This is a genomic window from Sinomonas sp. T428B (assembly GCF_056780155.1).
The window spans coordinates 1,344,202-1,398,850 of record NZ_JBRAZR010000001.1 but is presented as its reverse complement, the minus strand read 5'-3'; the positions used below and the strand labels follow the sequence as shown (position 1 = coordinate 1,398,850).

Annotated in this window: 52 protein-coding genes, 3 tRNA genes and 1 riboswitch (1 of these 56 cut by a window edge); of the genes, 16 read left to right on the top strand and 39 right to left on the bottom strand. The window is 72.7% G+C overall.

Annotated elements, in window-relative coordinates:
* Nucleotides 1-151 precede the first annotated feature (151 nt).
* The 12 genes from ACUYMY_RS06450 to ACUYMY_RS06395 form a co-directional block, all read right to left on the bottom strand.
* Nucleotides 152-225: transfer RNA gene (locus tag ACUYMY_RS06450), tRNA-Ile, on the bottom strand.
* 40 nt (nt 226-265) lie between these two features.
* Nucleotides 266-1,471, bottom strand: a complete 1,206-nt coding sequence (locus ACUYMY_RS06445) for a glycosyltransferase (protein ID WP_481704981.1) — start codon at nt 1,469-1,471, stop codon at nt 266-268.
* Between the two features lie 74 nt (nt 1,472-1,545).
* Complete coding sequence (locus tag ACUYMY_RS06440) at nt 1,546-2,481, bottom strand: DMT family transporter (protein ID WP_481702785.1); 936 nt, start codon at nt 2,479-2,481, stop codon at nt 1,546-1,548.
* On the bottom strand, nt 2,481-3,134 hold the full coding sequence (locus tag ACUYMY_RS06435; protein WP_481702784.1) for a CDP-alcohol phosphatidyltransferase family protein: 654 nt from the start codon (nt 3,132-3,134) through the stop codon (nt 2,481-2,483). Before ACUYMY_RS06435 ends, ACUYMY_RS06440 begins: the two co-directional genes overlap by 1 nt.
* A gap of 73 nt (nt 3,135-3,207) precedes the next feature.
* The gene (locus ACUYMY_RS06430) at nt 3,208-4,083 is read right to left on the bottom strand and encodes a phage holin family protein (protein ID WP_481702783.1); all 876 of its coding nucleotides are present in this window, start codon (nt 4,081-4,083) and stop codon (nt 3,208-3,210) included.
* 170 nt (nt 4,084-4,253) lie between these two features.
* Nucleotides 4,254-4,670, bottom strand: coding sequence for a hypothetical protein (locus ACUYMY_RS06425; RefSeq protein WP_481702782.1), 417 nt, complete (start codon nt 4,668-4,670; stop codon nt 4,254-4,256).
* A 187-nt stretch (nt 4,671-4,857) separates the two neighbouring features.
* Nucleotides 4,858-4,930 (bottom strand) — tRNA-Asn (locus tag ACUYMY_RS06420).
* Between the two features lie 51 nt (nt 4,931-4,981).
* A tRNA-Asn gene (locus tag ACUYMY_RS06415) sits at nt 4,982-5,057 on the bottom strand.
* A gap of 65 nt (nt 5,058-5,122) precedes the next feature.
* On the bottom strand, nt 5,123-7,024 hold the full coding sequence (gene dnaG, locus ACUYMY_RS06410) for a DNA primase (RefSeq protein ID WP_481702781.1): 1,902 nt from the start codon (nt 7,022-7,024) through the stop codon (nt 5,123-5,125).
* Nucleotides 7,025-7,046: 22 nt separating this feature from the next.
* Nucleotides 7,047-8,330: a deoxyguanosinetriphosphate triphosphohydrolase gene (locus ACUYMY_RS06405; RefSeq protein WP_481702780.1), complete on the bottom strand. Its 1,284-nt coding sequence runs from the start codon at nt 8,328-8,330 to the stop codon at nt 7,047-7,049.
* The gene (gene dusB, locus ACUYMY_RS06400; protein WP_481704980.1) at nt 8,323-9,528 is read right to left on the bottom strand and encodes a tRNA dihydrouridine synthase DusB; all 1,206 of its coding nucleotides are present in this window, start codon (nt 9,526-9,528) and stop codon (nt 8,323-8,325) included. Before dusB ends, ACUYMY_RS06405 begins: the two co-directional genes overlap by 8 nt.
* 41 nt (nt 9,529-9,569) lie before the next feature.
* The gene (locus ACUYMY_RS06395) at nt 9,570-10,592 is read right to left on the bottom strand and encodes a hypothetical protein (RefSeq protein WP_481702779.1); all 1,023 of its coding nucleotides are present in this window, start codon (nt 10,590-10,592) and stop codon (nt 9,570-9,572) included.
* A gap of 237 nt (nt 10,593-10,829) precedes the next feature.
* On the opposite strand from ACUYMY_RS06395, the gene ACUYMY_RS06390 reads away from it, so the two are divergent.
* Nucleotides 10,830-11,360, top strand: a complete 531-nt coding sequence (locus tag ACUYMY_RS06390) for a ferritin (RefSeq protein WP_481702778.1) — start codon at nt 10,830-10,832, stop codon at nt 11,358-11,360.
* A 10-nt stretch (nt 11,361-11,370) separates the two neighbouring features.
* On the opposite strand, the gene ACUYMY_RS06385 is transcribed toward ACUYMY_RS06390, so the two are convergent.
* The 4 genes from ACUYMY_RS06385 to ACUYMY_RS06370 all read right to left on the bottom strand — a co-directional run bounded on the left by ACUYMY_RS06385 (nt 11,371) and on the right by ACUYMY_RS06370 (nt 16,408).
* A complete protein-coding gene (locus ACUYMY_RS06385) occupies nt 11,371-12,906 on the bottom strand; it encodes a YibE/F family protein (RefSeq protein WP_481702777.1) in 1,536 nt (511 codons plus the stop codon).
* Nucleotide 12,907: 1 nt separating this feature from the next.
* Entirely contained in the window at nt 12,908-13,957 is a 1,050-nt protein-coding gene (locus tag ACUYMY_RS06380) for a GNAT family N-acetyltransferase (RefSeq protein WP_481702776.1), read from the bottom strand.
* A gap of 8 nt (nt 13,958-13,965) precedes the next feature.
* The gene (locus tag ACUYMY_RS06375; RefSeq protein WP_481702774.1) at nt 13,966-15,351 is read right to left on the bottom strand and encodes a glycine--tRNA ligase; all 1,386 of its coding nucleotides are present in this window, start codon (nt 15,349-15,351) and stop codon (nt 13,966-13,968) included.
* Nucleotides 15,352-15,430: 79 nt separating this feature from the next.
* Entirely contained in the window at nt 15,431-16,408 is a 978-nt protein-coding gene (locus ACUYMY_RS06370; RefSeq protein WP_481702773.1) for a DMT family transporter, read from the bottom strand.
* 22 nt (nt 16,409-16,430) lie between these two features.
* Between ACUYMY_RS06370 and ACUYMY_RS06365 the strand changes: the two genes are divergently transcribed.
* Nucleotides 16,431-16,697 carry an RNA-binding S4 domain-containing protein gene (locus tag ACUYMY_RS06365; RefSeq protein ID WP_481702772.1) on the top strand — a complete coding sequence of 89 codons (267 nt, stop codon included), beginning with the start codon at nt 16,431-16,433 and terminating at the stop codon, nt 16,695-16,697.
* 21 nt (nt 16,698-16,718) lie between these two features.
* On the opposite strand, the gene ACUYMY_RS06360 is transcribed toward ACUYMY_RS06365, so the two are convergent.
* Nucleotides 16,719-17,447, bottom strand: a complete 729-nt coding sequence (locus ACUYMY_RS06360; protein WP_481702771.1) for an alpha/beta hydrolase — start codon at nt 17,445-17,447, stop codon at nt 16,719-16,721.
* Between the two features lie 171 nt (nt 17,448-17,618).
* Here ACUYMY_RS06360 and ACUYMY_RS06355 point away from each other — a divergent pair, with 171 nt between their 5' ends.
* Entirely contained in the window at nt 17,619-18,431 is an 813-nt protein-coding gene (locus tag ACUYMY_RS06355; RefSeq protein ID WP_481704979.1) for an SGNH/GDSL hydrolase family protein, read from the top strand.
* On the opposite strand, the gene metX is transcribed toward ACUYMY_RS06355, so the two are convergent.
* The 4 genes from metX to ACUYMY_RS06335 all read right to left on the bottom strand — a co-directional run bounded on the left by metX (nt 18,428) and on the right by ACUYMY_RS06335 (nt 22,746).
* Nucleotides 18,428-19,642 carry a homoserine O-acetyltransferase MetX gene (gene metX, locus ACUYMY_RS06350; RefSeq protein ID WP_481702770.1) on the bottom strand — a complete coding sequence of 405 codons (1,215 nt, stop codon included), beginning with the start codon at nt 19,640-19,642 and terminating at the stop codon, nt 18,428-18,430. The two genes, ACUYMY_RS06355 and metX, sit on opposite strands and share 4 nt — an antisense overlap.
* Entirely contained in the window at nt 19,639-21,024 is a 1,386-nt protein-coding gene (locus ACUYMY_RS06345) for a bifunctional o-acetylhomoserine/o-acetylserine sulfhydrylase (protein ID WP_481702769.1), read from the bottom strand. The genes metX and ACUYMY_RS06345 overlap by 4 nt, the downstream gene beginning before the upstream one ends.
* Nucleotides 21,025-21,037: 13 nt before the next feature.
* A riboswitch (SAM riboswitch) is annotated at nt 21,038-21,150 on the bottom strand.
* Between the two features lie 88 nt (nt 21,151-21,238).
* Nucleotides 21,239-22,495 (bottom strand): type II toxin-antitoxin system HipA family toxin, encoded by a 1,257-nt coding sequence (locus ACUYMY_RS06340; RefSeq protein ID WP_481702768.1) that lies wholly within the window; start codon nt 22,493-22,495, stop codon nt 21,239-21,241.
* Nucleotides 22,492-22,746 carry a helix-turn-helix transcriptional regulator gene (locus ACUYMY_RS06335; RefSeq protein WP_481702767.1) on the bottom strand — a complete coding sequence of 85 codons (255 nt, stop codon included), beginning with the start codon at nt 22,744-22,746 and terminating at the stop codon, nt 22,492-22,494. The genes ACUYMY_RS06340 and ACUYMY_RS06335 overlap by 4 nt, the downstream gene beginning before the upstream one ends.
* 159 nt (nt 22,747-22,905) lie before the next feature.
* Between ACUYMY_RS06335 and ACUYMY_RS06330 the strand changes: the two genes are divergently transcribed.
* Nucleotides 22,906-23,544: a VOC family protein gene (locus tag ACUYMY_RS06330; protein ID WP_481702766.1), complete on the top strand. Its 639-nt coding sequence runs from the start codon at nt 22,906-22,908 to the stop codon at nt 23,542-23,544.
* Between the two features lie 137 nt (nt 23,545-23,681).
* On the opposite strand, the gene ACUYMY_RS06325 is transcribed toward ACUYMY_RS06330, so the two are convergent.
* The gene (locus ACUYMY_RS06325) at nt 23,682-24,482 is read right to left on the bottom strand and encodes a CPBP family intramembrane glutamic endopeptidase (protein ID WP_481702765.1); all 801 of its coding nucleotides are present in this window, start codon (nt 24,480-24,482) and stop codon (nt 23,682-23,684) included.
* Between the two features lie 49 nt (nt 24,483-24,531).
* Here ACUYMY_RS06325 and ACUYMY_RS06320 point away from each other — a divergent pair, with 49 nt between their 5' ends.
* On the top strand, nt 24,532-25,209 hold the full coding sequence (locus ACUYMY_RS06320; RefSeq protein WP_481702764.1) for a histidine phosphatase family protein: 678 nt from the start codon (nt 24,532-24,534) through the stop codon (nt 25,207-25,209).
* A gap of 74 nt (nt 25,210-25,283) precedes the next feature.
* Here ACUYMY_RS06320 and ACUYMY_RS06315 read toward each other — a convergent pair whose 3' ends face one another.
* Genes ACUYMY_RS06315 through tdh form a run of 4 tightly spaced genes read right to left on the bottom strand, consistent with a single transcriptional unit; the run spans nt 25,284 to nt 30,024 of the window.
* Nucleotides 25,284-26,543: an amidohydrolase family protein gene (locus ACUYMY_RS06315; RefSeq protein ID WP_481702763.1), complete on the bottom strand. Its 1,260-nt coding sequence runs from the start codon at nt 26,541-26,543 to the stop codon at nt 25,284-25,286.
* Nucleotides 26,540-27,679 (bottom strand): NAD(P)/FAD-dependent oxidoreductase, encoded by a 1,140-nt coding sequence (locus ACUYMY_RS06310; RefSeq protein WP_481702762.1) that lies wholly within the window; start codon nt 27,677-27,679, stop codon nt 26,540-26,542. The genes ACUYMY_RS06315 and ACUYMY_RS06310 overlap by 4 nt, the downstream gene beginning before the upstream one ends.
* A 9-nt stretch (nt 27,680-27,688) precedes the next feature.
* Nucleotides 27,689-28,942, bottom strand: coding sequence for a glycine C-acetyltransferase (locus ACUYMY_RS06305; protein WP_481702761.1), 1,254 nt, complete (start codon nt 28,940-28,942; stop codon nt 27,689-27,691).
* A 35-nt stretch (nt 28,943-28,977) separates the two neighbouring features.
* Nucleotides 28,978-30,024, bottom strand: coding sequence for an L-threonine 3-dehydrogenase (gene tdh, locus ACUYMY_RS06300; RefSeq protein ID WP_481702760.1), 1,047 nt, complete (start codon nt 30,022-30,024; stop codon nt 28,978-28,980).
* 71 nt (nt 30,025-30,095) lie between these two features.
* On the opposite strand from tdh, the gene ACUYMY_RS06295 reads away from it, so the two are divergent.
* Nucleotides 30,096-31,052: a LysR family transcriptional regulator gene (locus tag ACUYMY_RS06295; protein ID WP_481702759.1), complete on the top strand. Its 957-nt coding sequence runs from the start codon at nt 30,096-30,098 to the stop codon at nt 31,050-31,052.
* Nucleotides 31,053-31,093: 41 nt separating this feature from the next.
* Here the strand turns inward: ACUYMY_RS06295 and ACUYMY_RS06290 are convergent, their stop codons facing one another.
* Nucleotides 31,094-31,720, bottom strand: coding sequence for a DM13 domain-containing protein (locus ACUYMY_RS06290; RefSeq protein ID WP_481702758.1), 627 nt, complete (start codon nt 31,718-31,720; stop codon nt 31,094-31,096).
* Nucleotides 31,721-31,865: 145 nt separating this feature from the next.
* Here ACUYMY_RS06290 and ACUYMY_RS06285 point away from each other — a divergent pair, with 145 nt between their 5' ends.
* Nucleotides 31,866-33,200, top strand: coding sequence for an amidohydrolase family protein (locus tag ACUYMY_RS06285; protein ID WP_481702757.1), 1,335 nt, complete (start codon nt 31,866-31,868; stop codon nt 33,198-33,200).
* Between the two features lie 39 nt (nt 33,201-33,239).
* On the opposite strand, the gene ACUYMY_RS06280 is transcribed toward ACUYMY_RS06285, so the two are convergent.
* A complete protein-coding gene (locus ACUYMY_RS06280) occupies nt 33,240-33,833 on the bottom strand; it encodes a DUF5666 domain-containing protein (protein ID WP_481702756.1) in 594 nt (197 codons plus the stop codon).
* A 218-nt stretch (nt 33,834-34,051) separates the two neighbouring features.
* On the opposite strand from ACUYMY_RS06280, the gene ACUYMY_RS06275 reads away from it, so the two are divergent.
* Nucleotides 34,052-34,435, top strand: a complete 384-nt coding sequence (locus tag ACUYMY_RS06275) for a VOC family protein (RefSeq protein WP_481702755.1) — start codon at nt 34,052-34,054, stop codon at nt 34,433-34,435.
* Nucleotides 34,436-34,601: 166 nt separating this feature from the next.
* Here the strand turns inward: ACUYMY_RS06275 and gatB are convergent, their stop codons facing one another.
* The 5 genes from gatB to ACUYMY_RS06250 form a co-directional block, all read right to left on the bottom strand.
* Complete coding sequence (gene gatB, locus ACUYMY_RS06270) at nt 34,602-36,113, bottom strand: Asp-tRNA(Asn)/Glu-tRNA(Gln) amidotransferase subunit GatB (RefSeq protein ID WP_481702754.1); 1,512 nt, start codon at nt 36,111-36,113, stop codon at nt 34,602-34,604.
* Nucleotides 36,114-36,115: 2 nt separating this feature from the next.
* Entirely contained in the window at nt 36,116-37,684 is a 1,569-nt protein-coding gene (gene gatA, locus ACUYMY_RS06265; RefSeq protein WP_481702753.1) for an Asp-tRNA(Asn)/Glu-tRNA(Gln) amidotransferase subunit GatA, read from the bottom strand.
* Between the two features lie 3 nt (nt 37,685-37,687).
* Nucleotides 37,688-37,984, bottom strand: coding sequence for an Asp-tRNA(Asn)/Glu-tRNA(Gln) amidotransferase subunit GatC (gene gatC / locus ACUYMY_RS06260; RefSeq protein ID WP_481702752.1), 297 nt, complete (start codon nt 37,982-37,984; stop codon nt 37,688-37,690).
* Between the two features lie 113 nt (nt 37,985-38,097).
* Entirely contained in the window at nt 38,098-38,487 is a 390-nt protein-coding gene (locus tag ACUYMY_RS06255) for a hypothetical protein (protein ID WP_481702751.1), read from the bottom strand.
* A 144-nt stretch (nt 38,488-38,631) separates the two neighbouring features.
* Nucleotides 38,632-40,065, bottom strand: coding sequence for a CitMHS family transporter (locus ACUYMY_RS06250; RefSeq protein WP_481702750.1), 1,434 nt, complete (start codon nt 40,063-40,065; stop codon nt 38,632-38,634).
* A gap of 154 nt (nt 40,066-40,219) precedes the next feature.
* Between ACUYMY_RS06250 and ACUYMY_RS06245 the strand changes: the two genes are divergently transcribed.
* Nucleotides 40,220-42,088 carry a sensor histidine kinase gene (locus tag ACUYMY_RS06245; protein WP_481702749.1) on the top strand — a complete coding sequence of 623 codons (1,869 nt, stop codon included), beginning with the start codon at nt 40,220-40,222 and terminating at the stop codon, nt 42,086-42,088.
* Nucleotides 42,085-42,750, top strand: a complete 666-nt coding sequence (locus ACUYMY_RS06240; RefSeq protein WP_481702748.1) for a response regulator — start codon at nt 42,085-42,087, stop codon at nt 42,748-42,750. Before ACUYMY_RS06245 ends, ACUYMY_RS06240 begins: the two co-directional genes overlap by 4 nt.
* Before the next feature lie 4 nt (nt 42,751-42,754).
* Here ACUYMY_RS06240 and ACUYMY_RS06235 read toward each other — a convergent pair whose 3' ends face one another.
* From ACUYMY_RS06235 to ACUYMY_RS06220, 4 genes are all read right to left on the bottom strand, one after another.
* Entirely contained in the window at nt 42,755-43,375 is a 621-nt protein-coding gene (locus ACUYMY_RS06235; protein WP_481702747.1) for a class I SAM-dependent methyltransferase, read from the bottom strand.
* 146 nt (nt 43,376-43,521) lie between these two features.
* Nucleotides 43,522-45,150, bottom strand: a complete 1,629-nt coding sequence (locus ACUYMY_RS06230) for a LuxR C-terminal-related transcriptional regulator (protein ID WP_481702746.1) — start codon at nt 45,148-45,150, stop codon at nt 43,522-43,524.
* Nucleotides 45,151-45,250: 100 nt separating this feature from the next.
* Entirely contained in the window at nt 45,251-45,640 is a 390-nt protein-coding gene (locus tag ACUYMY_RS06225) for a RidA family protein (protein WP_481702745.1), read from the bottom strand.
* Between the two features lie 121 nt (nt 45,641-45,761).
* On the bottom strand, nt 45,762-46,295 hold the full coding sequence (locus ACUYMY_RS06220) for a GNAT family N-acetyltransferase (protein ID WP_481704978.1): 534 nt from the start codon (nt 46,293-46,295) through the stop codon (nt 45,762-45,764).
* Between the two features lie 524 nt (nt 46,296-46,819).
* Here ACUYMY_RS06220 and ACUYMY_RS06215 point away from each other — a divergent pair.
* From ACUYMY_RS06215 to ACUYMY_RS06190, 6 genes are read left to right on the top strand one after another with little or no spacing between them, the layout of a single operon-like run.
* Nucleotides 46,820-47,944, top strand: coding sequence for an ABC transporter substrate-binding protein (locus ACUYMY_RS06215; protein WP_481702744.1), 1,125 nt, complete (start codon nt 46,820-46,822; stop codon nt 47,942-47,944).
* A complete protein-coding gene (locus ACUYMY_RS06210; protein ID WP_481702743.1) occupies nt 47,944-48,804 on the top strand; it encodes an ABC transporter permease in 861 nt (286 codons plus the stop codon). The genes ACUYMY_RS06215 and ACUYMY_RS06210 overlap by 1 nt, the downstream gene beginning before the upstream one ends.
* The gene (locus tag ACUYMY_RS06205; protein WP_481702742.1) at nt 48,780-49,529 is read left to right on the top strand and encodes an ABC transporter ATP-binding protein; all 750 of its coding nucleotides are present in this window, start codon (nt 48,780-48,782) and stop codon (nt 49,527-49,529) included. The genes ACUYMY_RS06210 and ACUYMY_RS06205 overlap by 25 nt, the downstream gene beginning before the upstream one ends.
* A gap of 58 nt (nt 49,530-49,587) precedes the next feature.
* Entirely contained in the window at nt 49,588-50,955 is a 1,368-nt protein-coding gene (locus ACUYMY_RS06200) for an LLM class flavin-dependent oxidoreductase (protein ID WP_481702741.1), read from the top strand.
* A complete protein-coding gene (locus ACUYMY_RS06195; RefSeq protein WP_481702740.1) occupies nt 50,955-52,292 on the top strand; it encodes an LLM class flavin-dependent oxidoreductase in 1,338 nt (445 codons plus the stop codon). The genes ACUYMY_RS06200 and ACUYMY_RS06195 overlap by 1 nt, the downstream gene beginning before the upstream one ends.
* On the top strand, nt 52,289-53,317 hold the full coding sequence (locus tag ACUYMY_RS06190) for an aldo/keto reductase (RefSeq protein WP_481702739.1): 1,029 nt from the start codon (nt 52,289-52,291) through the stop codon (nt 53,315-53,317). Before ACUYMY_RS06195 ends, ACUYMY_RS06190 begins: the two co-directional genes overlap by 4 nt.
* Nucleotides 53,318-53,321: 4 nt before the next feature.
* On the opposite strand, the gene ACUYMY_RS06185 is transcribed toward ACUYMY_RS06190, so the two are convergent.
* Complete coding sequence (locus ACUYMY_RS06185) at nt 53,322-54,182, bottom strand: inositol monophosphatase family protein (protein ID WP_481702738.1); 861 nt, start codon at nt 54,180-54,182, stop codon at nt 53,322-53,324.
* On the bottom strand, nt 54,179-54,649 hold the final stretch of the coding sequence (gene ligA, locus ACUYMY_RS06180; protein ID WP_481704977.1) for an NAD-dependent DNA ligase LigA. It continues 1,875 nt past the right edge of the window; the window shows 471 of its 2,346 coding nt (coding positions 1,876-2,346); its start codon lies beyond the right edge, outside the window — the gene reads right to left on this strand; it ends in the stop codon at nt 54,179-54,181. Before ligA ends, ACUYMY_RS06185 begins: the two co-directional genes overlap by 4 nt.

The window sequence follows — 54,649 nt, the reverse complement described above, 5'->3', positions numbered from 1 at the left end:
GCCTCCTGGGACCGGCCGCCTCGCGCGCGGCGAGGCGACGGGACGATAGAAGTTACTCATGGGTAACTTACAGCCAGTGCGCGGCTTGCACAATCCCCAGAAGCACCAAGGCCCGGGATCCTCGTGGATCCCGGGCCTTGGAGAGACGCCGTAGGGCGTGTGGGACTTGAACCCACGACCAAGGGATTATGAGTCCCCTGCTCTAACCGGCTGAGCTAACGCCCCCCGCCCCGCATGGCGCGGGGCTCCACCCATCCTAGTGGCCTCAGACGCCCTCCGGGGCCGGTTCGATGCCGCGGTAGAGCGATTCGAAGGTGTCCAGGGTGGCCTTGATGCCGTGCTTCTGGACCATGCGGTGGCTCTCGGCCCCCATGCGCCGGCGCTCCTCTGCCGGCTGGCCCAGGACGGCGGTGATCTTCTCGGCGAGGTCGGCGGCGTCGTTCGGGCGGAAGAGGTAGCCGTTCTCCCCCTCGCGGACGAGGTGCGGGAGGGCCATCGCGTCGGCGAGCACGACGGGCGTCGAGGCGCTCATGGCCTCGAGCGTGACGAGCGACTGCAGCTCGGCGGTGCCGGGCATGCAGAACAGGTCGGCGCGCAGGTAGGCGGAGCGGAGCTCGTCGTCGGGAGCGAGCCCGAGGAAGCGGACCCGCTTGCGGAGCCCGAGGCGGTCCACGAGCGCCTCGAGGGCTGGGCGGACCTCTCCCCCGCCGACGATCTCGAGGTGCACGTCCAGCTCGACGGGGGTCTTCGCGATCGCCTCGATGAGGACGTCGACGTGCTTCTCCTCGGCGAGCCGCCCGGCGAACAGCACGGTGGGGTATGGGTTGGGCTGGAGCTCCTCGCCGGGGTGCTGCTCGTACGCGGAGACGTCGATCCCGTTCGAGAGCGGGATGACCTCGCGCAGGAACGCGTGCTCGTGCATCGCCTTGGCCGCGAGCGGCGTCGGGGTCGTCACGACATCGGCCTGGCCCATGACCTTGCCCATGTCCTTCCACGAGATCCGCCCGATGATGTCCTTGAACCACTGCGGGAACGGCAGGAACGGGTTGAGGTTCTCCGGCATGAAGTGGTTGGTGGCCACGACGCGGATGCCCCGGCGGACGGCCTCGTAGAGGACGTGCTCGCCGATCATGTAATGGCTCTGGATGTGCACGACGTCCGGCTGGACGTGATCGAAGAGGAGGGCGATCTCCTTCTTGACCTCCCAGGGGAAGACGATCCGGAAGTACTCGTGCGTGGGAACAGAGTGGGACCGCAGCCGGTGGACGACGGCCTCGGGCCGCGTCTCCGTGTAGCTGCGGCCCTTCTCGGAACGGCTCGCCACGACGTGGACGTTGTGGCCCCGTGCGGACATGCCCCTCGCGAGGCGGTAGCCGAACTGCGCGGCCCCGTTCACGTGGGGCGGGTAGGTGTCGGCGCCGATGAGGATCGTCAGCGGCCGCTGGGTGGTCTCCGGCTCGGGGGCAGGCATCGTCACAGATGGTCTCCTCGTCGGGCAGGCCGGCGGTTCCGGCCCGCTGATCCGGCGGCCTCCCGCTGTGACGGTCAGCGGCCGGTGTGCGGTGCCCTGCCCGGGCCCGGTCCGCCGCGGACCTCGTGCGCGGCGTCCTTGCGCCGCTTCGCGACTTCGGGATGGTGCCTGGACAGGGCGATGACCCCCACGATAGCAATCACAGCGGCCACCACCATGGCAACGGCCAGCACGGCGGGCACGTCGGGTCGCAGCTCACCGAGGATCGTGATCCCGATGGCGATGCCCACGATCGGGTCGACGACGGTCAGCCCCGCGATGACGAGGTCCGGCGGCCCGGCCGAGTATGCGCTCTGGACGAACCATGAGCCGAGGCCGCCGGCGGCGGCGATGGCGACGATCGAGTACCACTGCACATTGAGCAGGAAGAGACCGTTCGGGTCGAGGAGGTCGCGGCCGATGATGCGGGTCAGGACCGCGACGAAGCCGAAGAGTACGCCCGCGCCGAGGATGTAGACGAACGCGCTCATCCGGTGCCGGAACAGCGCCGCGAGGGAGCCGAACAGGCCGACGGCGAGGGCGAGCAGGAGGACGATCGCGAGCTCCTGGTCCGGGGCGACGTCGTGGTTCTCGAGGGTCGCGGTGACGGCGAGGAGCACGAAGAGGGCCGAGCCCGTCACGCAGGCCGTGATCGCGACGACGGTGGGCCGGTTGATGGTGATCCCCTGGTCCTTCGAGTTCACGATCGTCGTGATCACGAGCGCGATCGCCCCGATGGGCTGGACGACGGTGAGCGGCGCCGAGACGAGGGCGACCATGTTGCAGAGCATTCCCGCGCCGAGCAGGAGCAGCCCGAGCACCCATCGGGGGTTCCGCAGGAGCCTCAGCAGGCCGTTGGAGCTGAGCGCGAGGCCGCCCGTGTCCGCCTTGACGGCGCTTCCCTGCCGCTGCGCGCCCAGGGCGAGGAAGAAGGCCCCGAGCACGGCGAGGACGATGGCGATCCAGAACATCAGCGCGCCTCCCCGCCCTCGGCGGCGCCCCGCCGATCGTCAAGGCGCTCCTCGCGGATCGGCCGGCCCTTGCGCACGATCGCGCGCAGGTAGCCGGCCGCAGCGAGCCAGTGGCCGACGAGGCCCAGTGCCAGCAGCACCCATGCGGCGCCGGCGTAGAGTGCGGCGCCGTCGATGGGCAGCGCGGAGAGCACGAGCAGCGGCGTGCCGGCGAGGAGGAAGGCCGTGCGCAGCTTGCCGATCCTCGACACGGGGAGGTCAGGGTGGCTGCGGAAGTAGAAAAGCGATGCCGTCCCGAGGACGAGATCGGGGACGAGGAGCGCAGCGAGGTACCACCACTGCACGACCCCGGCGAGAACGAGGGTCAGGGCAACCGCGAGGAGCGCGAGCCTGTCCGCCGCCGGATCGAGGATCCGGCCGAGCCGTGAGGTCTGGTTGAAGCGGCGGGCAATGTACCCGTCCACCCAATCGGTGCTCCCCATGACCGCGAGGACGAGGACGGCCCAGCCGTACTCCCTCTTGGCGAGGACAAGCCACATGAACAGCGGCACGCCGAGGAACCGGAGCACCGTGAGGGCGTTGGGGACCGTCAGGACCCTGTCGTGGTCAACGTGCTCGCGCCCGGACCGCCCGCCCGCTCCGAAGAACCTCATTGCCCCCGGTGCGCCTTCCCTGCAGGCCGCGGCACTCGCATGCATCTGAGAGCATCTGGGGGCGCCGGGGCGCTCAGCTCTTCACCAGCTTCCGCAGCAGGACGACGAAGGCCGTGGCGGAGACAGCGAAGACGGTGAGGGGCGCCCAGCGCTCCTTGATGGCCTCGGCGGGGCTGGTCCCCTCGGCGGTGGGCTTCGAGGCGCTGGCTCCGCGGGCCCCCGGCCCGAAGGCCGCCACCGCGCGCATGGACGACGCCGCGGCGAACCTGTCGCGCACGTCGTCGGCGAGGTTCGCGGCCTGGCGCTTGACGTCGAACTCCTTGAGGAGGTCCTCGCGGACGTCCAGCAGGTGGTCGCGGCGGCGCTCGAGCCGCTCGCGCAGCTCCTTCTCGCTGGGCGGCGGGAGGTGGACCTTGCCGTGGACCCTGTCCTGGGCCTCCTTCTCGGCCTTGGCCCGTGCGGCCTCGGCCTCCTTCATCGCCTGGGCGCGCTTGTACTGGATGGTGCTCTTGTCCAGGAGGCGGGGATCGAACATCCGGCCCTCGGTGACGACGCCGAGGTCGTGCCGGATGCCGCGGATCGCATCCTCGGGCAGGAGCGGCATGGCCTTCTTGACCCGGCCGAGCCCGAGGAGGGCAGCGATGAGGAGGATGAGGAGGAAGGCGGCCCCCACGAGGAGGGCGGCGAGCCAGCCCGGCATGACGGTGGCGAGGCCGAGGATGGCGGCGACCACGAGCGCGATGACGAGCAGCCCGAGGAAGACGAGCGCGACGCCGAAGAGCGCCGCGCCGATGCCCGCGTGGGTGCCCTTGTCCTTGAGTTCTATCCTGGCGAGCGCGATCTCGTCGTTGACCTGACGCGGCGCGAGGCGCAGCGCGAGCCCCACGAGATCCGGGAGCGCGGCCAGCCTGGGCCGTCGCTCGGCGGGCAAGCTGTGGCGTCCACTCATCTGCGTAGGGCCCCTTCCGATCGGTCCGGCACGCCTGAGGCGCAATCCGTGACCAAACTACCATCGACTGCCCGCGGCGATCCGCGGCGTGCCGCGCCGCGTCGCGGCGGAGTTCCGGGGCAGCCGAGGGGCGGGTCGGGCCGCGGAAGGAGCTCGCCGCGCCCCAGGGGTCAGGGCTGGCCCAGCGCGCCGAAGGCCGATTCGGCGGCGAGGAACTGCTCGGCGGCCTCGACCGCGGCGGTGAACGCGTCGGCGTCGGTCGTCGACCCCCGGGGGCCGCGCGGCTGCCACTCGTGCCTGGCCGTGACGACCGTCTCGAAGCCCTCGCGCGGGGGCGCGTAGTAGATCGCGAAACGCTGGACTGGCCAGCCGCCGGGCGTCTCGGGGGCCACGAGGACGGCGGAGCGCAGGGCGAAGTTGACCCACTGCGCGATGGGTCGCCGGTGGTCGCGCACGAGCATCCCGTCGGCGAAGGTGTTCGCCGATCCCTCCCCGTGGGCGGCCTCGTACCGGACTCTCCACAGCGTCAGCAGCGGGCCCTCGTAGCGGGTCCAGCCGGGCGGGAGGGGCCATGAGGCGTCGGCCATGGACTCATGATATTCCGGCCTCCTGCTGCACCCTAGGCCCGCGGCACCGTTGCCCGGTTCGGGAGAACCGCGGAAAGTGCGAGAGAACTGCGGGCGAAGAGCGGGGGAACAGCCCGGTCCCCGGGAACGCGAAAGGCCCCGACGAAAGCGGGGCCTGCGGTCCCCCCGGAGGACCGGGAGGAGGAAGCTCCCCCGACTGGACTCGAACCAGTAACCCTTCGATTAACAGTCGAATGCTCTGCCAATTGAGCTACGGGGGAAGGCGCACACTGACCTTAGCAGAAGCGAGCACACGGCGCCGAATCCTGCCTTGGCTCCCCCGACTGGACTCGAACCAGTAACCCTTCGATTAACAGTCGAATGCTCTGCCAATTGAGCTACGGGGGATTGCAGCGGGATCTACCCTAGCAGGGCAGGAGGCCCCACGAGAAATCGGCCCCAGGCCCATGGGCTCAGTCACGCGAGCGCAGGGCGCGGCGGCGCAGCTCGAGCTCCATGAGCTCGCGGTTGAGCCGCTGGTACTCCTCGGGCGAGGCCCCAGGGTCAAGCCGCTGGAGCCGGCCCATGCGCTCGGCCTTCTGCGCCGTGATCTGCAGCTCGGCCAGGCCCGCGAGGATGTCACGGCAGTAGCGCTCGAGCGAGGCCTCGGTCGTCGCCGGGAGCGGGGTGACCGCGAGCTCGGCCAGGAGCGGGCGCAGCGCCTCGGGCAGCTCGTGCCGCACGCGCTCGATCCAGGCCGCGGTCGGCTCCGCCTCCGCCGGCCGGCCCGCGGCGCCGATGGCCGCGTGCACTGCCAGATGCGCGGGGGCCGTGAACCGCGCGGCGGAGAATTCGGCCCACGCCGCGTCGTCGAGCATGCCCGGCTGCTGCAGGACGACCTCGAGGGCCTGCCGCTCCATCGCCGCCGCGGGATCGCGCGGGTCCGGCCGCTGCAGGGCGGGCGACGGCGGCTCCTCCCCGGGTGCGCCGGCTGCGGCCTGCTGGCCGGGCCGTTCGGTCCCCCGCCCCGCCGTCCCGCCGGGCGACGCCTGGCGGCGCGCCGCGGAGGACACCGTGCGGGCGACGTCCTCGAGGGGCATCCCGAGCCACTTGGCCAGCTCGCGCGTGTAGGCGGGGCGGATGGCCGAGTCGCGGATCTGCGCGACGACCGGCGCGGCCTCGCGCAGCGCCGCGATGCGGCCCTCGACCGCGTCGAGGTTGTGCTTGCGCAGTGTCGCCTGGATGGCGAACTCGAACAGGGGCCGGCGGGTCTCGATGAGCTGCTGGACCGCGGCGTCGCCGCGGTGCTGGCGCAGCTCGCAGGGGTCCATGCCGCTCGGCTCGACGGCGACGTACGTCTGGGCGACGAAGCGCTGGTCCTCCTCGAAGGCCTTGAGCGCCGCCTTCTGTCCCGCGGCGTCGCCGTCGAAGGTGAACACGACCTCCCCGCCCGTGCCGTCGTCGGAGAGGAGCCTCCGGGCGACCTTGATGTGCTCGGCCCCGAAGGCCGTCCCGCACGAGGCCACGGCCGTGTCGACGCCGGCGAGGTGGCAGGCCATGACGTCGGTGTAGCCCTCGACCACGACGAGCTGCCGCTTCTTGGCGATCTGCCGCTTGGCCTTGTCGATGCCGTAGAGGACCTGGGACTTCTTGTAGATCGCGGTCTCTGGCGTGTTGAGGTACTTGGGGCCCTGGTCGTCGTCGAACAGGCGGCGGGCGCCGAAGCCGATGACGTCCCCCGCGATGTCCTTGATGGGCCAGACGAGCCGCCCGCGGAAGCGGTCGTACAGGCCCCTGTTCCCCTCGGAGAACATGCCGGTGAGCTTGAGCTCCTCCGTGGTGAAGCCCTTGCCACGCAGGTGGTTGAGGAGCCCGTCCCAGCCCTGCGGGGCGAAGCCCACGCCGAACGTCTCGGCAACGCTGCGCTCGAAGCCGCGCTCGAACAGGAACTGCCGTCCCGCCGCGGCGCCCGGAGTGAGCAGCTGCGACTGGAAGAACTCGGCCGCGACCTTGTGCGCATCGAGGAGGCGCTGGCGCCGCCCGACCTCCTCGCGGCGGGGGCCCGCGCCCTCCTCGTAGTGGAGCTCGTAGCCGATCCGGGCGGCCAGCTTCTCGACGGTCTCGGCGAAGCCCGTGTGGTCCATCTTCATGACGAAGCTGATCACGTCGCCGCTCTCGCCGCAGCCGAAGCAGTGGTACGTCCCGACCTGGGGGCGCACGTGGAAGGACGGGGTGCGCTCGTCGTGGAACGGGCACAGGCCCTTCCAGGAGCCGATGCCCGCGCCCCTGAGCGTGACGTACCCCTCGACAACCTCGCGGATGTCGGTCCGGGCGCGGACCTCGGCGATGTCGTCGGGTTTGATCAGGCCAGGCACGGGTCCACCTTAGCCACGGCGCTCACCACAGGCTCGGCAGGCTGCCCACGAGCCGCTCGTACCACGACAGCGCGGAGGCGTCCGTGAGCGAGGCCACCTGGTCGACGACGACGCGCAGCCGGGCGCCGTCGTCCTCCGCCGCCCGCCAGTCCGCGGCGAAGCTCGCCTCGAGGTGCCTGTCCCCCGTCGAGCTCAGCGCGGTCACGAGCGCGTGCAGGACCTCGCGCTGCCGCTCGTAGATCGGCTGGCGGTGGTCGGTGGTCATGACGAAGGTCGTGGCGAGGCCCTTCATGACGGCGATCTCCATGACCGTTTCCTGAGGCACCATGACCTGGCCCGCGTAGCGCGTGAGCGGGGCGTCGCCGTAGGCGGCGCGCGTGAGGGAGAGCGCCGAGTCGCAGAACCGGCCGATGAGCTGGCTCGTCATGTTCTTGAGGGCGGCCATGGCCCGGCGCGAGCCGTCGGCCTCGCGCACCCACACGGGGGTCTCCTCGAGCCGGGCGAGGGCGGCGTCGATCTCCGCCGGGTCGCTGTGCGGGAGGTACCACTGCTGGGTGTACCCGATGACGCGCGCCCGGTGGTCCGGGTTCTCCATCCAGCGCAGCTGGAACTTGCCCGCCACGATCGCGTCCTCGACGTCGTGCACCGAGTAGGCGATGTCGTCCGAGAGGTCCATGACCTGCGCCTCGATGCAGCTGCGCCCCGCGGGGGCTCCCTCGCGGATCCACGCGAAGATCGGCAGGTCGTCCTCGTAGGCGCCGAACTTGCTCGTGCGGTGGCCGTGGACGAGGGGCGCGTCGACGGCGGCCCACGGGTACTTGCAGGCCGCGTCGAGGCTCGCCCGGGTCAGGTTGAGCCCGGCGGGTTCGCCGTCCGGGCCCATGACCTTGGGCTCGAGCCGGGTCAGGAGGCGCAGGGTCTGGGCGTTGCCCTCGAACCCGCCGATCGCGTGGGCGATGTCGTTGAGCGCGGACTCGCCATTGTGGCCGAACGGGGGGTGGCCGAGGTCGTGGCTCAGGCACGCCGTGTCGACGACGTCGGGGTCGCAGCCGAGGACGCGGCCGAGCTCGCGGCCCACCTGGGCGACCTCGAGCGAATGCGTGAGGCGCGTGCGCACGAAGTCGTCGGTGTCCGGGGCGACGACCTGGGTCTTCGCGCCGAGCCGCCGCAGCGCCGAGGAGTGCAGCACGCGGGCGCGGTCGCGCTCGAAGTCGCTGCGGTAGCCCTTCTTGGGCGGCTCCTCGACCCAGCGCCTGGAGTCCTGGGCCGAGTAGCCGCGCGTGCCCTCCGCGAGCGCCTCAGCCACCGGAGACGTCCAGTTCCGCGGCGGCGATGTCCCTCGTCTGGGCCGCGTCCATCGACCGGCTCTCGAGCCACTTGTCCGGCAGGGCGGGTCGCTTGGGCGAGCCGGCGCGGCCGCGCGGGCCTTCCGCGTCGCCGCCGGGGTAGGGGGCGTCGGCGTCGAGCGTGTCCAGGAGGGCCCGCAGCTCCTCGCGGGTGTTCACCTGGGCCAGGCGCGCGCGGAGCTCGCCGCCGACGGCGTAGCCCTTGAAGTACCACGCGACGTGCTTGCGGATGTCCCGCAGCGCCTTGCCCTCGTCCTCGAAGTACTCGACGAGCAGCTGGGCGTGGCGGTAGAAGGCCTCGCCGACCTCGGCGAGGGCGGGGCGGATCCGCTCGGGGCGGCCCTCGAACGCCGCCTGCAGGTCGCCGAAGAGCCACGGCCTGCCCTGACAGCCGCGGCCGATCACGACGCCGTCGACCCCGGTGTGCCGGACCATGCGGATGGCGTCCTCGGCGCTCCAGATGTCCCCGTTGCCGAGCACGGGGATGTCCGGGAGCGCCTCGCGCAGGCGCGCGATCGCGTCCCAGTCCGCCGTGCCGGAGTAGAACTGCGCGCACGTGCGGCCGTGGAGGGCGACGGCGGCGACGCCGGCCTCGCGCGCGATCCGGCCCGCGTCGAGGTACGTGAGGTGGTCCTCGTCGATGCCCTTGCGCATCTTGACCGTGAGCGGGATCCCGCCGCGGTCAGCCTCGCGCACGGCGGTCGTGACGATCTGGGTGAAGAGGTCGGTCTTCCAGGGCAGTGCCGAGCCGCCGCCGCGCCGGGTGACCTTGGGCACGGGGCAGCCGAAGTTGAGGTCGATGTGATCGGCCCGGTCCTCCTCGACGAGCATCCGCACCGCCTGGCCGACGGTGACCGGGTCGACGCCGTAGAGCTGGACCGAGCGGATCTTCTCGTCGTCGTCGTGCCCGATGATGCGCAGGGACTCGGGATGCCGCTCGACGAGCGCACGCGAGGTGACCATCTCGGCGACGTAGAGGCCGCCGCCGAATTCCCGGCACAGGCGGCGGAACGCGGTGTTCGTGATGCCGGCCATGGGCGCGAGCACGACGGGCGTCTCGATCGTGTGGGGGCCGAGCGTGAGCGGCGGCAGCTCGAGCCGGGCAGGGGCGTCGGGCCCGGGCACGGCCGGGGCGGCGTCGATCGGGGAGGTTGGCACAGCACTCACCCGTCCATTGTGTCAACCGGGGTCAAATCGGCTCACGCGACAGGCCGCTGGACCTCCCAGGCCCCGCTGTCCGGGCCCGCGATCGCCTCCATGACGCTCTTGGGGAGCGTGAGCATCGTTCCCGGGGAGCCCGCCTCGGTGGACGTCGCCGCGGACACGGGCTCGCCGGGGCGCCAGTGGTAGAGGTGCGTGCTGAGCGGCGCGACCTCGTCGCGGGCGAGAATCCCGTGGAGCTCGATCATCGACCCGAGATGGGCAACCCTCGTCCCCTCTGTCACGGGCTGGAAGGTGATCTGCCGCAGGGCCGGCACGCCGAAGAGCATGCCGAGGGGACCGGGCTCGATCCCGATGGTCTCCATGAGCCGGTCGGGGTAGGCCAGCCACGACGCCTGCCGGGGGTGCTCGGACTCGAGCAGGACGACGGCGGCGCCGTCCTTCTCGTAGGCCGTGGGCCTGCCGATTCCGGCCTCGAAGAGGTTCTGCTCGGCAGCCTCCCATGCCGCCTCGAGCCCGCCGGCCTTGGCGAGGTGGATGTCCGCGACGAGCTTGGACGTCTGCCCGTGCCGCAGCGCCAGCACGAGCGGCAGGCCCGCGACCTGTCGGGCATAGCTGTAGTCCTCGGCCAGTCGGTCCTCGAGGATGCGGACGCTGAAGCGTGGGAAGAGCCGCTCGCGCAGCGCCTGCCCCGCGTAGCCGAGTCCGGCTGCCTGCTCCCCCGCATTCAGCGCGGCGCCGATGAGCTCGCCGACGTAGTCCCTCGCGATCACGGGCCACTCGTCCTCGGGCGCGACGGCGGCGAGGCGCTCGAGCGAGGCCGTGCCCAGCTGCGCCCCCGGGCCGCGGAGGGGGCCGCCCGTGATCTGGAGGTGGTCCCCTCGGTCCGCGGCACGGAACCCGAGTGCCCGCACCGCCTCGGCGCACAGGCCCCGCAGGGCGGCGAGATCCGCCTCCGTGAGCTCCCGGATCCCTGAGCCGGTTCCCTCGCTGGCCTCCCCGCGCGGGACGTGCCCCGCGCCGTCCGCCCGGACTGCCCTGAGCCGTGCTGCCTTGCCCATCCGCTCCCCCTCATGACCCTGCGGGCGGCCCCGTGCCGGCCCGTGCCGACGACGCTACGAAAGGGCCGCCGGCGGGAGGAAGGCGCGGGCCGTCGTATGTGGGCAAGGCAGCCGGCCGATCGGCGGGAACCCGCGCCAGGGCACAGGCGGCGCGGGTCTGTGGAGGGAAAGAGGCCTGGCCACGAGGGGCATGACGAGGTATCGCCCGCGGCGGCCCGCCCGGCCTAGCCTTGGGGCATGAGCACCTTCACCGACCTGCTGTCCACCCAGATCAAGCACGAGTTCGCCGCGTCCCAGCAGTACATCGCTGTCGCCACGTGGTTCGCGTCCCAGGACCTCCCGCAGCTCGCCCGGCACTTCTACCGGCAGTCGCTCGAGGAGCGCAACCACGCGATGATGATGGTCCAGTACCTCATCGACCGGAACCAGCCGATCACGATCCCCGGCGTCGAGCCCGTCCGCAACGACTTCTCCGCCGCCACGGAGCCCCTTGCCCTGGCCCTCGCGCAGGAGAAGGAGGTCACCGATCAGATCGAGGCCCTCTTCCGGGCGGCCCGCGACGAGGGCGACGCCCTCGGCGAGCAGTTCATCCTCTGGTTCCTCAAGGAGCAGGTCGAGGAGGTCGCCGCCATGACCACGCTCCTCAACGTGGCCGAGCGGGCCGGGGACAACCTCTTCGACCTTGAGAACTACGTGGCCCGCGAGCGGGTGGGCGACGGCGGGCGGCGCGAGTCGGGTGCCCCCTCGGCCGCGGGCGGGGCGCTCTGATCCCCTGAGCTCAGCCCCCGGCGCGGCGGCGGCCGCGGCGCGTCGGCAGGGGCTCGCCCTTCGCGATGCCCGACGGCCCGGTGATGCCCAACGTCACGGCCTCGATGCCCGATGGCGCGGCCGCGGCGGCCTCGGACGTCCCGCCGTTCCGGCCGGTCCCGCCCTCGTCGACCGAGGCGGCGGGGTCGACGGACGCCGCGCGCCGCTCGTCGGCAGCGAGGCGGGCCGCCTCGGACGAGGCCCCGCCCGGGAGGCCGGCGATCCGCGCCGCCCCGGTGGCCTTGACGACGGCGACCGCGACCGCCGTCGTCATCGGGATGGCGAGCACGAGCCCGACCGAGCCGACGAGCGTGCGCACGACCTCCTCGGCGAGCTCCGTGCTCGTGATGGCCTCGAGGAAGGGCCGGTCGTAGAGCATGACGATGATGAGCAGCGGCAGGGCCGCGCCCGCGTAGGCGAACGCGATCGTGTAGACGGTCGAGGCGATGTGGTCGCGCCCGATCCGGAGGGCGGACGAGAAGAGCTTGCGGGCGGGCGTGTGCGGGGCGAGCTCGTAGAGCTCCCACACGGCCGATGACTGGGTGATCGTGACGTCGTTGAGCGCGCCGAGGCCCGAGATGATGAGGCCGGCGAGGATGATCCCCGAGATCGAGATGTTCCCGCCCATGTTCACGAGGCTCGCCGCGTCGTGCCCGCCTGTCCCGGTCAGGGCGGCGGCGTCCGTGGCCCAGGCCGAGAGCAGTGCGGTGACGACGAGGCCGAAGATGGTCCCGAGGAGCGCTGTGGACGTCCTCGCGGAGAGCCCGTGGGCGAAGTACAGGACGCCCATCATGATCACGGTCGAGCCGACGAGCGCGAGCAGCAGCGGCGGCTTGCCCTCGACGAGCCCGGGCAGGACGAACGCGACGAGGACCGCGTAGGCCCCGCCGAGGCCGAGGAGGGCCCGCAGCCCGCGCCAGCGCGCGACGGCGACGACGACGACGGCGTACAGCCCGGCGAGCAGCAGGATGGGGACGGTGCGCACGAAGTCCGTGAAGATGTACGCCGGCGAGCCGTTCTGCCCCGCGCCCTGCTGGCCCTGGATCCCGGTGAGGTTGAGGTACCGGATCTTGTCCCCTGGGTTGACCCCGCGGGAGGCGACGACGTCCGGGTTGAGGGCCACGCTCACCTCGGGCCCGCCCGCGTCGGGCTGGGTCGAGGCGAAGCTGCACTCGGAGCCCGACGGCGCCGGCGTGCCGGAAGGGGACGACGGCGCCCCGCCCGAGCAGGGCGCGGAGCTCACCGCCCGCACGGTGCCGGTGTCCATCGTCACGCCCTGCGCGACGGCGTAGGGGTTGGCCAGCTTCAGGCCCGAGCGGTCCCCCGAGGGCCACAGGGCGATCATGGCCAGGAGCGTCGCGATCGCGAGGGGCACGAGGATCGCCGCGAGGATCCAGGTTGCCCGGCGGCGCGCGGCCGCCGCGGCCGGGGTCGCGGCCGGCCCGGCCCCGTGCGCATGGCTGTGCGCGTGCGCGTCCATTCCAGCGTGGCTGTGGCCTGCGCCCATGTCAGTCTCCGACGACGAGGGTCTCGGGGCCGGCCTGCCGGGCACTGCCCTCGGCCAGGAGCGGGGCGATGACGGCGGCGAGCGCCGTCATCGAGTCGTCCACCTCGAGCCGCACGGGGTGCTGGTAGGCGATGAGCGCGAGGAGGCCGCGGACGGCGTCCTCGGCCTCGACGGCCCCGAGCCGCGCCTCGTGCCCGAGCAGGACCTCGGAGGGCTCCTCGCCCGCCGCCGCGGACGGCCCGGCGTAGCTCACGGCGAACGCGCGCAGGCGCCCCTTCTTCGAGGGGGCCACGCCCGCGCCGAACGCGCTCGCGGCGGGCTCGCGCAGCACGACGGCGCCGTGGGCGCCCGCCGCGTCGGAGAGGAAGAGCTGCTGGGCCCGGCCGACGCTCAGGGGCGCGGGCGGATCCCACGCGTGCACGGCGGTGTAGTAGCGCCCCACGGCGTCGGAGAGCTCGACCGAGCCCGTCGCGAGGTCCTCCACGAGCGGCTTGGTGTCCCCGGCGTCCGTCCCGTCGCCGAGGACGGGAAGGCGCAGCGCCCCTGGGGAGACGATGACCTGGCGGGAGCGCTGGAGCGTGCCGAAGCCGTGGGCCCTGGCGAACGCCTCGCCAGCGCCGCCGGCCGGGACCTTGGACCGCAGCCGCACACGGTGGCCATCGCCGGTGCTGCCGGCGCCGGCGGCGCCGTCGGTGTCGAGGACCGACGACGGCGCTGTCGCCGCCGCCGCCCGGAGCCGGCGCAGCAGCTCGGTGCCCACCCCGTTCCGGCGGTGGTCCCGGGCGACCTCGACATAGGCCCAGAGCCGCTCGGGGTGCAGGGTCGAGGAGAACACGACGCCCGCGGCGACCGGGATCCCGTGATCCTCGGCCACGACGCAGCGGCGCCACACAGCGGACGGCTCGCCCCCGCCGTCGTGCGCTCCCGGGTCCGCGTCAGGGGCGAGGGCGCCGCGGAACTGCTCCGCGGCCGCGCCCTCGGCGTCCCCCCACAGCTGGAGGAGCAGCTCGTCGTCGCCCTCGCGCCAGGGCCGGTAGCTCAGCTGGGCCATCAGCCGCCTCAGGCCCCGATGAGGTGCGTGGCGAGGTAGCCGGCCACCTTGTCGAGGGAGACGCGCTCCTGGGACATCGTGTCCCGCTCGCGGATCGTCACGGCCTGGTCCTCGAGCGTGTCGAAGTCCACCGTGATGCAGAACGGCGTGCCGATCTCGTCCTGGCGGCGGTAGCGGCGGCCGATCGCGCCGGCGTCGTCGAACTCGATGTTCCACTGGCGGCGCAGCTGCGCGGCGAGGTCCCGGGCCTTCGGGGAGAGGTCCTCGTTGCGGCTCAGCGGCAGGACGGCCGCCTTGACCGGGGCCAGGCGCGGGTCGAGGCGCAGCACGGTGCGCTTGTCGACGCCGCCCTTGGTGTTGGGCGCCTCGTCCTCGGTGTAGGCGTCGACGAGGAAGGCCATCATCGAGCGCGTGAGGCCGAAGGACGGCTCGATCACGTACGGGATGTAGCGCTCGTTCGTGGCCTGGTTGAAGTAGTTCAGCTCGTGGCCGGAGGCCTTCGAGTGGCTCCCGAGGTCGAAGTCGGTGCGGTTGGCGATGCCCATGAGCTCGCCCCACTCGGAGCCCTGGAAGCCGAAGCGGTACTCGATGTCGATCGTGCCGGCGGAGTAGTGGGCGCGCTCGTCCTCGGGGACGTCGAAGCGGCGCATGTTGTCCGGGTTGATGCCCAGGTCCACGAACCAGTTCCAGCACTCCTCGACCCAGTGCTTGAACCACTCGTCCGCCTCGGCGGGGGCGGTGAAGTACTCGATCTCCATCTGCTCGAACTCGCGCGTGCGGAAGATGAAGTTGCCCGGCGTGATCTCGTTGCGGAACGCCTTGCCGATCTGGCCGATGCCGAACGGCGGCTTCTTGCGCGACGTCGTGACGACGTTGTTGAAGTTCACGAAGATGCCCTGCGCGGTCTCCGGGCGCATGTAGTGCAGGCCCTCGGCGTTGTCCACGGGGCCGAGGAAGGTCTTGAGCAGGCCCGAGAACATCTGCGGCTCGGTCCACTTGCCCACGGTCCCGCAGTCCGGGCACGGGATGGAGCCCATGCCGTCCTCGGGGGCGCGGCCCTTCTTGTTCTCGTACGCCTCGACGAGGTGGTCCTGGCGGTGGCGCTTGTGGCACTGGAGGCACTCGACGAGCGGGTCCGTGAAGGTGGCGACGTGGCCCGAGGCCTCCCACACCTGCTTGGGCAGGATCACCGAGGAGTCGAGGCCCACCATGTCCTCGCGGCTGCGGACGAAGGTCTGCCACCACTGCTCCTTGATGTTCTCCTTGAGCTCGACGCCGAGCGGGCCGTAGTCCCAGGCGGAGCGGGAGCCTCCGTAGATCTCACCAGCCTGGAAGACGAATCCGCGGCGCTTGGCCAGGGAGACGATCGAGTCCAGTGGGGTCTTGGGTGCCAAGGGGTGTCCTCCGTACTTCTCGGGGCCGCTGGATGCGGTCCGCCTCGTGTGCGTGTTTAAGAGTACCGGCGCCCGGAGCTCAGCTGGGCCGGAGCCAGCGCCTGTTCCACGGGAGGGTGGCCAGGACCATGGCCGCGAGGGTCGCGACCGTGCCGATCACCGTGGGAGCGGCGACGACGGAGCCCGGCGCCGGGACGACGACATCGAGCGCGAGCGAGCCGAGCAGCTGGCCCGCGATCATGCCCAGGCCCGTGAGCAGGACGCCGATGTGCCGCACGAGCACGGCGGCCGCGGCGATGAAGACGATCCCGAGGGGGCCGCCGAGGTAGTACCACCAGTCCGCGGGCGCGAGGGGCAGGCCGGCGCCCGGCCCGGCGGCGAGCACCTTGACGGCCCACGCGAGGGCGAGCCCCAGCGTGCCGGAGGCGAAGTTCAGGAGCGTCGCGGTGAGCGGGCTCCGGTACGCCGCCGCGCTGGCCCCGTTCATGGCCGACTGGAAGCTCTGCGAGAAGCCGCCCGCGAACGGCAGGAGCACGAGCGCGAGGAGGGCGCCGACGTCGGTCGCGCTCAGCTTGGGCGTGACGGCGTACGCGACGGAGGCCAGGGTCAGGAGGGTCGCCGCGAGGCGCATGCCGGTGAGCGGACGCTGCCGGCCCTGGGCGAACCCAGCCCGGTCGACGAGGAGCCCGCTCATGGTCTGGCCGGTCACTGCGGCGATGGTGAAGACGGCGATCCCGAGCACGCCGACGGTCACGGACTGCCCGATGACGAAGAGGGCGCCGCACAGGCCGGCCCCGAGGTACCACCACGGGATCGTTCCCTCGCGCACGGCCGGCACGATGCTCCTCGCCCCCGACCGCCCCGACGGCACGAGCACTGTGAGCACGAGCAGGACGACGAGGCCGGTCGCGAAGCTCGTGAGGGCGGCGGCGATGCCGTCCCCGAGCCGGAGGCCGAGCGCGCCGTTGATCCGGCCCTGGGCCGGGATCGCGACGCCGGCGACGACGGCGGCCACGAGTCCTAGCGGGGCGGGGAGGCGGCGCGGCGGCGGAGTCACCCGCCTAGCCTAGAGTTGCCCCATGGCCCCTCGCGAATCCCGCCCCAGCAACCCCACTGACGGTTCCGATGCCCGCGACGAGGTCGAGATCCGCGAGGGCACGATCCGCCTCGGCCAGGTGCTCAAGCTCGCCTCGCTCGTCGAGGACGGCGTCGAGGCGGCGGAGCTCATCCGCCACGGCCTCGTGAAGGTCAACGGGCAGATCGAGGAGCGGCGCGGGCGCCAGCTCGCCGTCGGCGACGTCATCGAGGTCGGCGGGCGCAGCGTACGGCTCGTGCCCCGGGGCTGAAGCCACGCCGAGAGAAGGGGGTCAGCCGGCTCGCCCCGCGAGCACCGTCATCTCGAGGAACTCCCGCACGTGGGCGATCTCGGGCCCGCTGATGCTGTGCGCGATGCCCGGGTAGGTGACCTTGGTCAGGTTCACGTGGCTGCGGACCCAGCCCATCGTGTACTCGATCTTGTCGGCCGTGATGATCGGGTCGGCCTGGTCGCGTCCCCAGAACATGGGCAGCGAGCCGTCGAGCTCGCCGTCGCGGAAGTAGGCGTAGTCGCTCCCGGCGCCTGCGGCCGCGGGGTCGATCGCGAAGCCCGAGAGGCCCACGACGGCGGCGAACTCGCCCGGGCGGCGGCGGACCAGGGACGTGGCCATCGCCATCCCCATCGAGAAGCCCAGGAGCGTCACCGAGGAGTGCTGGGCCTTGAGCTCGTCGAGCCATCCGAGGACGTACTCGGTCGCGTCCTCGACGGCGCGGAGCGAGAAGTCGTTGGCCGCCATGAGGGGGAACCACTGGTAGGCGCCCGGGGCCAGGACCTGCGGGGCGCGGAGCGAGGCCACCGTGAACGCGTCCGGGAGGTACTCGGCGAGGCCCATGAGGTCCGCCTCGTTCGCGCCGTAGCCGTGCAGGAGCACGAGCAGCGGCGTCCCCGCCCGCTCCTGAACGGGGCGGCTCCAGACGGCGTGGTAGACCGGGACGGGCGCGGAGGAGGCGTCGGGGCGGGAGGACTCGGCGGGGGCCGGGGCGGCGGTGGCGTCAGTCATGGGTCCCATTCTTGCACGCACTTGAAGCTTCAACTATGGACTCTCCAGCCGATTGCCGGGAGGCCTGCGGAGTCGCACAATATACCCGTGAGTAGCTTTTCTGACGAGCACACCCCCGGGCTCGAGGCTTCCCCGAACGGGCTCAGGCACCCGTGGCACCGCTATGTCGCCATGGGCGACTCCTTCACCGAGGGCATCGGCGATCCCGACCCGGAGAATCCCGGCCAGCACCGTGGGTGGGCTGACCGCCTCGCCGAGGAGCTCGCCCACGGCGTCGACGACTTCGCCTACGCGAACCTCGCCGTCCGGGGACGGCTGCTCGCGCGGATCATCGACGAGCAGCTCGAGCCCGCCCTGGAGCTGCGCCCCGACCTCGTCTCCCTCTCGGCGGGCGGCAACGATCTGCTCCGGCCGGGCAGCGATCCCGACGCCCTCGCGCTCAGGCTCGACGACGCCGTCGGCCGCCTCGCCGACGCCGGCGCAACCGTCCTGCTCTTCAACGGCCCCGACATCGGCTCGACGCCGGTGCTCTCCGCGATCCGCGGCAAGGTCGCGATCTTCAACGAGAACCTGCGGGTCGTCGCCGCGCGGCACGATGCGATCGTCGCGGACATGTGGGCCCTGCGGCAGCTCTCCGACCCGCGGATGTGGGACGTGGACCGGCTCCACTTCTCGCCGCTCGGGCACCACACGATCGCGATCATGGCCCTCGACGCGCTCAACGTGAAGCACAGCCTCGTGCCCATGGAGCCCAAGCCGGTGCCGGTGCGCAGCTGGCGCGAGGCGCGCACCGAGGACATCGTGTGGGCGCGCGACTACTTCGTGCCGTGGGTCATCCGGAGGCTGCGGCACCAGTCGAGCGGTGACGGCCGCTCGGCGAAGCGCCCGACGGCGGAGCCAGTCTTCGGCGCGGGCGCCCCGCTGGGCACGGGCGCGACCGTCGGCACCGCCGCGCCTGGCGAGGACCCCGCGCCCGCCGCCTAGAGCGTGAAGACGCGGCGGCGCAGCTCGCCGCCGAGCTGGCCGATCTCGGTCAAGAAGCCGTCGTGCCCGATCTGGGCATCGATCGAGTACACCGGCACCTCGCCCGGCAGGGCTCGCGCCAGCTCGTCGCTCTGCTCGGGGAAGTAGAGCCTGTCCGAGTTCACCGACGCGAGGAAGAACTCGGCCTTGGACGCCGCGAGGGCTCGGGCCACGCCGCCGCGGCCGCGGCCGACGTCGTGGCTCATCAGGGCCTCGGTCAGCGTGACGTAGCTGTTCGCGTCGAAGCGGCGCACGAGCTTCTCGGCCTGGTGGTCGAGGTAGCTCTCGACCTGGTAGCGGCCGCGCGCCGCGGCGCTGTGCGGTGCCTCGAGGGGGTTCTCGGCGCCCTGGCCGCGGCGGCCGAAGCGGAAGTTGAGCTCGGCCTCGGACCGGTAGGAGATGTGGGCGATGCGCCGCGCGAGGCCGAGCCCCGCCTCGGGCGCCGGGCCGCCGTAGTAGTCGCCGCCCTGATAGGCCGGGTCCTGCCGGATGGCCAGGACCTGGGCCTGGGCGAGGGCGATCTGCTCCGCCGTCGAGTACGCGCCGATCGCGACGACGACGCAGTGCGCGACCCGGTCAGGGTAGGTCGCGGCCCACTCGAGTGCGCGGGCGCCGCCCATCGACCCGCCGAGCACCGCGTGCCAGCGGCGGACGCCGAGCCGGTCCGCGAGCCGGGCCTCGGCCCGGACGGAGTCGCGGATCGTGACGAACGGGAAGCGCGAGCCCCACGGGACGCCGTCGGGGTCGAGGCTCGCGGGGCCGGTCGAGCCGTAGCACCCGCCGAGGATGTTGGCCGAGACGACGAAGTACTTCTCGGTGTCCACCGGCTTGCCCGGGCCCACGAGGGCGTCCCACCAGCCGGGCTCGTCGGTGTGGCCCTGCGCCACGTGCGTGTCCCCGGTGAGGGCGTGCTGGATCAGGACGGCGTTGGAGGCGTCCGCGTTGAGCGTGCCCCAGGTTTCGTAGGCAAGCTCGACCTCGGGCAGGGCGCCGCCGGCCTCGAGCTGGAGGGCTCCGACGGCAAGGGTGCGCAGCACACCATCCCGTACACCATCCAGCACGCCATCCCGGATATCCTCCTGGACGGTGTCACGCGAGCCCTCGCGCAGGGCCTCGCGGACGCCCTCGCCCACGCCCTCGCCCTCGATCTGCTGGCGGTCGACGATCGTCATGCGGCCGGCTCCTCGGTGCTCGCGTCGGCAGCAGTCTGGGCGTCTCCGGCCCGCGCGGCGGCCGCGAAGCCCGCCTCGAGGTCCGCGAGGATGTCGTCGAGGTGCTCGATGCCGACGGCGAGGCGCACGAGCCCCGGTGTCACGCCCGCGGCCCGCTGCTGCTCCTCGCTCAGCTGCGCGTGGGTGGTCGACGCCGGATGGATCACGAGCGAGCGCACGTCGCCGATGTTGGCCACGTGGGAGTGCAGCGAGAGGGCGTCCACGAACGCCCGGCCGGCCTCTGCCGGGGCGGACGCGGCGGCGCCGCCGAGCTCGAAGGAGACGATCGCGCCCGTGCCCCGGGGGGCGTACTTCTTCCCCGTGGCGTGCCACGGGCTCGAGGGCAGGCCCGCGTACGCGACGGAGGCGACGTCGTCGCGCGCCTCGAGCCATTCGGCGACCCGGAGGGCGTTGGCCACGTGGCGCTCGACGCGCAGGCTCAGGGTCTCGAGGCCCTGCGCGATGAGGAACGCGTTGAACGGGGAGACGGCTGAACCCAGGTCGCGCAGGAGCTGGACGCGGGCCTTGAGGATGTAGGCGAGGTTCGCGCCCAGGATGCCGCCCACGCCGAGGTCGCGCGCGAACACGAGGCCGTTGTAGCTCTCGTCCGGGGTGTTGAAGCCGGGGAAGCGCTCCGGATCGGCCGCGTAGTCGAAGCTGCCGCCGTCGACGATCACGCCCGCGATCGCGGCGCCATGGCCGCCGAGGTACTTGGTCGCCGAGTGCACGACGACGTCGGCGCCGTGCTCGAGCGGGCGCAGGAGGTAGGGGGTCGCGACTGTGTTGTCGACGATGAGCGGGACGCCGGCAGCGTGCGCCGCGTCGGCGACGGCCTCGATGTCGAGGACGTTCTGGCGCGGGTTGGAGATGGACTCCGCGAAGAAGGCCTTGGTGTTCGGCCGCACGGCCGCGCGCCACTCCTCGAGGCTGTCCGGGTCCTCGACGAAGGCCGTCTCGATCCCGAACTTCTTCAGCGTGTGCTTGAGCAGGTTGTACGTGCCGCCGTAGAGGCTCGCGCTCGCCACGACGTGATCGCCGGACTCGGCGACTGTGAGGATCGCGTACGTCGTCGCGGCCTGGCCCGAGGAGAGCAGGAGCGCCGCGGAGCCGCCCTCGAGGCTCGCGATGCGCTGCTCGACGGCGTCCTGGGTCGGGTTGCCGATGCGCGTGTAGATGGGGGCGATCTCGGCGAGGGCGAAGCGGTTCGCGGCGCTCTCGGCGCTCGGGAACACGAAGGACGTGGTCTGATAGATGGGCAGGGCGCGGGCGCCGGTCTCGGAATCCGGGGTCTGGCCGACGTGGATCTGGCGGGTCTCGAAGGACCACTCAGGGGTGGCTGACAAAGCAGTCTCCTTTGTGCTGCGCTTGGCCGGCGGCTCTCGCCGGCCCAGGTCCTCACCCGGGGCACCCCACCGCATCAGGAGGGTTGCCGGCCAGCAAGCCGGGGCTTCGTGCTGGCACTCATGACCTACTCGCGAGTGTACGGGCGGGCTCGAGCGGCCGGGCAACTCTGTGACAGTCTGTGAACCCTCCGGGGGCACCGCCCTGGCGTGGGCCCTAGCCCTCCATGAGGCGGCGCCGGTGGCGCAGCTCCTTGACCCACGCCCGGGTCTGGCCGGGAGCGAACGGCGAGGGCCCGCCGTCGGCCGCCTCGAGGGCCGCCACGAGCGGCCCCGCTGCCCGCAGCGCCGCGCCGAGCAGGCCGTCGGCCGCCCGCGCCGGCAGCCCGAGCTCGACCGCCCACGCGAGGAAGTGCCGCCGCGAGATGCCCGTGCGCTTGCCGCCGAGGGGCAGCGCGAGGGACTTGTCGCCGTACGGGACCGTCGAGGGGATGTCGTAGACCGGGGCGACGCGCCACTCCCCCGGCGGCTCCCCCGGGGCCTCGGGCGCGGCGCGCACGAGCGAGACGTTCTTGGCGTGCAGGTCCCCGTTGCCCGAGAGCCACGCGAACGCGCCCTGGAGGGCAAGGTTGCGCAGGGCCGGCAGGGGCGCCGCGCACCGTTCCGCGACGGCGCGGCACAGCTCCTCGTAGGAGACGCTGTACTTGTCCGCGGGGTACAGGCCGAGCAGCTGGGAGCCGTCCTCGACCGCGAGCCGCGCGGGGCCCTGCGCCCCACGGGCACCCGCCGGCCGCGCGGGCCGGTCGAACCGCTCGACGAGCAGGCCGGCCCGCCCCGCGACGTCGTGGACGAGCTGCACGGCGCTCACCGGCACGCGCAGGCGGGCAGCGAAGCGGTACATGAGGTGCTCGTTCTCGACGACGTGGGGGAACTCGGGCGCGTTGAGCTTGAGGATGTAGCGGCGCCCCGCCTGGGCCGCGGGCAGCGAGATCATGCCCGCGCTGACCTTGTCCTGGACGCCAGCGAGGGCCTTGGGGTCCACGAGCGTCGGATCGTCGATGAGCGCGGCGAAGTCGGGCGGGCGCCGCGGGTCGAGCTCGACGGCGTGCTCGGGCCCGGTCACGTCGCCGTCGGCCGGGAGGGGCTCGCCGTGCGGGACGATCTGCACGTCGCCGACCGGGTCCGAGCCGGCGGCCATGAGGAGGCCGAGCTCGTCGTCCGCGCTCGTCTTGACCGCTCGGCGCAGCGAGGCCAGGCGGCGGCCCTCGGGCAGGAGGCCGGTGAAGAAGGCCGGGACCGCGCCCGCCCCGGTGTCCACCGGGCGAGGGCTGAGGGGGAGGGTCGTCGCGACGGGCGGGCCGCCCGCGGCCAGATAGGCGGGCAGGTAGGTGAAGCGCGTGCCCCCCTCGTGCCGCTCGAGCCGGGCAGCGAGGACGCCCGCCTTGTACACGTCCGCGATCCGCCGGCGGGTCACCGCGGCTCCCGGCGGCGGACGGCGAGCTCGAGCCCGAGGGCGTCGAGGACCGCGAGGAGCGCGTCGAGCTGGATGCTCGGCTTGGCCTGCTCGACGAAGCGCACGAACCGCTCGCTCACCCCCGCGAGCTCGGCGAGGTCCCGCTGGCTCAGCCCGAGCGCACGACGGCGCCCGCGCACCTCGGCGGCGAGGGCGCGCCCGGCGTCGTGGTCGCCGTCCGGGAGGGGCGGTTCTGGGATCGGCACGTTCATTCCGATTTCCAGCGTGGGGCCGCCGCCCGTGTGAGTCAAGCCACGGGGCAGAGGGAAGAGCGGCACGTTCGTGCCGGAGTCGGAGCGGAACCATCCGGCCGTCCGGAAGTTAGTCAAGCCTAAGCTGAGGCGCGAGTCACAAAGTGGCACCATGACGTTATGCGTATGGACCATGTTTCTTATGCCTGCGAAGCGGACGGTCTGCTGGCCACCACGGAGCGGATCGCCAACGCCCTCGGAGTCGAGGCAGTCAAGGGCGGGGTCCACCCGCGTTTCGGTACCCGCAACATGATCATTCCCCTCGCGGACCACCACTACCTCGAGGTCGTCGAGGTCCTGGACCACCCGGCGTCGGACAAGGCGCCGTTCGGCCAGGCGGTCCGTGCCCGCTCCGCCGCCGGCGGCGGCTGGATGGGCTGGTGCGTTGAGGTCCAGGACCTCGCGCCGTTCGAGGAGCGCCTCGGGCGCCAGGCCGTCCCCGGGAACCGCAAGTTCCCGGACGGACGCGAGCTCGTGTGGAAGCAGATCGGCATCCTGGGGCTCATCGCCGACCCCCAGGTCCCGTACATGCTCAAGTGGGAGGGCGACCCGACGCTGCACCCCTCGAACGCCTACCCGGCCTCGGTCAAGGTCAGCAAGCTGACGATCGCCGGCTCGGCCGAGCGCGTGACCGAGTGGCTCGGCGAGCCGGTCGAGAAGCCGCTCGAGGACGTCGAGGTCGAGTGGGTCGCCCCGAAGGGCACGCCCGGCATCATGAGCGTGACCTTCGAGACGGCGAACGGCCCCGTCACGATCTGACCCCGTAGGCGAGGGGACATGACCCCTCACCCTGGAGGATGTGACCCCTCAACGGGCCCTTCCCGTTGAGGGGTCACATCCCATGTGGTCAGGGGTCACCTCCCAGCGATGCGGGGTCACCTCCCAGCGATGCGGGGTCACCCCAGGCCCATGGCCTTGCCGGCCACGCTGAAGCCCACGAACGCCACGATGTCGAGGAGCGCGTGGGCGATCACGAGCGGCATGACGCGCCCGTACCGCCGGTAAGCCCAGCAGAACACGAGCCCCATGAGGGCGTTGCCCACGAACGGGCCGATCCCCTGGTAGAGGTGGTAGCTGCCGCGCAGCAGCGCGCTCGCGGCGATCGCCGCCGTCGTGCTCCAGCCCAGCCGCCGCAGCCAGCCGAGCAGGAACGCCACCACCACGGCCTCCTCGAGCACCGCGTGCCGCAGCGCCGAGAGGATGAGGACCGGCACGGTCCACCAGTGGGCGTCGAGGCCGCTGGGGATGATCGCCGTCGTGATCCCGAGGGCCCGCCCCGCCCAGTAGAGCCCGAGCGACGGGATCCCGATGGCGATGAACAGTCCCGCGCCCCACATCCAGTCCCGCCCCGGCCGCGCGCCGTCGAGCCCGAGCCGGCCGAACGGCGTCGTCCACCGCAGCGGCGAGCCCGCGCGGCGCGAGGCCTCGTCCCACACGAGGTACAGCACGAGCGCGACCGGCACGAGCGCGAACGCGATGTCGAGCAGCTGGTAGGTGAGGTCGAAGTACTCGCGCTCGTTGAGCGAGCGGTTGAGCGTGGACGTCCCCTGCGCGAGCGGCGCTCGGGTGGCCTTGTCGAGCAGCTGCACGACCGAGTAGACGGCGGACTGGCCGAGCGAGAGGCCCAGGACGATGAGGAGCTGGGTGCGCCAGCGCACGCGGGCGGCGGAGCGGACGACGGCGGGGGCTTCGGGCATGCGCCCATTCTCCCCCGCCGTGCTGGAAGCTGCCCTAGGCTGGGGTCCCATGAGCGCGCCCCGGCAGATCATCATGGTCCGGCACGGCCAGTCGGCCGCGAATGTGGACACGAGCATCTACGAGCGCGTGCCCGACTACCGGATCCCCCTGACCGAGCTCGGCGTGGAGCAGGCGCGCGAGGCCGGCAGGCGCGTGCGGGAACAGCTTGCGGGCGAGAAGGCGCGCGTGTACGTCTCCCCCTACCTGCGCGCGCACCAGACTCTCGAGGCCCTCGGAATCGGGGACCTCGTCGAGCGCATTATCGAGGAGCCGCGCCTGCGCGAGCAGGACTGGGCGAACTTCCAGGCGACCGAGGAGATCGAGGAGCAGCGCCGGCTCCGGGACTCGTACGGGCACTTCTTCTACCGCTTCCGCGAGGGCGAGTCGGGCTCGGACGTCTACGACCGGGTCTCGAGCTTCATGGAGACGCTCTACCGGCACTGGGAGAAGCCCGACTCCGCCCCCAATACCGTCCTGCTGACCCACGGGCTCACGATGCGCCTGCTGTGCATGCGCTGGTTCCGCTGGACCGTCGAGTACTTCGAGTCGCTCAACAACCCGCACAACGCGGGGGTGCACACGCTCGTCCGCCAGGCCGACGGCCGCTACATCCTGGACCCGCCGTTCAGCCAGTGGCTCGAGCGCACGCCCGAGGACACGGTGCTCACGACGGCGCCCCGGTACTGACCCCGCAACGCAGGGACGTGACCCCGCAACGCAGGGACGTGACCCCCCAACGGGGGGTGGAGGCCCCGGCCGGGTCAGCGGACGCGCGTCCCCGCGCGCCAGACGTCGTGGGTGAGCGGCATGCCCGGGCGGTAGGCCAGATGCGTCGCCGAGGGCGCGTCGAGGAGCTGGAGGTCGGCGCGGTGCCCTACGGCGATCGAGCCCACCGCGCGCTTCCCCTCGGCGTCCTCCCCCACGTGCCGGCGCAACGCGAGCGCCCCGCCGAAGGTCGCGGCCCGCACGGCCTCCTGGACGCTCAGGCCCATCTGCAGGACGGCCGTGGTGACGCAGAAGGCGACCGAGCTCGTGTAGCTCGTGCCGGGGTTGCAGTTGGAGGCGATCGCGACCTGCACGCCGGCGTCGAGCAGGCGGCGGGCGGGCGCGAGCGGGGCGCGCGTCGAGAGGTCGCACGCGGGCAGGACGGTGGCGACGGTGCCGGCACCCGCGGCGGAGTCAGGCGACGACGGGCCGGCCCACTTCGCCCACGTGCCCGCGAGCGCATCCACATCGGCGTCGTCGAGGAAGTTCACGTGGTCCACGCTCGCGGCCCCGACCTCGACCGCGAGCCGCACCCCGGCCCCGGGCCCGAGCTGGTTGCCGTGCACGCGCAGCCCGAGGCCGGCCTTGCGGCACGCGTGCAGGACGCGCCGGGACTGCTCCTCGGTGAAGGCGCCGGTCTCGCAGAACACGTCGGCCCAGCGCACGTGCGGACGCACCGCCTCGAGCATCGGCCCGCACACGAGGTCCGTGTACTCCTCGGCGTCGGCCCCGGCCGGGACGAGGTGCGCGCCGAGGTACGTGGCCTCGTCGGCGAACTCGGCGGCGAGGGCGGCGCTGCGGCGCTCGTGCTCGATGTCGAGCCCGTAGCCGGTCTTCGTCTCGAGGTACGTGGTCCCCCCTGCCGCGGCCTCCGCGACGCGAGCGGCGAGCAGGCGCCGCAGCTCGCCGTCGGACGCGGCGCGCGTCGCCGCCGTCGTGACCCCGATCCCGCCCGCGGCGTAGGCCTGGCCGGCCATGCGCGCCTCGAACTCGGCGGTGCGGTCGCCCGCGAAGACGAGGTGCGAGTGCGAGTCGACCCAGCCGGGCAGGGCGGCGCGGCCGCCCGCGTCGTACCGCTCGTCAGCTGCCGGGGCGGACGACGACGGGCCCACCCACGCGATCCGCTCGCCCTCGAAAACGACGGCGGCGTCCCGCAGCACCCCGGCCCTGTCGCCGGATTCGGGGCTCGCCTCGCCCGTGAGGTGCTGGGTGGACAGCTCGCCGATGTTGTCGATGAGGAGGGTTGCGGTGCTCACCCTCCGATCCTCTGGCTTCGCACCGAGCGGCGGTGCGGGTCGAGGGCCCTCTCTGTCTCGGATACCGGATGCGCCCCCGTGCGGAGCGCCTCGGCGCCGGCGAGGAGCTGCCCGGCGGCGTCCTCGGCCATAGCTGAGGACGTCTGGAAGCCGTAGCCGCCCTGCCCCGCGAGCCAGAAGAAGCCGGGCGCCTCGGGGTCGAAGCCGAGCACCGGGAGGCCGTCGGCGCACGAGGTCCGCAGGCCCGTCCATGCGCGCACAACCCCCGTCACCGGGAGGTCCGCGAACCTGCCGATGAGCTCGAGGGTTCGCTCGATGTCCCCCGGGCGGGGGAAGGCGTCCTCAGCGCGGCTCGGCTCGGCCTCCGACGGGGAGACGAGGGCGCCGGCCTCGTCCGGGCGGAAGTACCACGTGCCGTCCGCGGCAGCGACCATGGGCGTGTCCGGGTCGAGGGGCGCGGCGAGGCTCACGAGCGCGGCCGTGCGGCGGTACGGCTGGAGGCCGAGGCGCTCGACGCCGAAGAGCACGGCGACGTCGTCGGCCCAGGCCCCCGCGGCATTGACGACGCTGGTGGCGTGGAAGCCCTCGGCGCCCGCGCCGACGAGCCAGCCCTCCCCCACGCGCTGGGCCGTGTGGACGGGGCTGCCCAGGTGGATGGAGGCGCCGCCGGCGAGGGCACGGGCCTCGTGGCGGGCCAGGAGCGCGAGCGCGTCGGTCCGGACGGACTCGGTGTCGAGCGCGGCGGCCTCGAAGGCGCCGGGGCGCAGCTGCGGGACGAGCGCGCGGGCCTCGTCCGGGCTCAGGGCCTGCATGCCGCCGTGCGACTCGCGCTCCACGTCCTCGGGGGTGCCCACGAGCATGAACTTGCTGGGCCACGCGAGCGGCTCCCCGGCCTCCGACTCGGCCGCGAGCCGCGCGAGCGTCCGGCGCGTGAGCTCCTGCACCGGTGCGGGCCCGAAGCTCGGGATGAGCTGCTGGGCCGAGCGCGAGGACGTGTGGTAGGCGAGCGTCGGCTCGGCCTCGACGAGCGCGACGCGGCAGCGGCCCGCGAGCTCGGCGGCGAGGGAGAGCCCGGCGATGCCGCCCCCGACGATGAGGACGTCGAGGTCGTGGCTGCTGTTCGTCGTCGCTGACATGGGCTCACCCTATCGCCGCTCCCCCGCCTCCGGGGAGGCGCCCCACTCCTCCTCGGCCACCGCCGAGCGCGCGGCGACGAAGGCACCCACGGCGGCCTCGACGTCGTCCGCGGTGTGCGCGGCGGAGAGCTGGACGCGGATGCGGGCGAGCCCCCTCGGGACGACCGGGTACGAGAACGCCGTGACGTAGACGCCGTGGGCGAGCATCTCGGCGGCGATCCGGCCCGCGAGCGCGGCCTCGCCGAACATGACCGGGACGATGGCGTGCTCCCCGGGCAGGAGCTCGAAGCCCTCCTCGGCCATGCGGCGCCGGAAGTGGGCGGCGTTCTCGAACAGCCGCGCGCGCAGGTCCCCGGACCCGGCGACGAGGTCCAGGGCGCGCAGCGTCGCGGCGACGATCGCAGGGGCCACGGAGTTCGAGAAGAGGTAGGGCCTGGCCCGCTGCCGGAGGATCGCGACGATCTCGGCCCGGCCCGAGACGTACCCGCCCGACGCGCCGCCGAGGGCCTTGCCGAACGTGCCCGTGTAGATGTCCACGCGGTCCGAGACGCCCGCGTGCTCGGGGGTCCCGGCGCCGGTCGCGCCCATGAAGCCGACGGCGTGCGAGTCGTCGACCATGACCATGGCGCCGTAGCGCTCGGCGAGGTCGCAGATCCCGGCCAGCGGCGCGAGGTAGCCGTCCATCGAGAACACGCCGTCGGTGACGATGAGGATCCGCCGGGCGCCCGCGCCGTCGTTCATCGCGGCCGCCTCCTCGAGGCGGGCTTCGAGCTCGGCCATGTCCCGGTTCGCGTACCGCAGGCGGGCGGCCTTGCACAGGCGGATGCCGTCGATGATCGAGGCGTGGTTGAGCGCGTCCGAGATGACGGCGTCCTCGGGGCCGAGCAGCGCCTCGAAGACGCCGCCGTTGGCGTCGAAGCAGCTCGAGAACAGGATCGTGTCCTCGGTGCCGAGGAACTCCGAGACGCGCCGCTCGAGCGCGAGGTGCCCGTCCTGGGTCCCACAGATGAATCGGACGGAGGCCATGCCGAAGCCGCGCTCGTCGAGGGCCCGCTTGGCGGCGGCGATGAGCTCGGGGTGGTCGGCGAGGCCGAGGTAGTTGTTCGCGCAGAAGTTGAGCACCTCCCCCGCCGGCGCCCCGAGCCGGCCGGCCTGGATGTGCGCCGACTGCGGCGAGTCGATGTGCCGCTCCTCCTTGAACGTCCCGGCCGCCCGGATGGCCTCGAGCTCCTCGGCCAGCTGCCCCTTCACGCCTGCGAACATGCGCCCTCCTTGAAGTTCCCGCCCAAGCTTCCCGCTCAGACTCCGGACCAGTCCAGCACCACCTTGCCGCCGCGGCCGGAGCGGGCGACGGCGAAGCCCTCCTCCCAGCGCTCGGCCGGCAGGACGTCGGTCACCACGGCGGCGACGTTGCGCCGCAGCGTGGGGTTGCTCTGGAGCATCGCGCTCATGGCGTACCAGGTCTCGAACATCTCGCGGCCGTAGATGCCCTTGAGCGTGAGCATGTGCGTGACCACCTTGCCCCAGTCGATCTCGACCGGCTGCGCTGGCAGGCCGAGCATCGCGATCCGGCCGCCGTGGTTCATGTTCTCGATCATCTCGGGCAGCGCCGAGGGGTGGCCGGACATCTCGAAGGCCACGTCGAAGCCCTCGACCATGCCGAGCTCGCGCTGGGCCTCGCGCACGCTCATCCGCGAGACGTCGATCGCGAGGTCCACGCCCATGAGCCGGGCCAGGGCGAGCCGGGGCGCCGAGACGTCCGTGATGGCGATCTTGCGGGCGCCGGCGTGCCGCGCGACGGAGATGGCCATGAGCCCGATCGGGCCCGCGCCCGTGATGAGCACGTCCTCGCCGACGAGGGGAAAGCTCAGCGCGGTGTGCGTCGCGTTGCCGAACGGGTCGAAGATGGCCCCGAGTTCGGGGGTGACCGAGGGGTCCCGGTGGACCCAGGCGTTGGTCTCGGGGATCACGACGTACTCGGCGAACGCGCCGTCCCGCTGGATCCCGACGCTCGAGACGTGGATGCACATCTGGCGGCGACCGGCGCGGCAGTTTCGGCAGATCCCGCAGACCACGTGTCCCTCCCCCGAGACGCGGTCCCCCACCCGGACCTCGCGCACGTCCTCGCCGACGTCCACGACCTCGCCGTAGAACTCGTGGCCCGGGATGAACGGCGCCGTCGCCATGGCCTGCGCCGAGGCGTCCCACTGCTGCAGGTGGAGGTCAGTGCCGCAGATGCCGGTCGCGAGGACGCGGATCTTGACCTCGTCCGGGCCGGGCTTGGGCTCGGGCCGCTCGACCAGCTCGAAGCCGGGCTGCGGGCCGGCTTTGTAGAGGGCTTTCATGAGGCCATTCAAGGCCACCGGACGACTTAGAACAACAGCGGGTATCTCAACGCACGGTTTAGAGTTTCCTTATGGATGTCCGCCAGCTGCAGATCCTCCGCGAACTCGGCGAGCTCGGGAGCGTCAAGGCGGTCGCCGAGCAGCTCCTCGTCACCCCGTCGGCCGTGTCCCAGCAGCTCGCGCTCCTGACCCGCAGCGCCGGGGTGCCACTCACGCGCAAGGAGGGCCGCAGCCTCGTGCTCACCGACGCCGGCCGGGTCCTCGCGGAGGCGGGCGGCGCCGTCGTGCGCGCCATGGCGGACGCGCGGGCGGCGATCGGCGCCTACCACGACGACCCGGCGAGGACCGTCTCGGTGTGCGCCTTCCACTCGGCCGGGCAGGCGCTCTTCGGGAGGCTCGCGGCGCGGCTCGCACCCGACGGCGAGGCCGGCGGCGGCGGTGTTGCCGCGGGCGGCGGCGCCGGCAGTGCGCCGCGGCTGCGGCTCGCCGACGAGGACGTGCCCCAGCACGGCTTCCCGGCCCTGACCGCCCGGTACGACGTGGTCCTCGCGCACCGCATGGCGCACAGCGAGGCCTGGCCCGAGGACCGGCTCGTCGTCGTGCCGCTCGCCCAGGAGCCGTTCGACGTCGCGCTGCCCATGGGGCACCCGCTCGCCGCCCGCGCCTCCCTCACCCCGGCCGAGGTGGCGGGCGAGGCGTGGGTCTCGAGCCGCCCCGGCTACTCCCCCGCCGACGTCCTCGCGACGATCGCCGCGGTCGCGAGCAGGGCCCCGGAGGTCGCGCACCGGATCAACGACTACGCCTCGGTCGCGGCCGTCGTCGCCGCGGGCGGGGCGATCGGCCTCCTGCCGCGGCACACGGCCTCGGCCCTGGCCCTCTCGCACTCCGTGGTCCTGCGACCGCTCGAGGGGATCGCGACGACGCGCCGCATCGACCTGCTCATCCGGCCCGAGAACGCGCGCCGCCGGTCCGTCGAGCTCGTGGTCGAGGCGCTGCGGGACGTCGTGGCCGAGCTGGTTGCCGGCTGAGGCGGGGTGTGGGCCCGGGCCCCGGACGCCTCGGGCGGGCGTCAGGGCGCGGCGAGGGCGGCCGCGCCGAACGAGACGGCGAACCGGCGGCACCACACGGACACGGACGTGTACTCGGCGAGGTTGGCCTCAGGCGGGATCGGGTAGTTCTGGTCGCCCTTGTTCGCCTTGAGCTCGCCGAGGTCGAGGTAGCGGCCGTCGTCGAACACGTGCCACCCCGCGGAGCCCTCGAGGACCGGCGCGTCGGTGAGCCACACGCGCAGGTCCGGCCCGTCCGAGGTGTCGAGGCCCTCGAAGCGCAGCACGCGGCTGCCGTCGGCGAGCTCGAGGACGCGCACGCTGCCCGAGCTCGCGTGCTCGTGGCTGATGATGGCCCCCGCCGCGAGGATGCGCGGGCCAGCCGGGGTGGGCGGCGGCGAGGGCTGCGGCTCCGAGGGGACGGCCGACGGCGTGGCGGTAGGGGACGTCGCCGACGTCGCCGTGGGACCTGCGCCGGAACCCTGGGACGCGGTGGGCGCGGCCTCGATGAGGGTTGAGCTCGTGAAGAGCCGCCACGGCTGGAAGAGGTAGAGCCCGACGCCGAGGAGGACCCCGACGGCGATCGCGCCGAGCGTGCTGAGGACGGGGTGGGCGCGCAAAGCACGGAGACCCGAGCGCACAACGGACATGCCCCAAGGATAGATCCGGGGACCCGGACAGCACAGGAGTCCGCCCGTTTGCGCTACGTCTAGGTATACCAAATACTGTGATGTGGGCCGCACCTGCGGCTCCGTCCGTCCCGATCCAGTTCCCCCAGACCCCAGGAGCCCGACGATGTGCCTTCACGACCACGAATCCGCCCCCGCCCCTAGTGGCCCGGTTTCTCGCCGCAACATCCTCGCCGGCGCTGCCGCGCTGGCCGGGATCTCGGCCGCCGCCGTCGCGGGACAGCTCGGCGGCGCGGCTCCCGCACGAGCGGACGGTCCGCCGTCGGGCCCCAGCTACCACGGACGGTCTGGCATGCCACAGGCCCTCATCGTCGAGGGCGCGACGCTCGTCGACCCGGCCACGGGCGGCGCGGTGCCCGACGCCGTCGTCGTGTTCGACGCCGGGGCGGTCGCCGCCGCCGGGACGCGCGACGAGACGCGGCGGGCCGTCGCCGACGTCGCCGGGCGGGCGCTGCGGATCGACGCGACCGGGCGCTGGATCGTCCCGGGCCTCGTCGACGTGCACGTGCACGCGAACGCCCTCGCCGACGCGCGGCTCCTCCTCGCGGGCGGCGCGACGAGCGTGCGCAGCGGCTCGAGCAGCTTCTACCAGGACGTGGCCCTCTCGGCCCTGCCCGAGTGGGCGCCGGGCGCCTCGCCGCGCATGCGGGCCGCCGGCCTCTTCGTCTCGCCGCAGCTGGGCGACTCGCTGCTCGCGGACCCGGACCTCGCGCCGCTCGCGCACCTCGAGGGGGTGACCGAGCCCGCGGACCTCGCGTACCTCACCCGCGTGAACCTCTCCCGCGGCGCCGTCGTCATCAAGACGCGCTCCAACCCCCGCGCCGGGCTGCCCGAGCAGGATCCGCGCGAGCTCGTCTACGGGCAGGAGCAGCTCGCCGCAATCGTCTCCGCCGCGCGCGGGGCGGGCGTCCTGTGCCACGCCTACAGCGCCGAGGGCATCGACGGCGCGGTGCGCGCCGGCGTGAGGAGCATCGAGCACGGCGTCTTCGTGACCGAGGGAACCATCGCCGAGATGGCCCGGCGCGGGACCTACTTCACCCCGACGATGGACGCCATCACGTCCATGGCGGCCTCGCCCAACCCCATCCTGGCCGCGCGCGGCGCCGAGTACGCCCCCGTGCTCAAGGCCGCGGTCCTGGCCGCGCACGAGGCGGGCGTCCCCGTCGTCGCGGGCACGGACTCCTTCGGCACGGACGTCACGCCCATCGGCACCGAGGTCCGGCTCCTCGGCGAGGCGGGCCTCTCCCCGCTCGAGGCGCTGCGCGCGGCGACGACCCGCGCGGCGGCCCTGCTGGGCTGGGAGGGCAAAGCCGGCGTGCTCGCGCGCGGCGCGTTCGCGGACGCCGTCGTGCTCGACGCCGACCCGCTCGCCGATGCGGGAGCGCTCGAGAAGGTGAGCGCCGTCGTCGCGCAGGGGGTCGTGGTGCGCAACGACATCTGAGCCTGCGGGCGCCCGCGGGGCCCGGGCCGTGGCTCGGTACTAGGTCGCGGAGGGCGAGGGCGACGGGGACTGGGTCTGGCCGCGGTTCTTGAGGCCCTTCCCCTGACCCTGGCCCTGCCCCTGGCCCTGGCCCTTGGCAGGGAAGGGGCCCTTCACGACGTGCTCCGCGACGTCCTCGCCGCCTGAGCGCAGGGCCCGGACCGCGACCTCGTCGCCCACGGCGAGCTGGGACCCGGACAGGGTCTTGTCCTTCTGGTCCTTGGCACGGATCCGGGTCTCGGCGTTGAGCGTGTAGGAGTGCTCGTAGCCGTCCTCGCTCCTGACGGTGAGCTTCGTGTCGGTGGCCTCGGTGACCGTGCCGCGCTGCGTGACGAAGGTGGCGAAGGATCCGTCGTCCCTCTTGACCGTCACCTCGCCGTGCAGCCCCCCGCGCATCAGCCCGTGCTTGAGGCCGTGCTTGAGGCCCTGGCCGCCGGGCTTGGCGGGGGCCGAGGCGGACCCGGAATCCGAAGCGGTCAGGACGGGCGACGGGCCCGCGGAGGCCCACACGGCCGCGCCGCCGGCGCCAGCGAGGCCCACGGCGAGTGCGCCGATGACGATGCCGCGCCGGATGCGGCCTGGTGCAGACTTCATGGCACCATGATCGTCCCGAAGGAGGCTTCTTCGCGCGGGTCGGGCACCCTTCCACAGGGAATGCATGGCTGCTGCACAGGTTCGCCCGCGAGGATGCCCGCCTCCCCCCTCGCGATGCGGGGTCACCTCCCAGCGATGCGGGGTCAGCGGACGACGGCGCGCCCGAGGTTCCTTCCGGAGCCTTCTGGGCCGGGCGCCGTCGTGCGTATTCTGGCGCAGTGAGCCGCTCCGACAGCCCCGCGATCCACCTCGAGTCAACCGTCCTCGGGAGCCCGGACCCCCAGGCCGCCGTCCGGTTCTACGCCCGCCTCCTCGGGTGGGAGATCCGCAACGACGAGCGCGACTGGTGCACCCTGCGCAATCCCGGAGGCGGACCAGGCCTGTCCTTCCAGCTCGAGGACGACTTCGTGCGGCCGGTCTGGCCCGAACAGCCCGGGCGCCAGCAGATGATGATGCATCTGGACCTGCGCGTCGAGGATCTGGAGAAGGCGGCGGCCCACGCGAAGGTGTGCGGTGCGCAGCGGGCAGAGCACCAGCCGCAGGACGACGTTGTCGTCTTCCTCGACCCGGACGGGCACCCCTTCTGCCTCTTCGAGAACTGAGTCGACGGGCCAGAGGCATCCGCGGTGACCTCGGATCCTTGAAAGGTGACCCCGCAACGTTGAAAGGTGACCCCGCAACGTTGAAAGGTGACCCCGCATCCCTGGTCGGGATGCGGGGTCACGTTCCTGCGATGCGGGGTCAGGTCCCTGCGATGCGGGGTCGCTGCTAGGCGCTGACGCCGAGCCTCTCGAGGATGAGCTCCTTGACGCGTCCTGCGTCGGCCTGGCCGCGCGTGGCCTTCATGACGCTGCCGACGATCGCGCCGATCGCCTGGAGCTTGCCGCCGCGAATCTTGTCCGCGACGTCGGGCTGGGCGGCGAGGGCGGCGTCGATGGCCTCGAGCAGCGGCGCGTCGTCCGAGACGAGGACGAGGCCGCGGGCCTCCATGACCTGGGTCGGGGTGCCCTCGCCGGCGATCACGCCGTCGAGAACCTGCCCGGCCATCTTGTTGTTGAGCTTGCCATCCTCGACGAGCCCGTTGAGCTCGACGATCGCGGCAGGGGTCACGCCGAGCTCGGCCGGGTCGACGTCCGCCGTCTTGGCGCGGCCGACGATCTCGCCCATCCACCACTTGCGGGCCGCCTGCGGCGAGGCGCCCGCGGCGACGGTCTCCTCGATCGCCTCGACGACGCCCGCGTTGACGACGTCGCGGAACTCGGCGTCGGCGTAGCCCCAGGCCTCCTTGAGGCGCTTGCGGCGCTCGGCCGGCGGCTCGGGCAGCTGCGCGCGCAGCTCCTCGACCCACTCGCGGCTCGGGACCACCGGGACGAGGTCCGGCTCGGGGAAGTAGCGGTAGTCGTCGGCGTCGCTCTTGGGGCGGCCCGCCGTCGTCGTGCGCGTGTCCTCGTGCCAGTGGCGCGTCTCCTGCGTGACCGTCCCGCCCGAGGCGAGGACGGCGGCGTGGCGCTGGATCTCGAAGCGGACGGCGTGCGCGACGGAGCGCAGCGAGTTGACGTTCTTCGTCTCCGAGCGCGTGCCGAACTGGCTCGCACCCTTGGGCATGAGCGAGACGTTCGCGTCGCAGCGGACGTTGCCGCGCTCCATGCGCGCGTCCGAGACGCCGAGGTTCTTCACGATCTCGCGGACGGCCGAGACGTAGGCGCGGGCCAGCTCGGGCGCGCGATCGCCGGCGCCGACGATCGGCTTCGTGACGATCTCCACGAGCGGGACGCCGGCGCGGTTGTAGTCCACGAGCGAGTAGTCGGCGCCCTGGATGCGGCCGGTCGCGCCACCCATGTGGGTGAGCTTGCCGGCGTCCTCCTCCATGTGCGCGCGCTCGATCTCGACGCGGAACACGGTCCCGTCCTCGAGTTCGACGTCGAGCCAGCCGTCGTGCGCGATCGGCTCGTCGTACTGCGAGGTCTGGAAGTTCTTCGGCGTGTCCGGGTAGAAGTAGTTCTTCCTGGCGAAGCGGCAGGACTCGGCGATCTCGCAGTTGAGGGCCAGGCCGATCTTGATGCTCGACTCGACCGCGGCCCTGTTCACGACCGGGAGGACGCCGGGCATGCCCAGGTCGACCTCGTTGACGTTGGTGTTCGGCTCGTCGCCGAACACGTTCGGGGCCGAGGAGAACATCTTGGTCTTGGTGTTGAGCTCGACGTGGACCTCGAAGCCGAGGACCGGGTCGAAGCGCTCCATGGCCTCGTCGAAGGACAGGATCTCGTCAGTGGCTGCCATCTCTACTTCACTCCTTCGGTCGTCGCAGCCGTCGCAGCCGCCGCAGCCGTCAGAGACGGTGCCTTCGCGAGCAGCGGGCCGCCCCACTGGGCCTCGAGCAGCGACTCGAGCGCGGCGCCGACGCGGTAGAGGCGGGCGTCCTCGCGGGCCGGGGCGAGGAGTTGGATGCCCACGGGCAGGCCGTCCTCGTCGGCGAGGCCGCCCGGGAGGGACAGGCCCGGGACGCCGGCCAGGTTGGCGGGGATGGTCGCGACGTCGTTGAGGTACATCGCGAGCGGGTCGTCGAGCTTCTCGCCGAGCCGGAACGCCGTCGTGGGCGCGGTCGGGGAAATGAGCACGTCCGCCTTGGCGAACGCGGCGTCGAAGTCGCGCTGGACGAGCGTGCGGACCTTCTGGGCCGAGCCGTAGTAGGCGTCGTAGTAGCCGGCCGAGAGGGCGTACGTGCCGAGGATGATGCGGCGCTTGGCCTCGTCGCCGAAGCCGGCGGCGCGGGTCGCGCCCATGACGCGCTCGATGGTCATCGGGCCGTCCTTGGGCAGGACGCGCAGGCCGTACCGGACGCCGTCGAACTTCGCGAGGTTGCTCGAGACCTCGGAGGGCATGATGAGGTAGTAGGCCCCGAGGGCGTACTGGAAGTTCGGGCACGAGACCTCGACGACCTGCGCGCCGGCGCCCTTGAGAAGCTCGAGCGCCTCGTGGAAGCGCGCCTCGACGCCGGCCTGGTAGCCCTCGCCGCCGAGCTCCTTGACGACGCCGATCCGCAGGCCCTTCACGGAGCCCTCCTTCGCGGCGGCGACGAGGGTGTCGAACGGGTCGGTCAGGGAGGTCGAGTCGAACGGGTCGTGCCCGCCGACGAGCTCCTGGAGCAGGGCGGAGTCGAGCACCGTGCGGGACACGGGGCCGATCTGGTCCAGCGACGAGGCCATCGCGATCGCGCCGTAGCGGGACACCGCCCCGTAGGTCGGCTTGACGCCGACCGTGCCTGTCACGGCGCCGGGCTGGCGGATGGACCCGCCGGTGTCGGTGCCGAGCGCGAGCGGCGCCTCGAACGCCGCGACGGCCGCGGCGGAGCCGCCGCCGGAGCCGCCGGGGATCCGGTCGAGGTCCCACGGGTTGCGGGTCGGGCCGAACGCGGAGTGCTCGGTCGAGGAGCCCATCGCGAACTCGTCGAGGTTGGTCTTGCCGAGGATCGGCAGCTTCGCGGCCCGGATCTTCTTGATGACCGTCGCGTCGTAGGGGCTCATCCAGCCCTCGAGGATGCGGGAGCCCGCCGTCGTCGGCTGGCCGATCGTGACGATGAGGTCTTTGATCGCGATCGGGACGCCCGCGAGCGGGTGGAGGGCGGCGGCATCGTCCCCGCCGGCGGCGCGCGCGGCATCGACCTCGCGGGCGACGGCGAGCGCCTCCTCGGTGTTGACGTGCAGGAACGCGTGGACGCCGCGCTCCCCGCCGTCGACCTCGGCGATGCGCTCGAGGTGCGCGCTCGTGACCTCCTCGGAGGAGACCTCCTTGGCGGCGAGCTTCTCGGCGAGCGCGGACGCGCTGGACGTGATGAGTTCGGACAGGCTCATGGCTTACTCCTCGTCCAGGATGGCGGGGACCTTGAAGCGGTCCTCGTCGGCGTCGGGGGCGCCGGACAGCGCCTCGGCGGGGGTCAGGACGTGGCCGACCACGTCCTCGCGGAAGACGTTGCTCAGCGGGATCGGGTGGCTCGTGGCCGGGACGTCGGGGCCGGCGGCCTCGCTCACGCTCTTGACGGCGTCGACGATGTGGGCCAGCTCGCCCGCCATCTTGTCGAGTTCCGCCTCGCTCATCTCGATCCGCGCGAGCTGCGCGAGGTGCGCAACGTCGTCGCGAGTGATCTCAGCCATGGATCTCCCTATGAAGGTGTACGTGTTCGGCGTCCAGTCTAGTCGCGGCCCGCGCACGACGGCGCGCTGCCGCGGCGAAAGCTGCCACGGGCGCGATGCCGCAGCGACCGCCGTCAGTCCCGCTCGAGCCGGGCGAAGCCGGCGTGGAGGTCGTGGACGGTGACGGTCCCGCCGCCGAGGGCCCTCGCCTTGGCCTTGAGCTGCTCCACGATCTCGTCGTCGGGGCGGCCGAACACCTCGATGGAGCGGAACCGGATGAGCGGGGCGATGGGCGGGAACTTCGGGCCGGCGACCTGCAGGTGGAGCTCGAGCGATGCCACGTCCCGATGGATGTGCACGACGCTCATCGTGGACCCGTCCTCCGAGAAGTGGACGGCGTAGCTGACGATCTGCGGCTCGTTCTCTTCGACGAACGCGGCGAGCTCCGCCATGGCCTCCTTGAGCTCCGCGAGCCTCCCGGGCCGGACCTCTGACGTGTCGAGGTAGACGATGAAGTCTCCCATGAGGCCATTGTCCTCCCGGCGGCACCACCGCCCGAGGCCGACAGGCACTTCAGTGCCCCCGGTTTCGGAAAATGCCCCGCGCCGGAGCGCGGGGCAGATTCCGAAACCAGGGGCAGGACCCGGGGTGGGTGCCGGGGGCGGCAGCTACCCGATCCCGATGACCCCGAGCACGACGCCGACCGCGAGCATCGCGAGCGAGATCGCCGCCGAGCGCCACAGGACAAGCTTGTGGTGGTCGCCGAGCTCGACCTTCGAGAGCGAGACGAGCAGCAGGATCGCCGGGACGAGCGGGCTCTGCATGTGGAACGGCTGGCCCGTGATCGACGCGCGGGCCATGTCCGCGGCGGGGATGCCGAAGTGCGCGGCCGTCTCGGACAGGATCGGCAGGACGCCGAAGTAGAACGCGTCGTTGCTCATGAAGAACGTCATCGGGATGGACAGCACGCCCGTGATGACGGCCATGAACGGGCCGGCCTCGGCCGGGATGATCGAGACGAGCCAGCCGGACATCTCCTGCACGATCGTGGTCTCCCCGATCTTGCCGGTCAGGACGCCGGTGAGGACGGACGCGGCCATGACCATGGACACGACGGCGACGATGCTCGGGGCGTGGGCGACGAGCTGGGCAGCCTGGTCCTTGACCCGGGGGAAGTTCACGACGAGGGCCACGCCCGCGCCGACCATGAAGACGTACGGCAGCGGCAGGACGTCCGCGATGAGCAGGGCCATGATCCCGACCGTCAGGGCGAGGTTGAACCAGAACAGCTTCGGGCGCAGGGTCCCGCGGTTCGGGTCGAGGGCGGTGCCGGCCAGCGCGGTGTCGCGGGCCTCCTCCTCGGCGGCCACGAGCACGGGCGAATCGAGCAGCGCGAGCCCGCCGCCCGGCGTCGCGCGCTTGCCGCCCGGGCCGGAGCCGAGGCCGGAGCCGCCGTTCGCGTCCGGGCCCCACAGCTCGGGGTTCTCGAGGGCGAGGCGGCGCCGCTCGCGCAGGCCGAGGCGCCACGCGAAGAGCATGACAAGCGCCAGGCCGGCCAGGAGCGAGGGGACCATGGGGAGGAAGACGTCGTTAACGTCGATCTTGAGCGCGGTCGCGGCGCGGGCGGTCGGGCCGCCCCACGGGAGGATGTTCATCGTGCCGTTCGCGAGGCCGGCGACGCAGGTCAGGACGACCGGGCTCAGGCCCAGGCGCAGGTACACCGGCAGCATGGCCGCAGTGGTGAGGATGAAGGTCGTGGAACCGTCGCCGTCGAGCGAGACGGCCGCGGCGAGCAGCGCGGTGCCGAGGACGACCTTGGCCGGGTCGTTGCCGAGCTTGCGCAGGATGAACTTCACGAGCGGGTCGAACAGTCCGACGTCGATCATGAGGCCGAAGTAGATGATGGCGAACATCAGCAGCGCCGCCGTGGACGTCATGGACTTCATGGACGTCAGGACCATGTCCCCGAGCCCGAGTCCCGCGCCGGCGAACAGGCCGAAGATGGTCGGGACGATGATCAGCGCAAGCACCGGGGTGAGCTTCTTGGTCATGATGAGCACCATGAAGACGGCGATCATCGCGAAGCCGAGCACTACCAGCATCGCTGGCTCCTCTCTTGTGAACCGCACCACCGCGGTGTGATGCGCACTACGACGGTAGGGGTGAGCCCCAGGTCACACGGTGTTTGCCGCCATTGGCTCAGCTTGTGCTCATTGACCGGGTTCTGCGCATTGTGCTCGCGCTTAGCATGGCTAGATGAGCACGACGGCGTCGCATCCCCGATGGGTCCCGCGCGGCCTCACGGGCCTGCGGTTCTCGACCCGCACGCTCCTGCTCCAGCTCGGTGCCGTCGCCCTCGCCGTCGTCCTCGCCGCGGCCGCACACCTGTGGCTCGCCTACGAGCGGCTCTGGACCGAGGCCGAGCAGAACGCCCTGACCCTCGCCCGCGCCGTCGCGGCGGATCCGGAGCTGCGGCGCGAGACCGCCGCGATCGCCGCCCGGGCGGGGACTCCCCCGCCCGCCGAGCTCGCCGCCGGGCCGGTCATGGCCGCCGCCGAGTCGGCGCGGGCGCGCACGGGGGCGCTGTTCGTCGTCGTGACCGACGAGGAGGGGCTGCGGCTCGCGCACCCCGACCCGGAGCGGCTCGGCGAGCGCGTGAGCACGTCCCCCGCGGTTGCCCTGGCCGGGCGCGAGGAGACGACCCGCAACACCGGCACGCTCGGCCCCTCGGTCGGCGCGAAGGTCCCCGTCATCGCCCCTGCCGGCTCGGCGCAGGGCGAGGGCATGGTCGTGGGCGAGGTGAGCGTCGGCTTCGCCCGTTCGAGCATCGGCGAGGGGCTCGGCGCGGACGCGCTCGCCATCGCCGGGACCGCCGCGCTCGCCCTCGCGGGCGGCATCGCCGCCTCCCTCGCCCTGCGCCGGCGCCTCGCCCGGCTCACGCTGGGCCTCGAGCCGGAGGAGATCGGCACCCTCGTGCAGGACCAGGAGGCGGTGCTGCGGGGCATCGACGAGGGCGTGATCGGGATCGGCCGCGACGGCCGGGTCACCGTGGCGAACGACGCCGCGCGGCGGCTCCTCGGCCCGGGCGCCGGTGACGCCGTGGTCGCCGGGGCGGAGTGGGCGACGGCGCCCATCCCGGAGGCGCTGCGCGACCTCACGGCGCCGGGCCCGGACAACGGCGCGACGGGCATGGACGGCGGGCCGGGGCGGCAGTTCGTGGCCGGCGAGCGGGTGCTCGTCGCGAGCGCTCGCCGTGTGGTGCACGGCGACGAGGAGCTCGGCTGGGTCCTCATGCTGCGCGACCGCACGGAGCTGCAGGGCCTCACGCGCCAGCTCGACGCCGTCGGCGCCCTCACCGAGGCGCTGCGCGCCCAGCGGCACGAGTTCTCGAACCAGCTGCACACCGTCGCCGGGCTGCTCGACCTCGGCGAGGCCGAGCAGGCCCGCGCCCACCTCGGCCGGCTCGGGGCGACGGGGCCCCTGAGCTTCCCGCTCGAGCAGGCCGAGCTGCTCGGCGACCCGAGCCTCCAGGCGTTCCTCGGGGCCAAGGGCATCGAGGCCTCCGAGCGGGGCGTCACGCTCCGGCTCGGTGCCGAGACGCTCGTGCGGGGACCTGTGGCAGCGGCGCAGGACGTGACGACGGTGCTCGGCAACCTCGTGGACAACGCGGTGCGCGCCGCCGTCTCCGGCTCCCCCGACGCCTCCGGCGAGCGCTGGGTCGAGGTCGAGCTGCTCGACGACGGGCCCGTGCTGCACGCCGTCGTCGCCGACTCGGGCGACGGGATCGGCAGCACGCCGCCGGAGACGCTCTTCGAGCCGGGGTTCACGACAGCAGCGCGTGTTCATGCCGGACCCGGCCAGGGCGAGAGCACGGCGCCGGGTAACGTTGCCGGGGCCGAGCCGGCGCCCGAGCCGGCCTCGGGGCACGGCCTCGGCCTGCACCTCGCCCGGCAGCTCGCGCGGCGCCACGGCGGGGACGTCTGGGTCATCTCCCCCGGGACGCCCGGCGGGCCGGGGGCTGTGTTCGGGGCGAGGATCGTGGGCCTGACGGTTCAGGAGAAGGCCGAGCGGGACGCCCGGCTCGGGCGCGGCCCGCGGCCCGCCGGAGGAGGAGGGAACCGATGACGGACCTGCGCGTGCTGATCGTCGACGACGACTTCCACGTCGCGCGCCTGCACGCAGCCTGGGTGGACGCCGTGCCCGGGTACGCCGCGCTCACGCCCGTGGGGAGCGCCGCCCTGGCCCTGCAGTCCGTCCACGCGCTGCGCCCGGACCTCGTGCTCCTGGACACCTACCTGCCCGACGCGACCGGGCTCGAGCTCCTGCGGAGCCTCGACACGGACACGCTCATGCTCACCGCCGCCGCCGACCCGGAGTCCGTGCGCACGGCCCTGCGCCGCGGCGCCCTCGGCTACCTCATCAAACCCTTCGGCGCCGAGGACCTCGCCGCGGCCCTGCGCGGCTACTCGCGCTACCGGCGCCTCCTCGCCGGCCCGGCCGCGCTCGACCAGGCCGGCGTGGACCGCGCCCGCCGCGCGCTCCTCGGCGGCGGGGACGCGGCCTCGCAGGGGCCCAGCCGCTCCCGGTCCGCGACCGAGTCGGCCGTCCTCGAGGCGCTGGCCCCCGGCGAGCTGCTCTCCGCCGCGGAGGTGGCCGGCGTCGTCGGCGTCTCCCGGGCCACGGCGCAGCGGTACCTCGCCGCGCTCGCCGAGGACGGCGCCGTCGAGATCCAGCTGCGCTACGGCTCCACCGGGCGGCCGGAGCACCGCTACGGCCTGCCCGGCTAGCGCGTCAGCGCCGCCGGCGGAGCAGGTAGAAGACCTCGTCGAACTTGAACGCCCGCGCGAGGGGATCAGGGTCGGAGTCGGCCTCGACGACGTCGACGATCTCCCAGTCGCTGAACGCCTCCTCCACATCGGCCCGCGTGCAGCCGCGCGGAAGGGGGCCCCGGTGTCCCGGAGCGAAGCAGTCGAGAATCAGAGTCGCCCGCGCGGACGCCACCGAGGTGACCTCGCGCCCCATGTCCAGTCGCTCCGCCGGCGTCAGCCCGTGGAACGTCCCCGTATCGACCAACAGATCGAAGCCCGACCCCACCGAGGCCCGAAGGTCCCGGGTGACATCGCCGACCACGACCCTCATGGAGACTCCCGCCTCGCGGATCCGCTGCTCGGCGCGCGCCACCGCGGCCGGAACGTTGTCCACGCCGGTGACGTCCCATCCGCGGGCGGCGAGCTGGACGCCCCATGTGGCGCTGCCGCAGCCAAGATCCAGCGCCCGGCCGTAGGGCGGCTCCTTGCCCCGCTCCTCGCCTTCGAACAGTCCGAGGAGCGCGTGGGCGAACGGCTCGTGGTCCGCGAGGTCCTCCCACGGATGGAAACCGATCCGGTAGGCGACTTTGTAGAACACGCTCATGGTGTCAGCCTCCTCAGGCCGAGCCCTCGTGGATTGTCCCGGGTCCGGGATGTCTCGTGGGGATATCTCAAACGTAGGAGCGCCTGCCATCAGCGGCATCGGGGAAGTCACCCACGCCTTCCTCGGCCCGGGAATGGGTACAGCGCTCAGAGCAGCTGCGCCTCGTAGGCCCGGGCCGTGGCCGCAGTCCGGGAGGAGACCCCGAGCTTCGCGAAGATGTTGCTCACGTGCCGGTCGACGGTCCGCTCGCTCAGCCCGAGCTTCTCGCCGATGGTCCGATTCGTGTCCCCGCCGGCGACGAGTCGCAGCACCTGCAGTTCCCGTCCGGTGAGCCGCTCCGGCCTCCTGCTCTGCAGCTGCGCTAGGTCGGGCCCGGCCCCGAGACGCTCAAAGACCGACCGCGCCGCCCCGAATTCGAGCCGTGCCCCTTCCTCGTCGCCGAAGGCCAGACACGCGCGTCCGATCAGCACCGCGGTCCGCGCGGCCTCGTAGGGGGACCCGAGCTGGCGGAACCCCTCGGCGGCCTTCCTCAGCTCGACGAGCGCCGCCCCGGCGTCGCCTTCGGCCAGCAGGACGGATCCGGCCGCCCTCTGGGACAGCGCGTCGAGCAGGGGCGAGGTGAGGGCACGCGCCGCCGCCTCGAGCCGGGCCGCGGACGCACGCGCGTCGCTGACCCGGCCGCACGCCAGCATCACCTCGACGCCCGCCGCAAGGATGTCGGGGCGCCTCGGGCCGTTCGCCTCGGCCATCGCGCGGTCGATGGCCCGTGCGGCCTCCTCGTTCCGGCCCTGGCCCAGCCTCAGCAGCGCGAGGCCGGGCTGCGGGTCCTGGCCGGCCTGGCTCGCCTCGCGGTAGTGGGCCTCGGCCTGGGCGGCGTCGCCGCGGAGGCGGCTCAGCTCTCCCTGCCGATAGACCGCAGCGCCGTAGGAGGGCTGCCGCGACGGGGCCGAGAGCCTGGCCCGCGCGAGCGCGGCCTGCTCCATCGCCTCCGGCCAGTTCCCCTTGAGCTGCAGGAACTCAGCACCATGCACCCGGCAGATGCCTGCGAAGGGGACGAGATCCGGCTGTCTCTCGCACCACTGCGTCAGGGCGTCCGTCCATTCCTGTCCCCGCCGGATGTCCACGAGGTCATGGCAGGCGTCAATGGCCGTGCAGTAGCTGTCGCCGACGGCGATCGGCGACATCGGTTCCGAGGTGACGGTGAGCATCGCGTCATCCAGCAGGCGCACGCCCTCGGTGATCTGACGCTGGAAGATCCGCACGCGTCCGAGGGCGAGGCGGGCGATGGCCGCGAGTTCCTCGTCCAGTTTCTGTGCGGCGGCCTGCGCCGCGCGGCTCAGGTCCTCCGCCGACGAGGCGAGGCGACCGCCGTCGAACACGGTGCGCAGTCCCGTCAGGTAGGCGAGCCGGGCGCGGACCAGCGAGTCCTCGGGGGAACGCTCGGCCAGCCGGGCGAGCCGCGCGATCCAGCCATTGGCCTCCGAACGCTCATGGGCGTTGACCAGACGGAACCCGATCCAGAACGCGCACCGCCCGGCGCCGTCCACGTCACCGGCAGCGCTCCGCTGCCGGTAGGCGCGGGCCCAGGCAGCATCACTGTCCTGGTCCCTGCCGACGAGGTACGCGCAGACAGCCAGCCGCTCGAGGTCCTCGGCGTCGAGCGACTCTGCGTGCGCCAGGAACCCGGCGCACGCCTCGCCCCACGCATGGCGCTCGAAGCTGTCCCGTGCACGCACGAGCGCATCCGCCCCGTCCCCGCCTGCTCCTCGAACCATCAGTTCTCAGTAAAGACTCCAGACGGCGTGCCCGGCCAGCAGGCGTCCCGCGGCCGGGCCCGGCCGCTGCCGTCCCGCGGCCGGGCCCGGCCGCTGCCGGCTAGACGGCCTCGGCGCTCTTGTGCGCGACGAGCTCGATCTCGACGAGCATCGCCGGGTCGAGGAACGGCTTGACATGCACGAGCGAGAGGGCAGGGCGGATCTCGCCGAACACGGCGCCGTGGGCGCGGCCGGCCTCCTCCCACTGCGCGATGTCGGTCAGGTACAGCTTGGACTGCACGACGTCGGTGAGCGCGAACCCGGCCTCCTCGAGGACCCCGCCGAGCTTGGTGAGGATGTACTGCGTCTGCGTGAAGACGTCCTCGCCCACGATCCCGTCCGGGCCGGAGGCGGCCGTCGCCGAGATGTACAGCGTGTTGTCCACCCGCACGGCCCGGGAGTAGCCGAGGGTCTGCTCCCACGGGGAGCCGCTGCTGAAGGTTGTACGCATGGGGTGCCTTTCGTCTCGCGCGCCTCCATCGGGCGCCCACCCTACTGTGCGCCACGCGCAGGCCCCACGGCGAACCGGCCGCGCCCCGCGCGCGGCGCGTGTCGCACGACGGGCCGGACGCTCAGAGCCGCTTGACATACACGGGCAGCCACACGTCGGTGCCGGGGACGGGCCAGTCGCGCTCGGGCGCGCGCTCATAGCCGAGTCGGCGGTACAGCGCGTGGGCCGCAGCCCAGTCCGGTCCGGTGGTGAGCACGACGGCGGTCGCGCCCTGCCGCGCGGCCCTCGCCTCGACGTCGTGCACGAGGGCCGTGGCTGCGCCCGTGCGCTGGGCGCCGGGGTCGACGACGAGGAGCCGGAACTCGACCTCGCCCTCCCGGGCGACCTGCTCGAAGCCGTCCCCGTGGGCCATGACCGTGACCGAGCCGACGATCCGCCCGTCCCGCTCCGCGACCACGACCGTGCCGCGGGCCGCCCGGTAGCCGACGTCGGCGACCTGGCGCATGTACGGGTGCTCCGCCGTGTCGAAGTAGCCGGCGCCGAGGTACGCCTCGACGGAGATGCGGGAGACCTCGGGGTAGTCGGCCGGGGTCGCGGGGCGGATCGTGAGTGGCATCGGATCCAGTCTCGCGCATGACCGCCGGTTACCTCGCACGTCCACGCGCTACGCCATATTGAGCGCAATGTCCTGATATTGCCGCTCTTTGCACCGTGCTGGCGAAGGCCTTGCGGGGTGTGATGAGGTAATTCCCACGACCACCGCACACGGCGGCCCCGCCAGAGATGAGCGATAGGAGGACCCGATGCCCGATGCACGCGCACACCATGCAGGCACCCGCACTATGCGGAACTGGCGCGAGCCGGCCGGCTCCTGCTGTCGCCGTCCTTTCTGACAGGCATATTTTTCTGACAGCGGGTGCACGCGCTGCGATCGGCTCTCCAGGACTGGCAGGCAGGTAGCGCCTCGGGCTGGCTCCGACCGCGAAATTCCCCCGCATTCACCGTGCATTCGCGCACCAAGCGCCGACGCTTTATCGCGCCTTGCCTCATTTGCCATGCCCTTCGATTTCCGCTCGCCGCTTTTCCCTTGGCATTCCCTTGTCATTTCCCGCTTCTCCCTGCTTTCCCTGCTTTCCCTGCATTTCCTTCCTCTTCCCCGAATTCCACCGAAAGGCAGTCATGTCCTCCGCTGCACCCCGGCACCCCCTTTCTCCCCCACCGGAGTCCCGAACGCTGACGCGGCGCCGGGTTCTGGGCGCCTTCCTCGCCGTCTCCGTTCTGGGCGTGCTCACGGCCTGCAGCGGGACCGCGACGGCTGGGCCGGGAGCGGTGCAGGCGTCCCAGACCGCGCCCGCGCCGCTGGCCACCGCCGTTCCCCCCGGCACCACGATCACGGTCGGCGACCCCACCGTGCGCGTTGCCCTCGAGCTGTCCGGCCTCAAGAACGAGCTGACCTCGAAGGTGGAGTTCGCGAACATCTCCGGCGGCCCGCAGACCACCGAGGCCTTCCGGGCCAACGCCCTCGACGTCGGCTCGGTGGCCGACATTCCGCCGATCCACGCCACCTGGACGGGCCTCGATGTTCGCATCATCGCGAGCGCCTACCGCCAGGACGCCGTGAACCACCCCCTGTACGAACTCGGCATCGCCCCCGGCGCGGGCATCACCTCCCTGGACGGGCTGCGCGGGAAGAAGATCGCGTACAGCCCGGGCCAGGCGCAGGGAGCGCTGGTTCTGCGCATCCTGGAGAAGGCCGGGCTCACGCAGAAGGACGTCAAGCTCGTCGAACTGCCCAGCACCGGTGACACCTACGTCACCTCGCTCGCCAGCAGACAGGTGGACGCGGCGCCCCTCGGCGGCGTGCAGATCAAGCGCTACCTCTCGAAGTACCAGGCCGATGGCGCCACCACGCTCCGCCACGGGCTGCGCGACGATCCCTCGCACCTCTACGCCCCCGCGAGCGTGCTGGCCGACCCGGCCAAGGCCGCCGCCCTGGCTGAGTACGTCCGGGTCTGGGGCAAGGCCCAGCGCTGGATCGAGGACCACCCGAAGGAATGGCTCGAGGGCTACTACGTCAAGGACCAGGGCCTGACCCGGGAGGACGGCCAGTACCTGATCGATGCCGCGGGCAAGAAGGACCTGCCGACCTCATGGGCGGAAGGAAGCGCAAGGCTCCAGCAGACCATCGACCTGCTCGCCCGCGAGCAGAAGAAGCCCCAGCTCCAGGCCGAAGCCCTGTACGACAGGCGCTACGAGGCGATCGCCGGCACCGCCTTCGCCGAAGCAGGAAAGGCGGGTGCGTGATGGCGATCGCCCTCCTGGAGCGCCCGAGGGTCGAACCGCACCTCGACCCCGACCTCGTCCGACGCGAGGACACCCGCCCGACGGGCCGGCGGCTGGGGCCGGGACCGCGCCGGAGGTTCGCGCCGCTGGCGGGCCCCCTGGCCCTCCTGGCGCTGTGGACGGTCTCCTCGGCGACCGGACTGCTGGATCCGAGGATCCTCTCCGAGCCGTGGAGCGTCGTCGCCACCGCGGGGGAACTCATCGCCGACGGCCGGCTGCAGGAGAACCTCGCCGTCTCCGCCCAGCGCGCCCTGCTCGGGCTGTTCTTCGGCATCGTGGTCGGCGCCGTGCTGGCGCTCATCTCCGGGCTCAGCAGGCTGGGCGAGTCCCTCATCGACGGCCCGGTCCAGATCAAGCGCGCCATTCCGGGCCTCGCCCTGATCCCGCTGCTGATCCTGTGGTTCGGCATCGACGAGACCATGAAGGTCCTCACCATCGCCCTGGGCGTGTTCGTGCCGATCTACCTCCAGACCCACGCGGGCCTGCGGAGCATCGACCTCCGTTACGTGGAGCTCGCCCAGACCGTGGGCCTGACCCGGGCCGGCTTCATCCGCCGCGTGGTGCTGCCCGGCGCGCTCCCCGGATTCTTCCTGGGGCTCCGGTTCGCCGTGACCGGCGCGTGGGTGTCCCTCGTGGTGGTGGAGCAGATCAATTCCACGAGCGGCATCGGCTACATGATGGAGCTCGCGCGCACCTACGGCCAGACCAACATCATCGTCCTCGGGCTCGCCGTCTACGGCCTGCTCGGCCTGGCGTCCGACGGCGCCGTCCGCCTCCTCGAACGAAAGGCCCTCTCATGGCAGCGCACCCTTGCCAGCTGACCGCCGTCGAGGTCAAGGACCTCATCCGCAGCTTCGGGCCGAAGGGCGTCCTGAACGGCGTCGACCTCGACATCGCCCCGGGCGAGTTCGTGGCCCTCCTGGGCCCCAGCGGATGCGGCAAGAGCACCCTGCTGCGCGCGCTCGCCGGCCTCGACCACGACGTGCGGGGAAGCGGGGTCATCGCCGTCCCGGAGCGGGTCTCGGTGGTCTTCCAGGACTCGCGTCTGCTGCCCTGGGACACCGTCCTGGGCAACGTCACCTTGGGCCTGCGGGAGCACGACGCCGAGGCCAAGGGCCGCCGTGCCCTCGCCGAGGTGGGGCTCGCCGGCCGCGAGGACTCCTGGCCGCACGAGCTCTCCGGAGGCGAGCAGCAGCGCGTCGCCCTGGCCCGCTCCCTCGTGCGGGATCCCCAACTGCTCCTCGCCGACGAGCCCTTCGGCGCCCTCGACGCCCTCACCCGCATCAGGATGCACGGGCTGCTGCGCGAGCTCGTGGCCGCCCACCAGCCCGCCGTCCTCCTCGTCACCCATGACGTGGACGAGGCCATCGCCCTCGCAGACCGCATCGTCGTCCTGGACCACGGGCGCGTGTCGACCGTCCGCGCCGTGGCGGCCGAGGTGGGATCGGCCGTCGATGCCGCCGGCCACGAGCTCCTGCGCCGCGACCTCCTGGCCGCGCTCGGCGTCGGCACTGATACCGCCCCAGCGGCCGCGAAGGCCAGCTGACCCCGACAGCCAACCACTCCACCCCTGTCACCCTCCCTTCCCTTTCCAAGGAGTCCCCATGAGCACCCCGAGACGCACCCTGCACCTCAACGCCTTCCTCATGAGCACCGGCCACCACGAAGCGTCGTGGCGGCTGCCGGAAAGCGACCCGCACGCCGGCGGCAAGGTCGAGCACTACATCGGCCTGGCCCGCACCGCTGAACGCGGCAGGCTGGACTCCATCTTCTTCGCCGATTCCCCCGTGCTGTTCGGGGAGGTAGGCCGCCGCCCGGCGGGCAAGCTCGAACCGACGGTCCTGCTCACGGCGATCGCCGGCGCCACCGAGCGGATCGGCCTCATCGCCACGGCGTCGACCACCTACAACGAGCCCTTCAACCTCGCCCGCCGCTTCGCCTCCGTGGACTGGGTCAGCGGCGGCCGCGCCGGCTGGAACGTCGTCACCACCGCGGGACCTGACGCCGCCCGCAACTTCGGCGTCGACGACCAGCCGGCCCACGCCGTGCGCTACGAGCGGGCCGCCGAGTTCATCGAGGTCGCCCAGAAGCTCTGGGACAGCTGGGACGACGACGCGATCCTCGCCGACAAGGCCGAGGGCGTCTGGGCCGACGCCGACCGGATCCGGACCATCGACCACGAGGGCCGGCACTTCCGTGTCCGCGGCCCGCTCAACGTCCCCCGGTCCCCGCAGGGCCACCCCCTGATCGTCCAGGCAGGCTCCTCGGAGGACGGCAAGAACCTCGCCGCCCGCTATGCCGAGGCGGTCTTCACGGCCCACCAGCGGCTCGTCGACGCCCAGGCGTTCTACGCCGACCTCAAGGCCCGCGCCGCCGCCGTCGGACGCGATCCGGAGGGCATCAAGATCCTCCCGGGCATCGTCCCCGTCATCGGTGCCACCGCGGCGGAGGCGGTCGAGCTCGAACGGGAGCTGGACCGGCTCATCAAGCCCGAGTACGCCCGGATCCAGCTGGCCAAGACGCTGCGGGTCGATCCCGAGGACCTGCCGCTGGACCGCCAGCTTCCCGAGGACCTGCCCAGCGAAGACGAGATCGAGGGGGCCAAGAGCCGCTACACCCTGATCGTCGAGCTCGCCCGCCGGGAGAAGCTGACCGTGCGCGAGCTGATCGGGCGCCTCGGCGGCGGCCGCGGCCACCGGACCTTCACCGGCACCCCGGTCCAGGTCGCGGACGCCATCCAGGAGTGGTTCGAGGCCGGCGCCGCGGACGGCTTCAACATCATGCCGCCCGTCCTGCCCTCCGGCCTCGAGGCGTTCGTGGACGAGGTGGTGCCCATCCTGCAGGAGCGCGGCCTGTTCCGGACCGAGTACACCGGGCGCACCCTGCGCGAACACTACGGGCTCGAGCGGCCCGCCAACCGCTACGCCGGCGTCGAAGGCGCGGCGCTGGCTTCCCTCGGCTCGGCCCTCTGATGACTCGGCAGCTCAAGCTCAACCTGTTCGTCTACCCAGCCGGCCACCACGAGGCCGCCTGGCGGCACCCCTCGTCCCAGCCGGACCGCCTCCTGGACATCACCTTCTACCAGGAACTCGCGCAGGCGGCGGAGCGGGCCAAGTTCGACGCGGTGTTCTTCGCCGACGGGCCGGCGCTCGAGAGCAACGTGCGCTACGCGGCGCGGTTCCGCCTCGAGCCGTTCACGTGGTTGTCCGCGATCGCCGCGGCAACCGAGCGGATCGGCCTCATCGGCACGGCCAGCACCACGTACCTCGAGCCGTACAACGCCGCCCGCCTGTTCGCCTCCCTCGACCATCTGAGCAGGGGCAGGGCCGGCTGGAACATCGTCACGACTGGCGCTCCCGGCGCTGCCGCGAACTTCGGCCTGGACCGGCACCCCGAGCACGCCCAGCGCTACGCCCGCGCGGACGAGTTCGTCGACCTCGTCGGCAAGCTCTGGGACAGCTGGGAGGATGAGGCCCTCGTCTCGGACCGGGAATCAGGCATCTTCGCCGACGACACCCGGATCCACCCGATCGGCCACCACGGGGAGCACTTCCGAGTGCAGGGGCCGCTCAACACCCCCCGCTCCCCGCAGGGCCGGCCCGTCTACGTCCAGGCAGGGTCGTCGGCCGACGGCAGGGCCTTCGCGGCGCGCCACGCGGAGGCGGTCTTCACGGCCCACCAGTCCCTGTCCAGCGCCCAGGAGTTCTACGCGGACCTCAAGGGCCAGGCGGCCGTGCTGGGCCGCGACCCGGGCCAGCTCCTCGTGCTCCCGGGCATCAGCCCGTACCTCGGCTCCACCGAGGCCGAGGCGCGCAGTCTCAAGCAGGAGTTCGACGAGCTCACCCAGCCCGAGTACGGGCTGGGCATCCTGCGGAGGCTCCTGGGCGTGGACTTCGACGGCGTCGCCCTCGACGAGCCCTTCCCGCGGGAGCTGCTCGACGCCGGAACCGCGAAGCCCGGCAGCCGCAGCGACCTGCTCGTGGACCTGATCCGGCGCGAGCGCCTCACCCTGCGCGAGGTGCTCCACCGCTTCGCGGAGGCCCGCGGCCACTACGTCGTCGCGGGGACCCCGGTCCAGGTGGCCGACGAGATCCAGCGCTGGTTCTTCAACGGCGCGGCGGACGGCTTCAACGTCATGCCGCCGTCGCTCCCGGGCGGGTTCGAGGCGTTCGCCGACGAGGTCGTCCCGATCCTGCAGGCCCGCGGCCTGTTCCGCACCGACTACTCCGGGAGCACCCTGCGCGAGCATTTCGGGCTCGGCCGTCCGGCGAGCCAGTACTCCCCCGTCCTCGAAGGAGCATCAGCATGACCGAATACCGCAATCTCGGCCGCACCGGCCTCAAGGTGAGCCCGCTGGCCCTGGGCACCATGATGTTCGGCGCCATCGGCAACCCGGACCATGAGGACTCGGTCCGGATCATCCACCGCGCGCTCGACTCCGGGATCAACCTGGTCGACACCGCGGACGTCTACTCGCAGGGCGAGTCCGAGGTGATCGTCGGCAAGGCGCTCAAGGGGCGGCGCGACGACGTCGTCCTCGCCACCAAGGTCCACGGCCGCCTGGGCGAGGACATCAACCAGGCCGGCAACTCGCGTCGCTGGATCATCCGCGAGGTGGAGGACAGCCTGCGCCGGCTCCAGACGGACTGGATCGACCTCTACCAGGTGCACCGCCCCGATCCGGACACGGACATCGACGAGACCCTGGGGGCCCTCAGCGACCTCGTCCGGCAGGGCAAGATCCGCTACATCGGGACCTCGACCTTCGAGCCCGGGCAGATCGTGGAGGCGCAGTACGTGGCCCGGGAACGGCAGCGGGAGCGGCCCATCGCCGAGCAGCCGCCGTACTCCATCCTGGCCCGCGGAGTCGAGCGCGAGGTCCTGCCCCTGGCCCAGCGCCACGGGCTCGCGGTCCTGCCGTGGAGCCCCCTGGCCGGCGGCTGGCTGTCCGGCCGGATCAGGGCCGACGGCGAGCACCTCCCCTCGAGCAGGGCAGCCCGGCAGCCGGGCCGGCACGACCCGTCCACTCCGGAGAACGCCCGCAAGGCCGGGGCGGTGCTGGAGCTGGCGAAGCTCGCCGACGACGCCGGGCTGTCCCTGATCCACCTGGCGCTCGGGTTCGTCCTCGAGCACCCCGCGGTCACCTCAGCGATCATCGGCCCGCGCACGCTCGAGCACCTGGAGGGGGCCCTCGGCGCGGACAAGATCCGCCTGTCCGAGGACGTGCTCGACCGGATCGACGAGATCGTCCCGCCCGGGACGACCCTCAACGCTGCGGACGCCGGCTACGCGCCGCCGTCGCTGACGGATCCCGCGCTGCGGCGGCGCCGCTGATCGATCACTCGAGGGGGAAGCGGCCCGAGAACTCGATGCCGCCCGCGCACGTCCACGCGGCGAGGCGCTCGGCGTCGCTCGGGCCGCCCTCGAGCGGACTCGTGAGGGTGGGGCGCCGGACCCAGCACCCGGCCTCCTCGGCGATGAGCGCACCGGCGGAGAAGTCGTGCTCGTTCAGGCCCCGCTCCCCGTACGCATCGTGCGTCCCGTCCGCGACGAGGCACAGGTCCAGCGCGGCGGAGCCGAGCCGGCGCATGTCCCCGAAGCCGTCCATGAGCCCCGGCAGGAAGGCCGCCTGCTCGGCGCGGACCGCCGGGTCGTAGCTGAACCCGGTCGCGAGCAGCGCGGATCCCGCCCCGTCCCTGCCCGGGAGCGGGCCCTCGAGCCGGCGCGGCTCGCGGCCGGCGTCGCTGCGCCAGGCCCCGCCCCCGCGGACCGCCCAGTACTCGCGCCCGAGCGCGGGGGCGCTCACCACGCCCGCGAGCCAGTGCCCGTCCGCGTCGGCGACGGCCACGCTCGTCGCGTAGTACACGATGTCCCGGATGAAGTTCGTCGTGCCGTCCAGCGGGTCGATCGACCAGCGGAAGCCGCTCGGCCGGGCCACCCGCGTGGTGCCCTGCTCCTCGCCCGTGACGATGTCGTCCGGCCGCTCCGCGGCGAGGACCTTGCGCACGGCCTTCTCGGCCGCGACGTCGAACGCCGTGACCCAGTCGCTGCCCGAGCTCTTGGTCAACTGCTCCGCGTCCCCGACCCGGAGCGTCCCGCCCGAGCGCGCGGCGAGGATGGCGGCGCCGGCCGCGGCCGCCCGCCGTGCCGTGGCGAGCAGGGCCCCGAGGGCCTCGTCGGTGTGCTGTGCGCGGCTCACTCGGCCTCCTCCGCCTCGCCGATTCCCGCGGCCGCGAGCTCCTCGCCCGAGGCCGCCTCGCCGCCGTCGTCCGCTGGGCCCACGGGCTGCGCCTCGGTGTCCGGCCCGGCGGCCTGGCCCCCGTCAGGGGCCACGTCCCCGACGCCCGCCGGCCCGTGGGCCAGGAGCGCGCGGAAGCCGTCCTCGTCCAGCACGCGGACGCCGAGCTGCTCGGCCTTGTCGAGCTTGGTGCCGGCGCTCTCCCCCGCGACGACGTAGTCGGTCTTCTTCGACACCGAGCCCGAGGCCTTGCCGCCGCGGACGATGATGGCCTCCTTGGCCTCATCGCGGCTGAAGCCCTCGAGCGAGCCGGTCACGACGACGGTGAGCCCCTCGAGCGTGCGCGGCGCCGAGGCGTGCTGCTCGTCCGCCATCTTCACGCCGGCCGCGGCCCAGCGGTCCACGATCTCACGGTGCCAGTCCTCGGC

Coding starts and splice junctions, on each gene's coding strand:
- ACUYMY_RS06255 (WP_481702751.1), bottom strand. CDS start 38,487: ATGGGAGACTTCATCGTCTACCTCGACACGTCAGAGGTCCGGCCCGGG.
- ACUYMY_RS06285 (WP_481702757.1), top strand. CDS start 31,866: ATGTGCCTTCACGACCACGAATCCGCCCCCGCCCCTAGTGGCCCGGTT.
- ACUYMY_RS06310 (WP_481702762.1), bottom strand. CDS start 27,679: ATGTCAGCGACGACGAACAGCAGCCACGACCTCGACGTCCTCATCGTC.
- ACUYMY_RS06440 (WP_481702785.1), bottom strand. CDS start 2,481: ATGTTCTGGATCGCCATCGTCCTCGCCGTGCTCGGGGCCTTCTTCCTC.
- ACUYMY_RS06335 (WP_481702767.1), bottom strand. CDS start 22,746: ATGAACGTGCCGATCCCAGAACCGCCCCTCCCGGACGGCGACCACGAC.
- ACUYMY_RS06230 (WP_481702746.1), bottom strand. CDS start 45,150: ATGGTTCGAGGAGCAGGCGGGGACGGGGCGGATGCGCTCGTGCGTGCA.
- ACUYMY_RS06190 (WP_481702739.1), top strand. CDS start 52,289: ATGACCGAATACCGCAATCTCGGCCGCACCGGCCTCAAGGTGAGCCCG.
- ACUYMY_RS06435 (WP_481702784.1), bottom strand. CDS start 3,134: ATGAGGTTCTTCGGAGCGGGCGGGCGGTCCGGGCGCGAGCACGTTGAC.
- ACUYMY_RS06385 (WP_481702777.1), bottom strand. CDS start 12,906: ATGGGCGCAGGCCACAGCCACGCTGGAATGGACGCGCACGCGCACAGC.
- ACUYMY_RS06200 (WP_481702741.1), top strand. CDS start 49,588: ATGAGCACCCCGAGACGCACCCTGCACCTCAACGCCTTCCTCATGAGC.
- ACUYMY_RS06380 (WP_481702776.1), bottom strand. CDS start 13,957: ATGGCCCAGCTGAGCTACCGGCCCTGGCGCGAGGGCGACGACGAGCTG.
- ACUYMY_RS06425 (WP_481702782.1), bottom strand. CDS start 4,670: ATGGCCGACGCCTCATGGCCCCTCCCGCCCGGCTGGACCCGCTACGAG.
- ACUYMY_RS06240 (WP_481702748.1), top strand. CDS start 42,085: ATGACGGACCTGCGCGTGCTGATCGTCGACGACGACTTCCACGTCGCG.
- ACUYMY_RS06355 (WP_481704979.1), top strand. CDS start 17,619: ATGGGCGACTCCTTCACCGAGGGCATCGGCGATCCCGACCCGGAGAAT.
- tdh (WP_481702760.1), bottom strand. CDS start 30,024: ATGAAAGCCCTCTACAAAGCCGGCCCGCAGCCCGGCTTCGAGCTGGTC.
- gatC (WP_481702752.1), bottom strand. CDS start 37,984: ATGGCTGAGATCACTCGCGACGACGTTGCGCACCTCGCGCAGCTCGCG.
- ACUYMY_RS06250 (WP_481702750.1), bottom strand. CDS start 40,065: ATGCTGGTAGTGCTCGGCTTCGCGATGATCGCCGTCTTCATGGTGCTC.
- ACUYMY_RS06295 (WP_481702759.1), top strand. CDS start 30,096: ATGGATGTCCGCCAGCTGCAGATCCTCCGCGAACTCGGCGAGCTCGGG.
- ACUYMY_RS06320 (WP_481702764.1), top strand. CDS start 24,532: ATGAGCGCGCCCCGGCAGATCATCATGGTCCGGCACGGCCAGTCGGCC.
- ACUYMY_RS06290 (WP_481702758.1), bottom strand. CDS start 31,720: ATGTCCGTTGTGCGCTCGGGTCTCCGTGCTTTGCGCGCCCACCCCGTC.
- ACUYMY_RS06365 (WP_481702772.1), top strand. CDS start 16,431: ATGGCCCCTCGCGAATCCCGCCCCAGCAACCCCACTGACGGTTCCGAT.
- ACUYMY_RS06280 (WP_481702756.1), bottom strand. CDS start 33,833: ATGAAGTCTGCACCAGGCCGCATCCGGCGCGGCATCGTCATCGGCGCA.
- ACUYMY_RS06195 (WP_481702740.1), top strand. CDS start 50,955: ATGACTCGGCAGCTCAAGCTCAACCTGTTCGTCTACCCAGCCGGCCAC.
- ACUYMY_RS06395 (WP_481702779.1), bottom strand. CDS start 10,592: ATGGGCAAGGCAGCACGGCTCAGGGCAGTCCGGGCGGACGGCGCGGGG.
- metX (WP_481702770.1), bottom strand. CDS start 19,642: ATGACGATCGTCGACCGCCAGCAGATCGAGGGCGAGGGCGTGGGCGAG.
- ACUYMY_RS06360 (WP_481702771.1), bottom strand. CDS start 17,447: ATGACTGACGCCACCGCCGCCCCGGCCCCCGCCGAGTCCTCCCGCCCC.
- ACUYMY_RS06430 (WP_481702783.1), bottom strand. CDS start 4,083: ATGAGTGGACGCCACAGCTTGCCCGCCGAGCGACGGCCCAGGCTGGCC.
- ACUYMY_RS06205 (WP_481702742.1), top strand. CDS start 48,780: ATGGCAGCGCACCCTTGCCAGCTGACCGCCGTCGAGGTCAAGGACCTC.
- ACUYMY_RS06305 (WP_481702761.1), bottom strand. CDS start 28,942: ATGTTCGCAGGCGTGAAGGGGCAGCTGGCCGAGGAGCTCGAGGCCATC.
- ACUYMY_RS06390 (WP_481702778.1), top strand. CDS start 10,830: ATGAGCACCTTCACCGACCTGCTGTCCACCCAGATCAAGCACGAGTTC.
- ACUYMY_RS06445 (WP_481704981.1), bottom strand. CDS start 1,471: ATGCCTGCCCCCGAGCCGGAGACCACCCAGCGGCCGCTGACGATCCTC.
- gatB (WP_481702754.1), bottom strand. CDS start 36,113: ATGGCAGCCACTGACGAGATCCTGTCCTTCGACGAGGCCATGGAGCGC.
- ACUYMY_RS06210 (WP_481702743.1), top strand. CDS start 47,944: ATGGCGATCGCCCTCCTGGAGCGCCCGAGGGTCGAACCGCACCTCGAC.
- ACUYMY_RS06215 (WP_481702744.1), top strand. CDS start 46,820: ATGTCCTCCGCTGCACCCCGGCACCCCCTTTCTCCCCCACCGGAGTCC.
- ACUYMY_RS06330 (WP_481702766.1), top strand. CDS start 22,906: ATGCGTATGGACCATGTTTCTTATGCCTGCGAAGCGGACGGTCTGCTG.
- ACUYMY_RS06225 (WP_481702745.1), bottom strand. CDS start 45,640: ATGCGTACAACCTTCAGCAGCGGCTCCCCGTGGGAGCAGACCCTCGGC.
- ACUYMY_RS06235 (WP_481702747.1), bottom strand. CDS start 43,375: ATGAGCGTGTTCTACAAAGTCGCCTACCGGATCGGTTTCCATCCGTGG.
- gatA (WP_481702753.1), bottom strand. CDS start 37,684: ATGAGCCTGTCCGAACTCATCACGTCCAGCGCGTCCGCGCTCGCCGAG.
- ACUYMY_RS06325 (WP_481702765.1), bottom strand. CDS start 24,482: ATGCCCGAAGCCCCCGCCGTCGTCCGCTCCGCCGCCCGCGTGCGCTGG.
- ACUYMY_RS06245 (WP_481702749.1), top strand. CDS start 40,220: ATGAGCACGACGGCGTCGCATCCCCGATGGGTCCCGCGCGGCCTCACG.